Raw genomic sequence first — 56717 nt, forward strand, 5'->3', positions numbered from 1 at the left:
GGTCGAGTTCGTCCTGCAGGATCAGCGCAAAGGTCTCGAGGAACGGTTGCTGGGTGCGTATTTCGGATGAACGTGACCGGCCGTTTCGGGATCGTGACCGGCGATTTCGGCAACGTGACCGATCATTTCGGGAACGTGACCGAGCGGACCGGACGGCAGGATTGGCGTTGCGCATGACATCAACCACGCGGGCTATGCTCGCCGGCTTTGGCCGGAGAGAGCATGCCCGCGCACCGGATGAACATGCGCATGATCAAGGACGTTTTATGACTTAAATTCGACGGCGGCTTCTCGCACGATCGGATCGCCGCGTCGCTGGGCATTTCCAAGGGCGTGGTCACGAAGTACGTCGGACTGGCTGGTGCCGCCGGGCTGGACTGGGCGAGTGCCTGCGACATGGACGAAGGCGAACTCGAGCGGCGGCTTCACGGCAAGCCCACTGGTCCAGCAGCCTACGCCCAGCCCGACTACGGGCGTATCCATCAGAAATTACGCCGCAAGGGCGTGACGCTGACGTTGCTGTGGGAGGAGTACCAGGCCGAGTTTGCGGACCGGCAGACCTACCGCTACACGCAGTTCTGCGAGCATTACAAGGCGTTCACGAAACGCCTGAAGCGCTCGATGCGGCAGATCCACCGCGCCGGCGAGAAGCTGTTCGTCGACTTCGCGGGTCCGACGCTGCCTCTGACCACGGGGCGACGCGCACACATCTTTGTGGCGGCCATGGGCGCCTCGAGCTATACGTTCGCGTGCGCGACGCCGGCCGAAACGATGGAGGACTGGCTGGGCGGCATCGCACGCGCGCTGACCTTCTATGGCGGAGTGCCACAACTGATCGTGCCGGATAACCCGCGCGCGATGATTGCCGATCCCGACCGCTATGAACCTCGCGCCGGCGACACCGTGCTGGACTTCGCGCGTCATTGCGGTACGTCGTTCCTGCCTGCTCGCGTCCGCCCGTGGGACAAGCCGAAGGTAGAGGTTGCGGTCCAGGTGGTCGAACGCTGGATCATGGCGCGTCTGCGTCATCACCGGTTTGCGTCGGTGCAGTCGGTCGATGACGCGATCCGTCCGCTACTGAAGAACCTGAACGAGCGAGCGTTCCAGAAGCTGCCGGGATGCCGCGCCAGCGCATTTGCCGAACTGGACGCGCCTGCTCTACAGCCGCTGCCGGCACAGCCGTATGAGCTCGCGCGCTTCAAGACGGTGACGGTCCACATCGACTATCACGTCGAGCTCAACAAACACCGCTACAGCGTGCCGCACGCGCTGGTCGGACTCAAGCTCGATGCGCGCATCACGGCGGGCGCTGTCGAACTGTTGCATCGTGGTCGGCGTGTCGCCAGCCACGCCCGTGATGACAGCGTGGGCGGCTTCACTACCGTCGTCGAGCACATGCCGGCGGCGCACCGCGCCCATCTCGAATGGACGCCACAACGGCTCATACCCTGGGGCCAGCAGATCGGCGCGGCAACCGGCGCGCTCGTCACCCGGCTGTTGCAGGAGCAACGCCACCCCGAACACGGCTATCGGGCCTGCCTCGGATTGCTGTCGCTCTCACGTCGCTATGGCCGTGAGCGTCTCGAAGCGGCCTGTGCGCTGGCATTGGAGCTGGGCGTGCACCGTTACCGCCATGTGCGCGACATCCTGATCAACAACCGCGACCGGGCGGCGGCGACAGCGCCTGCCGACTGGATCAGCCCCAGCCACGCGCATGTACGCGGCCCCAGCTACTACCAATAAAGAGAACACGCCATGATGATGCAACAGACCCTGACGCAGCTGCGCACCCTGAAGCTGGATGGCTTCGCTGACGGACTGGAAGAACAGTTGACGCAGCCCGGCGTGGTCAGCCTGAGCTTCGAGGAACGCCTGTCGCTGCTGGTCGACCGGGAAACGAGCTGGCGTGATGATCGCCGTCGCACCCGACTGCTCAAGCAGGCGCGCCTCAAGTATCCGCAGGCCGCCATTGAAGATCTCGACACCCGCGCTGGCCGAGGCATCGACCCGCGTTCGGTCACGAGCCTGGCACTTGGAGACTGGGTCGAAGCCGGCTACAGCCTGCTCATCAGCGGCGCGACCGGCGCGGGGAAATCGTGGCTCGCGTGTGCCTTGGCGCAGTACGCATGCCGGCGCGGGCACTCCGCGTTGTACCTGCGCGTGCCGCGACTGGGCGAGGAACTGCGCATCCTGCACGGTAACGGCGGCTTCACGAAATGGCTACTGCAGGTCGCCCGCGTCGATGTTCTCCTGCTGGACGATTGGGGCATGGCGCCCCTCGACGCGATGGTTCGAAACGATCTGCTCGAGAGCATCGATGACCGCGCGGCGGGCAAGGCTACCATCGTCACCAGCCAACTACCGATCGAGCACTGGCATAGCTGGATCGGCGACGAGACCATCGCCGATGCAATGCTGGATCGTCTCATGCAACGTCATCACCGGATCACGCTGACCGGCGAGTCGCTCAGAAAAGCATCCCCAAAACCCAACGTCCCGGAGCCCGAACTCGACCAGAACTGACAAGGAAATCTAAAATCGACACCGCGCAACGCCCAACCCCGCCGAATCGGTCACGTTCCCGAAATCGGCGGTCACGTTCGCCGAAGTCCGCAAACGCAATCCGTCAGCTTTAGGTGCCTAAGTTGGTTGGACTCCGGTGGTTCCGAGTTTGCCGAATTTTTTTGTCATGGCATCTGGCCGCGCGTTTGCACGGTTTGCACGCCCAAGAATGTTGAAGGGGGTGAAATTCGCCGTTAAATTAGCGAGTTAGCGGGCACGACGAGGTGTCGATCTCCTGCACGCGCCTGCAACGCGTGGAGCTGAATGGTGCTGATTTTGAGAAGCTTTTGGTTGACCCGCCTTTGCTAGGTTCTGGCATTCCGTTGCACAAATTGCACACGCACCTTTTTTCTCACCACGAAAAAGTATTGTAAAATCAATTATTTGCACAAGAATTGGCCGAGCTGTCAGCGTTTAGGCGCCTAAACGGCAGCAAGCGAGCAGCGTGCGTGTCGACCTGTTGATGCCGTCCCTTGAAACCTCACGGGCCTTAAACGATGACTGTTATGAACGACGATCTGGAAATCCGTAGAGCGCGTAGTTCCAGCGACCACAGGCGCCTTCGCTCCAATCCCGCAACGACGCCGTGGGACCTGGGCGACAACTATCGCCGCTGGCTTCAGACGGGAGTCTGGCCGTCTCAACGTGCGTTGGCGGCGGCGCTCTCTGTCTCCGGAAGCCATGTGTCCCGGTGCATCTCCATCGCACTACTCCCAAAGCTGGTTTTGGACGCCCTTGGGGGGAAAAAATACGTCAGCTTCAAGCTCGGCAAGGAACTATCGAAGCTGGTTCGAGAAATCGAACCCTACGATTTGAAGAAGCACGCGCTGAAGGTAAGAGGATTGAAACTCGTCGACCCCAATGAAATCTTGCAAGTTCTAAGAAGCGGCGATGGCCCTGGGCGTCGAAATGCGCGTCTTTTGATCTCCGCTGATCGCAGCGGGAAAGTGATACGCATTGAGGGCCCAGACGTCGAGAAGTTGACTCGAAATCTCGGCGTGGTAAAAGACGCGATCAGGGAATGCCTGAATGGTATCAATACGATCTCCGGAGTTTTTGGTGACATGAGAGCTGAGCACGATCCAAACCTCGAAAGGCCTTGACGAGTCGCTCCGGAGATCTAATGTTGGGTGCAGATGTTTGTCCGCGGTAAGACCCCGTCAGCTCCGCTGCAAGCCGCATGACGATCGGTAGGCTGTAACGTTTTGGTGCGCGATCAGATAGTCGACCGGTTCCGACGTTTCTCGTGTGCGCCGATCGCCATCAATGACTCGCGCGATGCACTGTTGGGCTGCAATCATAAGAGCCCGTTTCGGGCGTGGTTGGGGGACGATGCGGAGGTCCATACGCCGTAAGTCATCTGGAAATTCTCTCCAAGGGCCGAGGCCGAGCGTGGTCCCATCGGGAACGAAGATTCACAATATGCGAAACCGTTGGTTATCCACGAGGCCAGTCGGCATCATTCGCCGACCATGAATTGTCGCTGTGCCCCTCGCCGCTGGCGCAGGACAGTGTGCTCCTGTTCGAAGTCGTCGCAACTCGACATAGGCCGAACTTGATTTCTCTTTTGGCACGACGCGTGCCATCCGGCGGTATGCCTGTTTAGGCGCCTAAATGCCTAAACCCGGAATGATGCAGTTTTTGTGGAGCTTTCGGCTTTGCTCCGTCGATAGAAGGCGAAAAGCAATCGGCTCTCTTGCCAGCTGTACTGCTTTCAACCTTTCAACAAATCTGGAGAACGGTCGCGTCCCCGTTGTAGTAGGTACAGCGTCGCTCTATCTGCTCTATCTACCCTGATTGCGACCGGTCGTACGGATATCGGTTGGTCCGCGATTGACGCTGCTTCGGCGTGGGTAGAGCCGCCCCATAAATCTTTAGGGTTGATTCGTTTGAACTGAGTCTGCACAAGCGTGAAGCGCGGTCAGCGTGCACTTGCGGCGCGGGATTCCGGCACGGTGGCTCGCGATAGAGCCCAAGTGGTCGCTTCGCCGGCGGATACCCGAGTGACGCGCAAGGTATTGCAAACGATAGCGTTAACGCTGCAGAAAACCGCAAGACGACCCCGGCAAACTGATCCCTGCTGTCGCTGGTTCGTCTGCGCGCGGGCGTTCTGCGCACCTGTGAGTGTGCTTGCTACGTGCCAGTCGCAGGGCTCCATAAAAAACTTGACTTCGCGGAAGAATGCTCGAATAGGTCAGAAATGCTGTCGGATTAAATCAATTGACGCAATAAAGAAACTTTAAAGTCTACAAATCATACAGACTAGTTCTCTATTCGCAAAAAAGTTGCAGGCGCCTGCAACTTTTTTGTCCTCATGGCGCATAAAATTCGTTGTAGCTATTTGATTTTAAAGGGATACGCTTCGACAGCAGGTCATTCTAATAGTGTGCAAATTTTGAAACACCTTTCGGGCCGTTTGGATCGTTCCCCGGTTCAGCGCGCGTCTAGTGGAAAGCTCCACAAAAACATCACCATTCTGCGAAAACCGTTGCAGGCGCCTGCAACTCGTCGCCTCGCCAGATCCCGTTGCGTCTGCAAAATAGCTCGGCTTTTACGGGCTGGTGACAGCGAGCAAAAGCCCCCCTGTTCCTGTGAGCATTCATCGACTTTCTCTCTCGTCGTACTGGATAGACTCGATACCGCAAAGTCGGCGTTAGATAGGAAAACGAAGCGAAGGAAAAGCTCGTCTCCGACTTTCGCACAATCCTGTCAACTCCACGCTCAAGGACACCGAACTTGAAAACCCCCGTCTTCGCCGTTGACGTCGGCTACGGCAATACGAAGTACGCATACCGCGATGTGAATGGCGCGGTCACTAGCGGCATTTTTCCGTCACTCGCGCCGCTGGCCGCGAGCCGCACGCTTTCAGCCTACGGTGAGAGTGTGTTTCCCACACGCAAGGTCGCAAAGATCTCGATCGAGGGCATCGAATACGAAGTTGGCCCTGATGTGCCGATAACCGCGGCTTACGGCAGGACAGGCCGCGCGCTCGCAGACGCCTATGTGTCGACCGACAACTACGCGGCATTGCTTTTTGGCGCGTTTCATTTCGCCGGTGTCACGCACATCGAGCGTCTTGTCTTGGGCCTGTCTGTTCACAACCTGGAAACATATTCAACGGAGCTAGAGCTGCTGTTCGCTGGAGAACATGACTTTGGTCACGGCCGCGTCGTGATCGAGAAGGTGGTAGTCATCCCACAGCCTTTGGGTTCGCTTGCGTTTGCTGCCAGCGGGCGCCGCGGTGGCTTTGGACATGACGATGCGCACCTTCTGGTCGATGTAGGCTACTTCACGACGGACTGGATCTGCGCGAAAGGCTTCACGATGGACGATAAACGCAGTGGCGGCATTCCCGGTGGCGTATCACACGTTTGTCAGCGGATCGCGAAACTCATTTCACGTGACGAAGGCGAGCAGGTCGACGACATCGAACGTATCGACAAGGCGTTGCGAGAGAGGGCCCCCTTCTATTTCTATGGCAAGAAGATCGATCTCGCACGGTATGTCGCATTGGCCGACCCGATCATGACCAGCGTTGCGACCGAAATGCAGAACGAAGTCGGTCGCTTGCACGACATCCGCTCGATCATTCTTTCGGGCGGTGGTGCAGCGCTCTACAGCATTGCAATTCGGCACACGTTCCCGCGTGCTGTCATCGAACTGATTGACTCGCCATGCCTCGCAAACGCGCACGGATTCCTGATCGTCGGCGAGGCTGGACTCGCGCGTGAACGGGAGGTGGCATGAACAACAAAATTGAGATGACGATTACGATCAATCCTCTTGTTTCGCCGCTGCTGTACGAACGATTGAGTCGCTGCACTACGCCTCGCGAACGCGCAGCAGTATTCAGATCGCTTGCCGAGGCGGAACTTCGTGAACAGCTGATGCAGCGTACGCGAGCATCACAGCGCGAATCGGTATTGTCCACTTCGGCGCGCCCCAAAACGTCGAGGTTACCAGCGAGCGACGCGATCGCGACCGAAGACTTCCAGACTTTGACCGCAGATGATGCGGCGCACGTTGCGCCGAAGTTCAGCGTAGAACTGCTCAATCAACTGGCCGGTTACCTCGACTAGCTCCGCGAACTTGACTTTCCCAACAGCGTGCAAGGATGAGTTCTGACCCAGGTGACGCAGCGCGTCGCGCTGTGCACCCGGGTGTCTACGTCAAGGAAAAAATCGACATGGAATACGAACGCCTATACGCCATCCTTCAAGGCCAACGTCTGGATGAGCCACTCTCCTGGATCTATCTTGCGGCGCTGGTCGCAGTGGCAATCGCGGGTTGGAAATTCGGCGGAGTTCTTTTCGACGCACGTCAGCGCCCGGAGGACGAGCAATGAAAGGCCTCCAGGCAGCAGTGAGAATATTTCTAGGCTGGCACTGGCTTGCGCGCCGTGCTTCGATTGCGATCTTCTGCTATCTGCTCGCGCTTGTCGGTCTGTTGTTTTACGCAGGGGGTATGCCGGAGGGCGGCAAGTTTCTTTTTACTGTTGGCAGCTTGGGCTTTAGCTGGGCGATCGGATTCCTCTATCTGATACGAATGATTTTTTCCCTGCTTCTGCGGTGCCGTCGCCTGTTTATGTAGATCTGGACGCTTCGGACGGGCCACGAAGCAGTGGCTCGCAACAGAGGGGAAACACCGTCGCCCCGTCTTTTGCTCTACCGACCTTTGTCCATCGGATCGGATCAACGGAAGCGGCGGTTCCTCACCAAGCGCTGCTCGAATCGAAGGCGCGCGTGTCCAACGATGCGAGCGGATCGGCGATACAGCTCGACAAATCGCCTTGTCAGCGGCGGGCCTTTAAGTTTACAGGGGGGAAAGGGCCGGAGACGAGTTCCGTGCTACTGGCCGAACCTCTGACTCCTTCCACGGAAAGACGACTGGGGCCCGCTTTTTACACCAGTGAATTGCACTCGTGATAGTCGGACCAGCACGCCCAACGCCCGTTCTGCATGAAGAAGCGCGGCGGAGTTCTGCACCGGCTGCGGGACGTATGGCGAGAAAGCCGAGTGATTTTGGGCTTGGCTCGTCAGACCAAGCGCCGAAAGCTCGACAGAAACTGCATCATTCCGGATTTCGCCTTTTAGGCGCCTAAACGAGAAATCGGCGAAACGGCGCGCGCTGCTTGGGGACACCGAGTTTACCTATGCACGGGGACAGTGTTTTGCGGCTACACGAGGGGCGGCTCCCAGCATCAAGCGACTGGAGCCAGCGCTCGCCTTGTCTGGAACCACACGCGGGCGCCTGCGCGACCGGGTTTCAGCAGAAATTGACAGACTGGCTGGGGCAGCCCTTCGTCGACAAGAGGGGCTGCCCCAGCCGTGATACTCTCAATGCTGGTGTCATCTACGGACGGGGAATGACGATGGGTTGGAGTTTCTTCGCACGGCTGTCGCCCTCGTGCTCGGCGCTTTGGGCCTGGTCATGGACCACAACGGTCGCAAGGCGGACCGCGAACGCGCAACCGGTGGGCGGCGATACAACGGAGATTGGATACAGGTTTTCCAAGCTCGTAGCTAAAGGTAGCGTTCGCGGATCTCCTCATGCATCGCATGTGCGGCACGCTTGTCGGCAACAGGCGACCCGGGAAGAGCAGGGGCATGTCGGATAGTGAAAGGAGCGTTTTATTCCCGCGTCCCTGTCATTGGACGACTAAAGCGAGGTGACATGCGCGTCTTTCTGAAACAATTGTCGGGGTTTCCGCCAGAAAGTAGTGCAATCATTGCAAAACCAGAATTAAAGGTTGCCCGCAGTCGCGTGTCGGATCGTTGGGGCACACAATATTGGCTCCTCGGCGACGAACGGCGGATTAAAAGCTGTGTGAAAAGCATCATCATTTCGGTAAAAGCGTTGCAGGCGCCTGCAACACTTGGCCGCCCTTCACGTCGCACGATGGTTCCAAAATAGCTCGGCTTGGTATTGTCGAGCTGTTCGTCGCATTTGGGGCTGTGCGGCCTTGCCATCATGCCGGATCGAAGCCGCCAGCAAAGCTGGGAGCGCCGTGCAAACAAAGGATGTACTCTCCGCGGAGGAAATAACAATGAGCTTCGCCGTTTTTGCTTTGATTGTCGGTTTGGCCATCTGCTGGTATGGCGGCTATATGACGAGGAAGGGCCGCGAGGCGGACCGTGAACGCCGTTCGCGATCGGACTGAGCGGACGACAGCAGCGTGAGCCTCAGCCGTCCCGTCATTGCCGCGCATTCGGGTGCGGTTATTTGCATTGTTGGGCGCTCTTTCGAGCGTTCGGTGCCCGGCGCCTAGGCGCGCATGGGACCCTTCAGTGGCTATCCAAGTTGAAGGCTGGCAGGCGCTCTACGTTGGACGGATCGCAGCGGTTCCAACAGGATGCGCACTTTTCGACGAACGGGCGAAGGCGGCCCCTAATGGTTAAGCATGTGCACCGGCGCGGTGTTACCCTATAACCGAAATTCATCCACGGCCGGAGAACCACGATGGGCTGGAGTTTTGGTGCACTTGGAATCGCTATCTTACTTGCCGCGATGGGCCTGATCATGGATCGCAACCGTCGCAAGGCGACCGCGAACGCGCAACTCGGGGACGTCGATAACAACGGAGACTTCATATGGGTTTCGGCATTGTCGCGATGATCGTTGCGTTGGGCCTGTGCGGTGTTGCCATGCTCATGGAGCGCAACGGTCGCAAGGCTGACAACAATCGTGCCAAAAGAAGACATCTAGTCCGCGGAGAATAATCATGTATTTCGGACTCTTTACTTTGGCTATTGGGTTGGCCTTCTACTTTTACGGTGGCTATATGGTGAAGAAGGGCCGTGAGGCGGATCGTGCGCGCCGCTCGCGGACGCAGTAAATGGGCACGGGCAGCCTTACTCTATACACCGCTATGGTCTACTGTTAGAGACGACAATGGGCTGGAGTTTCGCGGCCTGGCAGTCGCCATCACTCTCAGCGCGTTTGTCTTGGGTTTGGGCCGTAACGGTCGCAAGGTCGACCACGAGCGTGCAAACAGAGGGCGTCGACTCAACGGAGAATGAGCATGGGTTCTTCACTTTTTACTTTGTTTGTCACGTTGGTCATCTACTTTTACGGTGGCTATATGGTGAAAAAGAGCCGTGAGGCAGATCGCGAGCGCCGCTCGCGTTGGCACTGAACGAACGACTGCAGTTTCAGCTTTCACTATCGATTTCAATCAAGGCCGCGTTTTCGTACGCGGCCTTCTGTATTTCTGGCCGGCTTCGTGGATTCCAAGCTTGGACTCCTGCGCCCTGCACGCCGTGCGTTACACCTGTCAGCGTAACCGACACACCTCGCAACCTGTCTTGCGTAGATGGTGCGAAGCAGCGTTGCCTGCGTCGGTGCCTTACCCGGAGCCGCTCGCCGGTTGTGACATCACGACGAATGAACGGAACGTGAAGAATGTTGCGTTCCAACGCAATGCCGGTTCTTGGCATGTGCCGACGCCATTCCATTTGAAAATCGTAGCCACTCCATAACGTCGGTGCCGCCGGTGTCTTGACTGGCATCGTACTGTTGCAACTTAGATATCCTGATGACATTATCCGCCGCAAGCTTGACTTTGCGACGGGCGCGGAATACTAGGCTGGCGAACGTCCTCCGGAACGAGGCGATCGCTAACCTCGCTAACAGGAGAGTTGAGATGATATTCGATGAAACGCCTCGATGCCAGCGTGTCCGGGATCTCGGGTTTGCTGCACACAGATGCGGTGTTGAGATGGCGCACGGACTACACGACGAACCATGCGTCTTCAATGGGGCAGCGGATGGTTTGCGTTGTCGCCGTTGCTTGATCGGATGCGTTGACAAACGGGACAGTTGGATAGCTTCCTATGTCCGTATGAGGCTAAGAATGATGACGGGCGATATCTTTTCGGTATCGCGCCACACCGCCGACTTCACTGCGCGTGCGTTGCAGGATCGTTTCTTCTCGGATACCGATGTCGTGCTGAAACGAGTCCTCGACCTTGCCGCTCTACGGTATCTGCGCGATGGTTCGATTACTGTCACGCAGGAGGACGTGACAGACGCGTTGCGCTTGTTACTCATGGAGGCCAGCCGCCCGTAAAGAGTCGGACAGGCGAGAGCCCGGATCCGAATCGGTACACGCCGGATCGTGCATAAACCGATCGACGGACACTGAGTGGAAGTGCGCCGTCGATCCCCTTTGTAGCGGCGTCGTTACGCCATGTTGTGTTGAAAGCCCTTAATCAAGCGCTGTCGCCTTCGTCCGCTTCCGGTTCGTCGTTGGGGCGAATTCGGCACGCCACTCACCCTGCGAAATGCACGGTAGTCCGAGCGCCTCAGCGACGCGTTTGAACGCGCCCGCCGTGTCGAGAAGATCGCGCTGCGCGATTACCTTGTGGGCGAGTCCATGCATGATTTTCTCGGGCGCGCCATTGAGTCGCGCCGCGGTCAATTCGGTTTCGAAATCGACAGCGCGGTTCAAGACAGCGGCGATCGGCATCTTGAATTGCTGAGCCTTCGCAAAAGACGTTGATCCCGGAAGCGTCGCCTCGGGCAATAGCGTGATCTCCGCTTCACGCGCATATTCGGCCACGATGGGGTAGACCTCCTCGAGGGCGGCGTTCGCTGGGGCGTCGGTACCGAGGATCCTGATGCAGGACGCAGCCACACCCGCCGCACTTAATTCCGCAAGCGTTTCTACGGCAGCCTGCTGTGACGCGGTGTCCGGAGACGTCGACACGATAATCGTTTTCAGCTCGGTAAGAACAGGGCGCCTTGCCTGGATGAATGCGATCATGGCTTTCCGGTCTTCAGGCGACACGTCGATAATTCCCCCGCGCCGGGATGTCATCAAGGTGCAGTAGTGATCCTGAAGTGCTGTTTCACTTGCCTCCAAATGTATGTTGCTCCCTTGTTCGTCGGACATATGAAGCGGGCGGGGATTGATAAGCAATCCTCCAGTCTGTGCGTGAAGAACTTGCGCTGCTGAAGTTTGCGCGGCACCGTTCGAGCTTTGAAAGTGAGCCACAATCAGATGAGTCATGGTTGATCCTTCGATGGTTGTAGATGGAGCGATGAAAGGCATTAAGAACGTTGCTTACTTGCGATTGACGTCGGCGCGAACCGTATCCTGTGCATACGCTTCGCGCTTGGCCCGGCGTCTGCGACTACGGGCGAGTTGCGAGGATTCGAGCGGCTGGTAGGTTCGCAAGCGAAATGCGTCCCACTGTCGGTTCTCGATGGGGCGACGAATACGCGGGATCACAACGGAGCGCAGAACTTTGCCGCTGTAGCCTGCGCGCAGGCATACAAGGAGCACGGCGCTAAGTGCGACCAGCGCGTCATCGACATGGCAGTCCCGGTAGTCGAGATGGCGCGCGTATGCATGAAGCGCGTCTTCCGGAATATCGAGGACGGAAATGGGCGATAGGCCGCGCGATTGGAGGAAATCTTCAAACTGTCGCCATAGTGGTAGCAGCGTATTGACGGCGTTCTCGCTGCTGTATCGGTTAAGCGCGCCGCGCGCTTCCACTGTGAGTGGGGATTCCAGCACGTTGTCTTGCTCCTTTGTAAGTGTTTGGTTGGGTAGCCGCGAGGTAATTTGTAGTGCAGATTAAAAGAATGTTTGTCTGGGCTTTTTTCCTCCATGATTCGTTTGAAAACGGCGTCCACGCGCTGGCCTTCGCCGCCTGTCGGCAGGCTCGTGAGACGCGGATCGATCCTCGGGGCGGCTCGTCGCGGACACCGAGGTGTCCTTCGTTTTCTTGCGGGGAACGAAGTCGCTCGGCAAGTGGATTTTTTCTGGGAACCGATGGCGGATTTGCCAGCAGTAGACCTCGAGAATCATCTTCACCCGCGACGGTCCGTGACCGAGGCGATCCGAGAGCTGGGTCAGTACATCAACAGGAGATACGCCGCGATCCAGTGCGGCGTTAGCGAAGTCGACTGCATACGTGAATCTCAGACTGTGGCTCGCAAGTTCGCGACGCATTGGCAATTGCTCAAAGCGCGATTTCAAGCGGGACTTTGCGCTTTTGAGATCGTCGTGGCAGCCGCTCACCAACTCAAAGTCGCGATCGCGGCAGAACGCCAGCGCTGCGTTGATTGCGTCGAGCGTCTCGTCGATATGGTCGGCCAGCACTTCGGTGCGGCGCGGGCGGCCGTTCTTGGCTCCGCGTTCGACAGGCAGGCGTCGATCTCCCTGCAAGATTAGATCTCGCCACGTTTCTAGTGACTTGCCGCACATGAGTGCCTCGCGCATGCGAAGTCCAAGCCAACGCATCAGACGAATCACGTGCACGACGCTGCTGTCGAACGCCTGCGCTGCGGTGAGCAGGTCGCTGAATTCCTGGGGCGTACGCGCTCGATGCCTGCCATGCCGGTCTCGTCGCTCGAGCTGGAGGTCTCGACTGCGGGTTGAGCGGGACACATCCTGGCCGGCCGTACCTTGAATCACTGAGAGCGACGCTCGATAGTTCGCGAGGGTGCCAGGTTTCATCGCCCCGGCAACGAGGAACCAGACGAAGTATTCGAGCATCCAGTCTTCCGCCTGGTCCACTGCTTCCAGCGTGTGACCAATGCGCGCGGCGAAACGCGAGAACTCACTCCAGTGCAAGCGGCGGTGCTTCTGTGAGTCTTTGCTTCCGCCGGCGTCCCGACTCATCTGCGCGGCGTGGTTGACACCTCTTGATCTTCGTCCCATAGGGTTCCTTTCCTGTGGCTGGCTGGTTTCTCCGCCTGTACTTCAGCCTCATGCGCGGGGCGGCGACGCACATGAGGGCACCCTGTTGCCACCGGCTGCGGTGGCGTCGTGTCCGCAAAGGACACGTGATTGAGCAGGGCCAACGAGGGTGCGACGTTGACGTGCTGTGATTCGGAAGTGCAAAAGATGGGCAGAGGCGGTTTAGCTGAGGGTCCCCGGTTAGAACCGGTGGAAAGGTCTGCGCTTGGAAATGAGAGCCCGGGGGCGGTATGAACACCTTGCGTCGCAAGGCGACGCATTCGATGTTCAACCGCATTTCTGTGCATGCAGCACGTGGGCGATGACGGCTCGCGCGAGGGCGAGCACGACGTGGGCGGATTCTCGGGTGAACAAGTCACGTCGGGATCGCGCTTGAGGGCGTGTGAACGGGTTGATGTGCGCCAGAGCGGCGCGTGGCAGACCAGAACGTTCGATGAGCTCGAGCGTTTCAAAGATGCGAAGAAGGACCACGATTGTCCGCAAGCGGACAATTGAGACATGCTACTGATCCCGGTTGCACCAGGAGCTCAGTCACGCCTTCGGGTAGCCCCCTTCGATTTGGGCAAGTAACGTGTGTAGCGTTCAGGCGGGAAAACAGAACCCCGCACAAAAATGCCACACGGCGCTTCGGGGAGTACGTGGCTCCAGCAAGGCGAGGAAAGGATGAGCGATCAGTGAATCGTCGGTGACCATCATTGCGTTGGCCAAAAGTGAGGCTGCAAAGCCTTCTTTTGTGCAAGTCAGATCTGTTTAGCGCCTTGCGGCGCGAGACTTTTCAAAGGTGTCGCAGGACCGTCAGCGGATAGACCGTCGGTGCCGGTTAGCGATGTATGAAGGGAGGTATGCTTCGCGTGAGCTCACACCAAGGTTGTTGAACCAGCAGGCGTAAGCGACGACGAGAATGATGAGGCGACCTGGAAGCCGCGCGCAGTCACGAAGCGACCATGCGGGGGGTAGCACGAATGCATAGGATATTCGCCTACGTCGGCGAAAAAACCGACCACTCGACGGGCTCCCCGAAAGGGAGCATTGCATTCTTCGGTCTAGCGTGGTGAGGCTAGATCAACGTCTCAAAAGAATTTTGGGCGATAAGAGCCCTTACCCGCAAAAAGCGGTTTAACGGTCGATGCTCTGATGAGCGACAGCAGCGACATTTAATCTCAATCGTATGAGGATAGTCAAGCGCTTCCTTCGCGAGGTGCATCATTGCCGATGCCTATACGCTCATCGTTCCGATCGCGGAACCGTGCTGGCGGCTGTTGCCCGGTAGACCTTGCGGCTTGCGCTAGGCGAGCTGCGCCCGAGGTTACGCCGCGCGGCAAGGACGTGTCCCAGCAAGCGCGGGCAAAGGCACTTGCCACGTTTCCCAAGCCGTGCCCGCGGCTTAAATGCGCGGGGAGCCATATTGGGACTGGATCTGTTGGCTGCCGGCGCGGGTCTGGACGGGTTGGGTGCGTGTTGAGGTCATCTCCTGATGCCACAACGAACAGCAGAATCGCCGCTGTGGTGGCTTGCTACGTGCCTTGGGCAAACAGCGCGCGCTTCATCTTCTGCAAGGTGCGGTACGGCGTCACGAAGTGAAGCAGGCTCTTCGCCACGCCTGCCCAGTCACGCCAGTTCAGCACATTCAGATAACACAGTTGCAGGCGCAGCGTCGAGACGATCTGCCGCCGCCGCTTCGTCGCGCTGATGCCGCCTTCGTTCAGCTCATAGTAAAGGCCAAGCTCCGGCAGATTCCCGCACTCGTAGCGCTCCATCAGTCGCAGGAACAGGTCGAGGTCCTCGGCGGCCGGATATTGCACCCGATAGTTGCCCACTGCGAGCACGGCATCGACACGCAACATCACCGAAGGATGCACGAGCGGCGAGCGCAAGAGCCGCGAGCGACGCAGCGCGCGCGCATCGGCGCTCGGACGCAGCATAAAAAGTGGTTCTCCCGCACGATTGACCACCTGGGTCCACGTGCCGAGCGCTGCGAGCGTGGGCTCCGCTTCCATACGCGCGCGCTGTTTCGCGAGGCGCTGAGGCGCGGCGAGATCGCCCGCGTCGATACGCGCCGCGTAACGAAAACCACGCGCCGCGAGCGCCTCGATGCCAGCCTGCAACGCGCGCTCGATGCCGCCGTTCTGCGCCATCCGCAAGACTTCCACGCACATGCCCGGCACCTCGGGCGCGACGATGGGCGGCGTGCTGCCATCATCGACGACGAGCGCATAGATGGTGGCGTCCTCATCGAACGAAGCGAGCGTGCGCGCAACGTCGTCCTGGCCGTTATATGCGGGCATGAGCACGGCGACGTCGGCAAGCACGCCCTCGCGTGCATCGCGCAGTGGAAGCGCGGCGGAATTGATCATGAAACGAGCTTCAAGCGGATGTAGTAGAGGTTCACGCAGGTCGCCGCGAGATAGCCCGCCGCAAGGCCGCACAGCGCGCCATACGAGCCGAGGCGTGGGATCGCCACGAGATTCACGGCGAAGGCCACGGCGAGCGCGAGCAGCCATTTCGCGAGCAGCACGAATTTCGCCTGATATTTGAGCACGACGAGGTTGCCGATGGCTTCGAGTCCCGCCGGCACCGAAAGCCACACGGCCCAGCGGAAGATGCCGATCGCGCCTTCATAGTCCGGGCCGAACACGCGGCCGATGATGAAGCCCGCGAGCGCGTCGAGCACGAGCGCGCCGGCCACCATCAGCACGGCCGTCATCGCGAAGAGGCGCACGAGGTTGCGGCGCAACTGCGCGGTCCGCTGCACGCGGTAGACGAAGGCGGGCGCGATCGTTTGCGAGAGCATGAGCGCGAGCGTGATCCAGTTCTCGTTGAGCTGCTGCGCAGCCGAGTAGCGCCCGAGATCGGCGAACGAGATCGTGCGCTCGAGCATCAAGCGGTCGAGCTTCAGGAACAGATACATGCAGATGAGCCCAAGCCAGAACACCGTGCCCGCGCTGGCGAAATGCTTGAAGAGCGAGCGGTCCACGTGCCATCCGAGTTTGCCCCCGTGGCGGCGCCGGAAGTAGAGCACGAGCGCCGCGCCAATCGCCGCCGATTCGAGCGCCCAGAGCCAGCCGAAGGTGGCGGGCGCGAACGCCGCGCGCGCAAGCAGGTACACGAGCAGCGCCTTGGTCACCGCCGTCGTCATGCTCGCGAGCAATTGCGGCTTGCTGTACGTCATGCTCTGCAGCCAGGCGTTGATCACGCCCACGAACGGCTCGCGAAACAGCATCGTCACGGCGAGCCCGGCGAGCATTGCGCCGACCATCGGATCGGTCACGCCGAGCGCAATGCCGGCCCACGTGAGGAGCAGCGCCGCCGCCGACACGCCGATGCGCAGCGCAAACGCACTGCCGAGCACGGTGCCGAGCTGCTCCGGCGGCCGGTTGACAATGGTGGGCACGAGAATCTCGGCGCCGCACACCCAGGTCACGGGCGCGAGCACAAGCAGCAGCGTGTTGGCGTACTGCCACTTGCCGAATACGTCAGGGCCGAAATAGCGCGCGAGCACGCCGCTGATGACGATAGCCACCGCGATCTGCGTGACGCGCTCGAGCCCGAGCCACACGATGTTTGCAAACGCACGGGCGACGTCGGGGTTGCGAAAGCGCTTGAGGCTCAGCATCGCGCCTCGCGGTGGCGGGAGACGCTAAAAAAGGGGCAGGCACGCGGCATGCGCAATCTTTCCGCCATTTTTGACGAATATTTTGGCAATAAAAGGAAACGGCGAAGCATTAAAATGGGTGCATACCACTGCCGAAAAACGGCAATTATAGTTTGTAACGGTTCCCACTTTTCGTAACGCGAAAGGCTTTCAACTGCCTGTCCGTGTTACGAATAGACCCGAATCCCATCAGGACGTGAGCCCCAACATGATTTCGAAATCGATTTTCAAGGCATATGACATTCGCGGCGTGATCGGCAAGACGCTCGACACCGACACCGCGCGCGCCATCGGCCGCGCCTTCGGCAGCGAAGTGCGCGCGCAGGGCGGCGACGCCGTGGTGATCGCGCGCGACGGCCGGCTCTCGGGTCCCGATCTCTCGCGAGCCCTGGCTGACGGCCTGTGCGAGGCCGGCGTGGACGTGATCGACGTCGGCATGGTGCCCACGCCCGTGGGTTATTTCGCCGCGAGCGTGCCGCTCAAGCTGGTGGGCGGCGAGCGCAACGTGGATTCGTGCATCGTCGTGACGGGCAGCCACAATCCGCCCGACTACAACGGCTTCAAGATGGTCCTGCGCGGCAAGGCCATCTACGGCGACCAGATCCTCGCGCTGTACGACCGCATCGTGGCCGACCGTTTCGACGCGGGCGAGGGCAGCTATACGAAGTACGACATTGCCGACACCTATGTCGATCGCATCTTGAGTGACGTGAAGCTTGCGCGCCCGCTGAAGATCGTCGTCGACACCGGCAACGGCGTAGCGGGCGACCTGGCGCCGCGTCTGTTCAAGGCGATGGGCTGCGAGCTGGTCGAGCTCTTCACGGAAGTGGACGGCAATTTCCCGAACCACCATCCGGACCCGGCGCACCCCGAGAACCTGCAGGACGTGATCCGGGCGCTGAAGGAAACGGATGCGGAAATCGGCTTCGCCTTCGACGGCGACGGCGACCGTCTGGGCGTCGTGACCAAGGACGGCCAGATCATCTATCCGGATCGCCAGCTCATGCTGTTCGCCGAGGAAGTGCTTTCGCGCAATCCGGGCAAGCAGATCATCTACGACGTGAAGTGCACGCGCAATCTCGCGAAGTGGGTGAAAGAAAAGGGCGGTGAGCCGCTCATGTGGAAGACGGGCCATTCGCTCGTGAAGGCGAAGCTGCGCGAAACCGGCGCGCCGCTCGCGGGTGAAATGAGCGGCCACGTGTTCTTCAAGGACCGCTGGTACGGCTTCGACGACGGCCTGTACACGGGCGCGCGTCTGCTCGAAATCCTCTCGCGCGTGGCCAATCCGAGCAAGCTGCTCAACGACCTGCCGAACTCGCACGCCACGCCCGAACTGCAACTGAAGCTCGAGGAAGGCGAGAACTTCGAGCTGATCGCCAAGCTTCAGAAGAACGCGAAGTTCACGGGCGAGGACGAGGTCATCACCATCGACGGCCTGCGCGTGGAATATCCAGACGGCTTTGGTCTTGCCCGCTCGTCGAACACCACGCCCGTGGTCGTGATGCGCTTCGAGGCCGACAACGATGCCGCGCTCGCGCGCATCCAGGCCGACTTCAAGCGCGTGATTCTTGCCGAGAAGCCGGACGCGAAGCTGCCGTTCTAAGCCTCCAGGGGCCGCTGTGCCCCTTGCGGCTCCTTGCGTTCATATGACGCGCCTAACGGCGCCGCGCCAGTCACGGCGCGGCGCCGTTTGCGTTCCTTTCCGCGCATTTCCCCGGTTTTTCTTTGCATTTGCGTGCGGCGCGCTAAAATTGCCCACCTTTTTAATCCGTCCGCACAAAGTACCCTGAGCGTGCAAAAGATCCTCATCGTGCGCGTGTCGTCGCTTGGCGACGTCGTCCACAACATGCCCGCCATCGCCGATATCCGGCGGCGGTACCCCGACGCGCAGATCGACTGGCTCGTCGAAGAAGGCTTCCAGTCGCTTGTCGAGCTGGTGGAGGGTGTGCGCCGCGCGATTCCGTTTTCGCTGCGCCGCTGGCGCAAGGGCCTCTTCTCTGCCGCCAACTGGCGCGAGATCGGCGCGTTCCGGCGTGCGCTCGTGGCCGAGAAGTACGACCTCGTGATCGACTGCCAGGGGCTCATCAAGACGGCGTGGGTGGCGAGCTGGGCGCGCGGGCCGCTCGTTGGTCTGGGCAACCGCACCGATGGCGCGGGCTACGAATGGCCCGTGCGCTTCTTCTACGACCGCTCGATTCGCATCGAGCCACGCACCCACGTGGTCGAGCGCACGCGCCAACTGGTTGCGGGCGCGCTCGATCTCGCGCCGCCGTCGCCCACCGACGACATCGAGTTCGGCCTCGACACCTACCGCGCCGCGCAGGCGCTCGCGGGCGTCGGGCTGAACCTGCCGGTCCCCTACGTGGTGTTCGTGCACGCCACGTCGCGCGCTGACAAGCAGTGGCCCGACCAGCACTGGATCGAGCTGGGCCAGGCGCTCGTGCGGCGCGGCGCGTCGCTCGTGCTGCCCTGGGGCAGCGAGGCCGAGCGCGCCACGAGCGAGCGCCTCGCGCGCGAATTCGGCGAAGCGGCGATCGTGCCTCCGAAGCTCTCGCTGCCGGCGGTGGTGGGCCTGATCGACGGCGCGGCGGCCACGGTGGGCGTGGACACGGGGCTCGTGCACATCGCGGCGGCGCTGAAGCGCCCGACCGTCGAGTTGTACAATTTCGCGACCGCCTGGCGCACGGGCGGCTACTGGTCGCCGAACGTCGTCAATCTGGGCACGGCAGGCCAGCCGCCAACGCTCGCGCAGGTGAAGGGCGCGCTGGCGGGCTTCGGGCTGCTGTAGCGGCGCGCCGCCGCAGCGCAGGCGCCTGACCAACTGAGGGGCTGCGGCGCGTCAAGGCGCACCACTGAGGCTGCGGGTATAAGAATCGGCGCTCGCGACGGTGCACAAATGTGCACGACCGAGCGCCAGGGCTTGGCCGGCATGAATCGCGCGAGATGGCAAAGAGGCGGGCAACAGGGCACGCCACGCTCGCACCGCGCCACACCGGCAGGCAATCAGATCCATCGCTTCCAGGGGCGACCATGAACGAATCCCAGATCATCGAAATCACTTCCGCCGATTGGCACGGTCAGCAGCTCTCGCAACCGCGCGAGACGCTGCTCGACGCCGTCGAGCAGGGCAAGGTGCTGTATTTTCCGAACCTGGCCTTTGCGATCGAAGGCGGCGAGCGCGCGCTGCTCGACCCCGCGATCGCCGACCCCAAGCGCAAGAACATCAGCCTCGACCCGAACGGTGGCGCGCTGCACGGCGTGCTCGGCGACACTGTCACGCAAACGGCTGTGCGTGCGTTGATCGCGCGCTACCAGACGTGCGCTCGCACGCTGGTGGACGGCCTCTTTCCCGAATACACCGGCAAGCTGCGCGTGGCGCCTACGAGCCTGCGCCTGCACCAGGTGGAAACGCGTGAGACCTCGTGGCGCAAGGACGATTCGCGCCTGCACGTGGATGCGTTTCCCTCGCGCCCGAACTATGGCGAGCGCATCCTGCGCGTGTTCACCAACGTCAACCCGAACGGCGTGCCGCGCGTGTGGCGCGTGGGCGAGCCGTTCGAGGATATGGCAAAGCGCTTCCTGCCCAACATCAAGCCGCAGTTTCCGGGCTCGGCGTGGCTGCAGAACCTGCTGCACATCACGAAGTCGCAGCGCAGCGAGTACGACCATCTGATGCTCAATCTCCACGACGGCATGAAGGCTGATCTCGACTACCAGAAGGCGTGCCCGCAGGAGACCATCGGTTTTCCGCCGGGCAGCGTCTGGGTGTGCTTCTCCGATCACACTTCGCATGCCGTGATGTCCGGTCAGTTCATGATGGAGCAGACCTTCTTCTTGCCGGTGAAGGAGATGGTGCATCCCGAATGGGCGCCGCTCGGTATTCTCGAACGCCTCAAGGGCAAGGAACTGGTTTGAATCCACGTGCGATGAGCTTGCTGAACCACGCCTCCTGCCGCGCGGCCGCGGCGTTTCGCATGACCGTGGCCGACGCGGAGGCCCGATGCTGAGAGCGATCTATCGCGCGGCCTGGTGGCTCCTTGCCCCGCTCGCGGTGCTGCGGCTATTCATTCGCTCGCGCCGCGAGCGCGGCTATCGAGAGCATATTGGCGAGCGTTTCGGCTATGCGGCGGGGCGCTTGCCCGAGGACGATGCGGCGCTCATCTGGGTGCATGCCGTCTCCGTGGGCGAAACCCGGGCGGCACAGCCGCTCGTCGACGGGCTTCTGGCGGCGCGGCCTGACGCGCGCATTCTGCTCACGCACATGACGCCGGGTGGCCGCGCCACCGGCGAGCAGCTTTTCGGCAATCGCGTGTTGCGCTGCTACCTGCCGTATGACATGCCGCACGCCGTGCGGCGTTTCCTGCACGCATGGCGGCCGTCGCTCGGCCTCGTGATGGAAACCGAGGTCTGGCCCACGCTCATCGACGAGTGCAAGCGTGCCGACGTGCCGCTCGTGCTCACCAACGCGCGCATGTCGGCGCGCTCGTTCAAGCGCGCGGCGAAGTTCGGCGCGGGCACGCGCGAGGTGTTCGGCGGTTTCACACGTGTGCTCGCGCAAAGCCCCTCCGATGCGGAGCGCCTCACCGCGCTTGGCGCGCGCAACGTGGCGGTGCTTGGCAACCTCAAGTTCGACATGGCGAGTCCGCCGGCGCTGATCGCGCGGGGCCGCGAATGGCGGCGCGCGATCGGCGAGCGGCCGGTGTGGGTGGCGGCGAGCACGCGCGAAGGGGAAGAGGAACTCGTGCTGCAGGCCTTCGCGGCACTCAATGTGCCCGATGCGCTTTTGATCCTCGTGCCGCGCCATCCGCAGCGCTTCGATGAGGTGGCAGCACTCGTGGAGCGCAAGAACTACAAGCTTGAACGGCGCTCGCGCTGGGCGCCGCCCGCGACTGCGGCCGCTGCGGCGCACGCGGGCGTGCGCGTGTTGCCGCAGGACGTGAGTGTGCTGCTCGGCGATTCGATGGGGGAGATGGGCGCTTACTACGCTGCCGCCGATCTCGCGTTTATCGGCGGCAGTCTCCTGCCGCTCGGCGGGCAAAACCTGATCGAAGCGTGCGCCGTGGGCGTGCCGGTATTGATCGGGCCGCACGTGTTCAACTTCACGCAGGCCACCGCCGACGCCACGGCCGCGGGCGCGGCCTTGCAGGTTAAGGATCCCGCCGATCTCGCGCGCGCCTTGCACGAACTCTTCAACGACAAGCCGCGCCGGGTTGCGATGGGCGCGGCTGCGGCCGCATTCGCCTCGCGCCACCGTGGCGCGACGGCGCGCACGGTGGATGTTGTAGAGGCGCTCGTCTCGGATGTATGAATTCGCGCGCGGTAGCGCGTAGTTCGCTCAGTTCCACCGCGCTCGCCGCACCTCAATGGCAGGTTGTGCGTACACCGCTTGCCGACCTGAACGAGCTTTGATTGCGCCAAGCTCGAACAGAGCATGGCAATCGGTCTGCTCGCGCGGTTCACCCAGGCAGAATATCTTTCATGACATTCACCACATCATTTGGCTCAATGCTCGTCACATCACTGGCCCCCGTCAGGGGAGCACATTTAAAAAAATCGTTCTCGACGTAGCGGGTTCTCGGGTCAATGTCATTGCTAAACAAAGCGATGGTCGGCACGCCGGCCGCGTGCGCAATATGCAGAAGCCCGCCGTCCGCCCCTACAAATAGCTTGCTCTGACTTATCAGGGAAAAGCATTCATGGATCTTCAACTTGCCAACCAATGAGGTGAGCTTCAGATTCCTGAATTGCATGCCGATCAGATCGTTTGCTTCCGCGAGTCCATTATCCGATCCGACCAGGACGAACTCGTAACGCGACAACCCCGCATCATCGTCGAGCCGAGCTAGAACCTCTGCCCACTTACCGTAGATACGGGGGGATTCCCTGCCGCCCACCGAAATGGCGACTCTCCCGGCGCAACCCTCCGATGGAAAATCATCGCACTTGGGAGCATCGAGGACGAGTCGGGCACTTTTATACAGGTCCATCTCGGCGATGCCGCATTTCAGGATCTTGTTGAAAGCGTAGTAGCTGAACTGTATGTGATTGAAATTACGCCCTGCATACCATCCGATCAGGCTGGTAAATCTGGATTGGCTCGCGTGCCTGATTTTCTCTTTTATTACGCGAATTCCAAGCTTGTTCAGTATGACGAAATCGTATTCGCTGAAATTGACTTGACGATAATCCGTGTAGATTTTCGATATGTACCGGTCATGCCGAAAGAGCTCGGCCAGTGACGGGTCGAGCACAACATCCAGCTTGTAGGGGGTGCTGCCAATTAACGCGCGCCCGGAAAGGTCCATCAAAGCGTCGCCGATGTTGTTGACGCCGCTGTACGCCAATAAAATCCGGGCGCCATCATGCAAGTCCGCGGCTTCCGTATACAGGCCGAGCTGCCGGTTAAATGAAAGTATCGACCATTTATGCAACTGCTTTTTCAGAAGCGAAATCTTCTTATAAAAAGAGAGATTCTCGACCTCATCCTGAATGATTCCCGGATGAGGAACGCGAAGGCTTCTATCTATAAAACCATGGACCGGTTCGACTTTCCTTTTTTCACTCTGCATGAGCCTGCCCGCAACGTCCTTATCCTTTGACCGAAAGCCTATTATGCCACCGTGTGTCTGATGTACTCGCGCTCCGGCGACGCCTTAGAATCGCTAGCGCAAGTCGCCCACGAAACGTGAACAGATAACTGCAGCAGCGAGGGACGCCTAAGGTAACCGGCGGCGAAGCCGTCCGGGTTGAGCGGAATGTTAGGCCGCCCATCGACAGCATGCGCGACTACCAGAGAAGCGGCGCCAGCCGGTAACGTACCCGGCCTCGATAGTCGCAGTAGCCCGTGAGGTTGGCCGCCAGGTAGACCTCCTCGCGCGTCAGCCGCCACACGATGACCGGGACGATCAAGGCAGCCGGGATAAGCGCCCACCACGAGCCCAGCGCGAGGGGTATTCCGGCGATCATGATCAGCGCGCCGGCGTACATGGGGTGGCGCACGATGGCATAGGGACCGGTGTCGATGACGTGCTGGCCCTCGGCGATCTCGATCGTGCTGGCGGTGAAAGTGTTCTCGCGGAAGGTAAGGAAAACAATCAGGAAGCCGATGGCGATCATAGAGTCGCCAGCGAGCGAAACGGCGGTGGGCACCTGGGACCAGCCGAAGCGTCTGTCGAACCCCGACGCGGCGAAGATGGCCAGAAAGACAAATCCCGCCAGCCCCTGCACGACGTTCTGCATCGGATCCGGCTCCGAGCCAGGTGCCGCCTTCACTCGCCGCTCCAGCAGCGCCCTGTCGCGGAACCAGAGCCAGACGGTGATGGCCCCGGCGCATCCAAAGAACACCGCCAGCATCGCCCACGCGCGCCCATCGTACAGCGTCCCCGCCGAACCGAAGAGCACGCCGGCGATGACCACGAACAGGAAGACGAAGCCCCTAAAAGCGCGCATTAGCAGCATAACCAAAGCCCATAAGTGGCCGAATGCAGCACAAGAGTATAAACGCGGCGCAAATGAAGAACCGGCTGTCTTGAAGGATTTCCGTTTGCTGGCGCATGAGTATGTTGATTTATTCGAGCCGCCGGCCTTCTCTCAATAAATGAGTACCATATCATTGCGCACGTGCGGACGATCCGACTGGCTGCGGTGGCCTTGGCGCATGCGGGTGTGTGGTTGTTCCCTCAGGACGTAAGCGCGACGACTCGCACGGTGGATGTTGTGCAGTCGCCCGTCTGCGATATGTGAATTCGCGCGCGGTAGGGCACGCGAAAGTCGCCCGGCGCGAGCCTCACAATGCCCACCTTGCCCACCGCACAAAGTCGATTCGATATGCTTTTGGCGTATTTCTTGACGCAACAGGTTCGTGACTTGAAACATGCCCGCGGAGAAAAATAAAAAGGATATCTAATTATATTTGCATGAGATTGATAAATGGCAAAGCGAACGTGAGCATCAGAGCAAAGCGTGCGAACCGGGAAAGAAACCTCCACTGGAAATGTGGTGAGACAACAGTCGGCAACATCGATAGACAGGCGGCCTTCGCCACGCAGCCCCATCGCTCGCAAGCTAGACGCGACTGAATTCCCTTCAGGAGAGCCGCGATTCGGCACATGGAACACACCGCAAAAAAAGCCTTCCTCTTCACACTGAAGCGCGTTGTTTGTTATTTGAAAGTCCGCGGTTTGAAAGGAGCCAGCGCGGCTATGTGAAGGGCAATATATAGACGCATGAAGGGTGGCATACAGACGCATGAAAGGGTTGGGTCATCGCACCCCTTCACGCGCAGCGATGCGTACGTATGCGCACATACGCTCAAGCCGGAGCGCGGGTGTACTGGGTTCACGTGGTTGGCTCGCGTTCGGGCCACGTCTGCGTAAGGAACGCATTGCTGATTATCGGTGTTGCTCCCGTGCGCTTCACCGATATGCAGTCATCGAAGGCTCGTTCATGTCACCGACGATTACCCCGCAAGTGCTGCCGGTTCCGTCAGCGACGGAAATCCTCGATAGTCCGTCGGGTCGGGCCGCAACCCATAGCGTAGCGACGCATGAATATCGTCCGCACGTCGACGGCCTGCGCGCGATCGCGGTTATGGCAGTGATTCTGTTTCATGCGTTTCCGAGCCGGATGGCAGGCGGATTTATCGGAGTCGATGTATTTTTCGTCATCTCCGGATACCTCATTACCACCATCATTCTCACCAATCTCGAGCACGACAAATTCAGCATTGCTGATTTTTACGCCAAGCGCATCCGACGCATCTTCCCCGCGCTTCTTCTTGTATTGTTCTTTTGCGCGGTTGCCGGTTGGCTCGTGCTGCTGCGAGACGAGTACCCGCAACTCGGGAAGCACATCGTCGGCGGGACATCCTTCGTCCAGAATTTTGTCTTGTGGAGCGAGAGCGGTTACTTCGATAGCGGTCACGAGGCCAAACCGCTGTTGCATCTCTGGAGCCTTGCGGTTGAAGAGCAATACTACATATTCTGGCCCCTGCTATTGAGCTATGCGTGGACGCATCGCTGGCGATTCACGGTCGTCAATGGGGCGATCCTGGCGGCGTCCTTTGGCATTAGCGTATGGCTCGCCTGGCGGGACCCCGTTGCTGCCTTCTACTCGCCCCTTTCCCGCTTCTGGGAACTCATGGCTGGCGGCTCGCTTGCCTATATCGCTTTGCGTCGTCCGGACCTGGTCGGCCGATACGCCAATCTGCTCTGTGCAATGGGAGTGGGCCTCTTGCTGTCTGGATTCTTGCTGATCAATCATGAGCGGCCATTTCCAGGACTTTGGGCATTGTTGCCGACGATGGGGACATTCCTCGTCATCGCAGCGGGTTCAGGCGCGTGGATCAATCGCACTATTCTCTCGAGTCGCCCCTTCGTGACTTGCGGGCTGATTAGCTACCCGCTTTATCTCTGGCATTGGCCGTTGTTGTCTTTCGCACATCTGGTCTGGCCGGACAATGGTCACCCCACGAAGATTGCCGTGGTATTGCTATCAGTCTTACTCGCGTGGCTCACGCACCGCTTTGTCGAGCGGAAGATTCGCTGGCATCGCTCTGCGAATCGAACGGCGCTTCTGCTGGTTCTCGGCCTGGTGCTGATGATGGTTAGCGGCGTGGCGATCAAGGATGCGCTCATCGGTCCCCGCTTCGAAGCCGTCAACCTGGCAACGCGGACCGGCTGGCACTTCCTCGCGCTAAGAAGTGCAGATGGGCAGGCTCGGGACGGCATCTATCCCTTGCACGAAGACCGCAAGACGGCGACGCTTTTTCTCGGGGATTCGCATGTCGCCCAGTATGCCGAACGCGTCTACGCGGATGAGGAGGCCAACCCTTCAAAAAACGGCGCCATCTTTGCTGTCGCCGCGGCTTGTCCTCCCATTCCACACGTTTTCGATCATGATTTGCCGGTCGATTCGGAGTGTGGCTCGGTCCGGCGCGAGGCGCTGGCGCAGGCCGCGAATCGCCGAATAACGACGGTTGTGATCGGCGGCTACTGGAGTTACTACTTCAACGCCCCGGGCTACTACCTGGTCAGCGGCCAAAAGGAGCTGAGTCTGGCTACGCCACGAGGAAGAGCGGCGGCATTCGCCGAGCTTGATCAGGAAGTCAGGGAGCTGCAGGCGCAGAACAAAAAGGTCTATGTGCTGCTCGACAATCCGATAGGCGACCCGTTTGACCCACACGTATTTTTATCGAGACTCGGCCGCTTCGACCCACGCGAGGCTGAGCAACGCGTGAAAATCGATGGCCTGCAACAGAGCGTTCGCAAGGAACTGATCGCGCTTGCCCAGCGCGATCATGCCTCGATCATTGACCCCGACGCGCGCCTGTGTGTGGATGAAGCGTGCATCCGCGTGACGGGAAAGTGGTCGGCCCTCTATGAGGACAGGTCGCACCTGAACCCGGACTGGATCGTGAAAAACGCCGACTACATCGATCCGTCGATCTGAGAGACGGGTGACGTCACGTCGATGTGTTCAAGCGCTTTCTGTGACGAGCAGACCTCGTTTTTCAATGAACGCGATCACCTCACCGAGTCCCTCGAGCGCCTTCAAATTGCACATCACGAAGGGCCGTTCGCCGCGCATCTTTTTCGCGTCGGAGGCCATGATGTCGAGGTTCGCGCCCACGAGCGGCGCGAGGTCGGTCTTGTTGATGACGAGCAGATCCGACTTCGTGATGCCCGGGCCGCCCTTGCGCGGAATCTTTTCGCCGCCCGCCACGTCGATCACATAGATCGTGAGGTCCGAAAGCTCGGGGCTGAAGGTGGCCGCGAGATTGTCGCCGCCCGATTCGATGAAGACGATGTCCGCATCGGGAAAGCGCGTGAGCATCTGGTCGACGGCTTCGAGGTTGATCGACGCGTCTTCGCGGATCGCGGTGTGCGGGCAGCCGCCCGTTTCCACGCCCATGATGCGCTCGGCGGGCAGGGCGCCCGCGACGGTCAGGAGGCGCTGGTCTTCCTTCGTGTAGATGTCGTTGGTGATGGCGACGAGGTCGTAGCGCTCGCGCATCGCCTTGCAGAGCATTTCGAGCAAGGTCGTCTTGCCGGAGCCGACCGGTCCGCCCACGCCGACGCGCAGCGGCGGCAGCTTCTTGGTTCGTTTGCTGGGTGCGTGCGAATTCATGGTTCGTGTGTGTGTTTCAGGAGCGGAAAAGCCGCGAATACTGCGATTCGTGGCGTGCAGAAAGTACGCCAAGCTGTGGCGCAAAGGTATTGAGCGCTTCGGGGGGCGTCGCGAGCGCTCGCGCCACGGCTTTTTCGATGGGGGGCCGCAGCGCGACGATGATGCGCTGCCCGGCGAGCTGGCCGAGCGGCACCGCCTTGAGTGCGGCGGCGGTCTGGTTCTCGATCCAGCTGAACGCGTAGGCGGCGAGCGCGGCGTCTGGCGCGGCCGCGTGGGCCCACGCGGCGAATGCGAAGGCCGTGGGCTGCGCAACGGGCGTCATGCGCTCGAGCGTCGCGCGCCGGTCGGCGTCGCCCCATTCGAGCTGCGCGCAGAGCTGGCGCAGCGACCAGCCCATTTGCGCGGTCTCGCGCCGCAATTCCGCCGATTCGCGGCTCGCGACGAATTCCTCGTTCGCAACGGTCAACGCGTGCTCGTCGTGCATGCGCCAGCGTTCCATCTGATGCGCCACAAAAGGTAGCTCGCCGCAGGCGAGCACGTTCGCGAGGCCAGCGGCTATCCAGCGCGCGGCGTCGTCGGCGTTCGTGACGAGCTGCGCATCGATTGCCGCTTCGAGTCCCTGCGAGTAGCTGAACGCGCCGATGGGCAGCGCCGGCGAGGCGAGATGCAGGAGGGCGGTGAGCTCAGCGATGTTCATGGCTGTGGTCGTGCGCGTGGCCGTCGCAGTGACCGTGATCGTGTCCGCAATCGTGGTCATGCGCGTGATCGTCGCCATGAGCGTGATTGTGCGAATGACCGTGTGTATGGTCGTGCGAGTGCGCATGCCCATGGTGCTCGTCGTACACACGCTGCGCGAGCGCGTAGTCGTCGGCGAAGGTTTCGTCGTGGTCGTGGCGGTGGCCGCCGCCGTATGCGCCCGATTCCGGCTGGAACGGTAGCTCCACGCGCTGCACCTGCGCGCCCAGGCGCTTGAGCATGTCTTCGAGCACGGGGTCCGCTTCGAGCTTGAGTTCGTCCGCCCCCACTTCCACCGGCGTATGGCGATTGCCCAGGTGATACGCGGCGCGCGTGAGCGTGAGGCGGTCGGGCGCGCGTACACGCAACACGCTCTCGGCCGCCGCGATCACGCGCACGAGGCCGCCGTCGTCGGCCACGAGCAGGTCGCCGTCGCGCAGCACCGTGCCGCGAGGCAGCACCACGCCGACTTCCTCGCCCGTGTCGAGCGTGGCCGCCAGGCGGCTCTTGCAACGCGCGTCGTAGGGCAGCGTGAGCGTGGGCGCCCGCTTCACAAGAACGGGCGCGAGCTTCGCATTGAGTCGTTTGTCGATGGTGCGCATGGCTAAACTTTAGAACAGGAAGTAACGCTGTGCCATCGGCAGCACCGTGGCGGGCTCGCAGGTGAGCAACTGGCCGTCGGCGACGACCTGGTACGTTTCCGGATCGACGCTGATCGTCGGCTGCCAGGCATTGTGAATCATGTCGGCCTTCGTCACGCTGCGGCAGTTGCGGACCGCCACCACGCGCTTTTGCAGGCCGTAGCGCTCGGGCATGCGCTTGTCGAGCGAGAGCTGCGAGACGAAGGTGAGCGACGTTTGTGCAAGCGCCCGCCCGCGCGTGGCGAACATCTCGCGGTAATGCACGGGCTGGGGCGTCGGAATCGAGGCGTTCGGGTCGCCCATCTGTGCGAGCGCGATCATGCCGCCCTTGAGAATCAGCGAAGGCTTGATGCCGAAGAACGCCGGTTCCCAGAACACGAGGTCGGCCCATTTGCCCGGTTCGAGCGATCCCACTTCGTGCGCGATGCCATGCGTGAGCGCGGGATTGATCGTGTATTTCGCCACATAGCGCTTCACGCGGAAGTTGTCGTGGCGCGCGCTGTCTCCGGGCAGGGCGCCGCGCTGCACCTTCATCTTGTGCGCGGTTTGCCACGTGCGGATGATCACTTCGCCCACGCGGCCCATCGCCTGGGAATCCGAAGAAAGCATCGACAGTGCGCCGAGATCGTGGAGGATGTCCTCGGCGGCGATGGTCTCGCGGCGGATGCGCGACTCGGCAAACGCAATATCCTCGGCAATCGACGGGTCGAGGTGATGGCACACCATCAGCATGTCGAGATGCTCGTCGAGCGTGTTGATCGTGTACGGGCGCGTGGGGTTCGTCGAGGAGGGCAGCACGTTTGCTTCGCCGCACACCTTGATGATGTCGGGCGCGTGGCCGCCGCCCGCGCCTTCGGTGTGGTATGTGTGGATCGTGCGACCCTTGAATGCGGCTACCGTCGCTTCCACGAAGCCCGACTCGTTGAGCGTGTCGGTGTGAATGGCCACCTGCGTGTCCGTGGCGTCCGCCACGCTCAGGCAGTTGTCGATGGCGGCGGGCGTCGAGCCCCAGTCCTCGTGCAGCTTCAGGCCGATCGCGCCCGCGGCGATCTGTTCTTCAGCGGGTTTCGGCAGGCTCACATTGCCCTTGCCGAGAAAGCCGAGATTGATCGGCCAGCCGTCCGCGGCCTGGAGCATGCGCTCCATATGCCACGGGCCCGGCGTGCAGGTGGTGGCGTTGGTGCCCGTGGCCGGGCCGGTGCCGCCGCCCAGCATCGTCGTCACGCCCGAGGCGAGCGCTTCGTCGATCTGCTGCGGGCTGATGAAGTGGATATGCGTGTCGATGCCGCCCGCCGTGACGATCTGGCCTTCGCCCGCGATCACTTCGGTCGCGGCGCCGATGGGAATCGTCACGCCCGGCTGCACGTCGGGGTTGCCCGCCTTGCCGATCTTCCAGATGCGGCCGTCCTTGATGCCGATGTCGGCCTTCACGATGCCCCAGTGATCGACGATCACGGCGTTCGTGACCACAGTGTCCGCGACTTGCGCGTGCACCCGCTGCGACTGTCCCATGCCGTCGCGGATCACCTTGCCGCCGCCGAACTTCACTTCGTCGCCGTAGACGGTGTAGTCGCGCTCGATCTCGATGATGAGTTCGGTATCGGCAAGACGCACGCGGTCGCCGGTGGTGGGGCCGAACATCTCCGCATACGCGCGGCGGCCGATCTTCAATGTCATGTCGGATTCCTGATGAATTCGCCTGAATTCGCCGGCCGCGCTCAGAGCGGGCCCATTACCTGGCCGTTGAAGCCGTACACGGCGCGCTCGCCCGCGAGCGCCACGAGTTCCACGGTGCGCTCCTGTCCTGGCTCGAAGCGCACGGCCGTGCCCGCCGCAATGTTCAGGCGAAAGCCGCGCGCGGCTTCACGGTCGAACGAGAGTGCGGCGTTGACCTCGTAGAAGTGGAAGTGCGAGCCGATCTGCACGGGGCGGTCGCCCGTGTTGGCCACCTTCACGGTGACGGTTTCGCGGCCCGCGTTGAGTTCGATTTCGCCGTCGTCGATCAGCATTTCGCCGGGGATCATGGCTGGCTCCTCCCGGCTCAGGGGATCGGATGGTGGACGGTGACGAGCTTGGTGCCGTCGGGGAAGGTCGCTTCGACCTGGATGTCGGGGATCATCTCGGGCACGCCCTCCATCACGTCCTCGCGTGTGAGGAGCGTCGTGCCGTAATGCATGACCTCGGCGACGGTCTTGCCGTCGCGGGCCGCTTCCATGAGCGCGGCGCTGATAAAGGCGACGGCCTCCGGATAGTTGAGCTTGAGGCCGCGCTCGCGGCGCCTTTCGGCGAGCAGCGCAGCGGTGAAGATCAGGAGCTTGTCTTTCTCGCGTGGCGTGAGCTTCATCGCGTCATCGTATTGGGTCGGTTGGGGCAAGTCTGTCGACCCAGCTTACGGGAGCGAGGTTACGCGCAGCTTGCGGCCTCGCGCGCGGCGCGCACGAATCGATGCAAGCTCACAGCAAGGTATGTGCCAATGAAGGGGACAGCGTGAATGCACCGATTTCGATGCGTTCTTGCACCGCGTTGGCGTTGCTGCGCTGCGTTATCGTGCGTACAGGCGCCGATGCGCACCACAGCGGTGCGTATGACGTGCGCTCAGGTCGTCCACAAGCGCAGCGGCGCGGCCTTCACACCATGCACGAACGGCCGCAGCGCCGTCCAGCACTGCGTGAGCGTGTTCTGCAGCGGTTCCATCGAACGCCCGAGCACGCGCACGAGCACTACGCCCGGCGCGATGCAGGTCGCGCCCGAGCGCAGCGTCTCGTCGAAAGGCAGGATGGCGGCGAGGTCTTGCGCGAGCGCCTCGTTGCACGCGGGGCCGATCGCCCACAGCACGCCAAAAGCGGGGTAGCCAGCGAGCCCTTGCGGCGCGTCGCGCAGCGGGTCGTTGGCGTCGATGAGGGCGCGTTCGAGCCAGAGCAGCTGATCGTCGCCTTTGCCTTCCGGTGCAGTGCGCGTTACGCGCGTGAGCGCTCGCACCATGCCCGCCGACCAGCGCTCGCCCGCGGCCTGACGGCCCAGTTGCGTGGCGTCCCAGCCGATGGCCGTGGCTCCCTCGCCGAGCGTGAGCGCGAATTCGAGTTCGGCGTGGGCGTGATCGAACACGAGGTTGTTCTGCGGAAGCCAGTCGAGCTTAGCGCCCGCGCCCACGCGCACGTTGATGCGCTGGCGCGCCACGCGGCCGTTCGACTTGTACCACTTGGTGGCGCCAGGCGTCGTGAGCACGGCGTGAGCCCCTTCGCCCACGTTCACGTCGATGTCGAGCCGGTCGCCGCCCGCGATGCCTGCCGGCGGATGCACGATCACCGCGTGACAGATCGCATCGCCTTCGGGGTAGAGCGGGCGTTGCACGCGCAACGGCCCCGCGTGCAAGCGATGCGTCAGTGCGGTACGTTCGCCCTGGCGCTCGAAGCCGAGCTCGAGTTTCGCGGCCCATTCCTGGTGTGCAGTGCTGCGAAACGTGGTGTTGGCGAGTGCAGCGTGATCGACGTGGAGCGACATGCGTGGCGAGGGGAAAAAAGCGGGGAATGGCGTGGAGAATAGCACGCGCCATCCACGCCGAATCGACGTTTAAACCGCGATCAAGTCCCGCACCCCATCCGCATCCATGCTCGCGCCGGCGCCCCCCGCCACGATTTCGCCCCGGCTCATCACCCAGTAGCGGTCCGCGATGGCCTTCGCGAAGTCGTAGTACTGCTCGACCAGCAGCACCGTCATGTGCATCTCTTCGACGAGGCGCCGCAACGTGCGGCCGATGTCCTGAATGATCGAAGGCTGGATGCCTTCGGTAGGCTCGTCGAGAATGAGCAACTGCGGATCGCTCATCAGCGCGCGGCCGATGGCGAGCTGCTGCTGCTGGCCGCCCGAGAGGTCGCCGCCGCGCCGCGCCTTCATGTCCTTGAGCACGGGAAAGAGTTCGTAGATATGCGCGGGCACGCTCGACGGCATGCGCTTCTTGCTCGCCGCGCCCACCAGCAGATTCTCTTCGACGCTCAGGCGCGGAAAGATATCGCGCCCTTGCGGCACGTAAGCGAGGCCCTGCGCCACCCGCGCATGCGTGGGCAGCTTCGTGAGCGCTTCGCCGCGCCACGCGATCGAACCGTTCTTCGTCGGCACGACGCCCATGAGGCAGCGCAGCAGTGTCGTCTTGCCCACGCCGTTGCGGCCGAGCAGCACGGTGAGTTCACCCTCGGGCACCGTCATCGAGACGTTGCGCAGGATGTGGCTGCCGCCATAGTACTGATTCAGCGATTCGATGGTTAGCATGACTGATCTATTCAAAACGGCCCTAGCGGCCCAGATACGATTCGATGACCGCTTCGTCGCGCTTTACGTCGTCGAGCGTGCCGTGCGCGAGCACGCTGCCTTCGGCCATCACCGTGACGCGCCCGATTTCCCCCGCGAGCGCCGCGACGAACTCCATGTCGTGCTCGACCACCATCATCGAGCAGCTGCCGCGCAGGCGGTTGAGGAGCGTCGCGAGTTCCATGGTTTCGTCGTCGGTCATGCCGGCGGCGGGCTCGTCGAGTAGCAACAGCTGTGGCTTTTGCATGAGCAGCATGCCGATTTCGAGCCGCTGCTTCTGGCCGTGCGAGAGCTCGCCCGCGAGGCGTCGGGCGTCGCTCTCCAGCCGAATCACTTCGAGCGTTTCCTCGATCTTCGCCTGCGCTTCGCGGCCAAGGCGCGCGCGCAGCGTGGCGAACCAGCCCTTGTCGGCCTTCATCGCGAGTTCGAGGTTCTCCCAGACGGGATGCTGCTCGAACACCGTGGGCTTCTGGAACTTGCGGCCAATGCCCGCGCGCGCGATCGCCGGCTCGTTCATGCGCGTGAGGTCGAGCGTTTGCCCGAGGAACACCTTGCCGGAATCGGGCGCGGTCTTGCCGGTGATGACATCCATCATCGTGGTCTTGCCCGCGCCGTTCGGGCCGATCACGCAGCGCAGCTCGCCCGCGTCGATCACGAGCGAAAGCTTGTTGAGCGCGCGAAAGCCGTCGAAGCTCACGGTCACGTCTTCGAGATACAGGATCGTGCCGTGCGAGATGTCGATCGCGCCGGGTTCGACCACGTGCCCCAGTTCCGCCACGCCGGAGAGGGCGAGTTCGTCGTACTTGAGGGCGTCGTCGAAGGGGTTGTGGTTGAGCGGGTCGCTGATCACGCTATGTCCGTTCATGGGCGTTCGCTCCGCGTGGTGATCCGGTTCCGGATGAGTTCGATGAGTCCCATGATGCCGTTGGGCAGCAACAGCGGCACGAGCACGAACATCAGGCCGAGGAAGAACAGCCAGTACTCGGCGAAATGCGCGGTGAAAAAGCTCTTCGCGCCGTTCACGGCGAACGCGCCGATGATCGGCCCGATGAGCGTGCCGCGTCCGCCCACGGCCACCCAGATCGCCATTTCGATCGAGTTGCCAGGCGACATCTCGCTCGGGTTGATGATGCCGACCTGCGGCACGTAGAGCGCGCCCGCAATGCCGCACAGGACGGCCGAGACGGTCCACACGAAGAGCTTGTAGCCCAGCGGGCTGTAGCCGAGAAACATGAGGCGCGTTTCGCCGTCGCGCACGGCGGTCACGACACGCCCGAGCTTCGAGGTGACGACGGCGCGCGCGCCGAGAAACGCGAGCACGAGCACGGCGAAGGACAGCAGGAACAGCACGGTGCGCGTACCCGGATGCGTGATCGGCATGCCCGCGATGCGCTTGAAGTCCGTGAAGCCGTTGTTGCCGCCGAAGCCGGTTTCGTTGCGGTAGAAGAGCAGCATCGCGGCGAACGTCATGGCCTGCGTGATGATCGAGAGGTACACGCCTTTCACGCGCGAGCGGAACGTGAAGAAGCCGAACACCCAGGCGACCACGGCCGGCACGAGCACGACGAGCAGGAGCGCATACCAGAGATGCTCTGTGCCTTGCCAGTACCACGGCAGCGCATGCCAGTCGAGAAACACCATGAAGTCGGGCAGGTCGCTGCCGTACTTGCCGTCGTGACCGATCTCGCGCATGAGGTACATGCCGATGGCGTAGCCGCCCAGCGCGAAGAAGAGGCCGTGCCCGAGGCTCAGAATGCCGCAGTAACCCCACACGAGATCGAGCGCAAGTGCAGCGATCGCATAGCACATGAGCTTGCCGACGAGCGTCATCGCATACGCGGAAAGATGCAGCGCGCTCGATTGCGGCAGCACCAGCGCGCAAAGCGGGACGCCCACGCCGATCACGAGGATCAGCACGATGAGCGCGAGCCAGGCGCGCGGCGAGAGCAGGGCCGGCCGCGCGGGCAAGCCGAGAGCGAACGTTTCGGCGCCGTCGGCTGAAGTTCGCGAGGCGCCCAGCGTGTGACGCGCGGAAGAGGAAGTGACGCTCGTCATGTCATGCCTCCGCGCTGCGGCCCTTGAGGGCGAACAGCCCCTGCGGACGCTTCTGGATGAAGAGCACGATCAGCACGAGCACGGCGATCTTCGCGAGCACGGCGCCCCAGAACGGCTCGATGGCCTTGGAGACGAGCCCGAGACCGAAGCCGCCGATGACGGTGCCCGCAATCTGCCCGACGCCGCCGAGCACCACGGCCATGAACGAATCGATGATGTAGCTCTGGCCGAGATCGGGACCGACGTTGCCGATCTGCGAGAGCGCGCAGCCGCCAAGGCCCGCCACGCCCGCGCCGAACGCGAAAGCCCACGCATCCACGCGCGCGGTGCGCACGCCCACGCAGGCCGCCATGCGGCGGTTTTGCGTGACGGCGCGCACGAACAGGCCAAGACGCGTCTTCGTGAGCACGGTCCACGCAATGCCCACCACGATCAGCGAGAACGCGAGGATCGCGAGGCGGTTGTAGGGCAGGATGAGGTTGGGCATGACGGTCACGCCGCCGCTCATCCACGAGGGGTTTTCGACCTGCACGTTCTGCGCGCCGAAGATCATGCGCGTGGCCTGAATGAGGATGAGGCTGATGCCGAACGTCGTGAGCAGCGTCTCGAGCGGGCGGCCGTAGAGATGGCGGATCACGAGCCGCTCGATCACCGCGCCTACGAGCGCTGCGGCAACGAACGAAGCGGGAATCGCGAAGAGCGGATACCAGTCGAACGCGCCCGGCGCATAGCGCTGCACGAGCGTTTGGACGACGTAGGTTGCGTACGCGCCGATCATCAGGAACTCGCCGTGCGCCATGTTGATGACGCCGATGAGTCCATAGGTGATGGCGAGGCCGAGCGCCGCGAGCAGCAGCACGCTGCCGAGCGAGAGGCCCGCGAACAGCGTGCCGGCGATCTCGCTGCGGCGCTGGATGGCGTCGAGCGCATCGATGCCCTGTTGCGCTGCTGATCGCACATCGGCATCGGGCTCGCTGTACGCGCCGCTCGCGTTCTTCGCGACGAGCGGGCGCAGCAGTTCGTACATGTCGACGTCGCGGCGCGCGGCGACGAGCTTCGCCGCTTCGAGACGCGTGGCCGCATTCGGATCGTGCAGCGCGGTCATCGCCCAGAGCGTGTCGAGACGGCGCTTGAGTGCCGGGTCGGTTTCCTTCGCGCGCGCGGCGTCGATCATCGGCTTCATGGCCGGATCGGGGTTCTTCAGCAGCCCGGCGATGGCGGCGCGCCGCGTTTCCAGATCGGGCGAGGCGAGTTGCAGGCCCGAGACCGCGCCCGAGACCTTCGAGCGCAAGAGGTTGTTCAGCGTGATGGGCTGCGCGCTCGAAGCGATGTTCGCGGCGACAGGTTGCCCAGTGGCTGCGTCGCGTGCATTGTCGCCATCTTGCACGAGCACTTCGCCCGAATCGGTCGCGGTGACGTTGTCCTCGGCGAGCGCTTTCAGGAGCGCAAGCGAAGCGGCGTCGTGCGTGGCGATGAGCTTGTCGATGGCCGCGGATTTCGCGTCGAAGTCGTCGCCGCCGAGCGGCGCGACGTCGGCCGCATCGAGCGCGTGCGCGCAAGTGCATAGCGCCGTGAAGAGCGCAGCGGCGGCGAGCGCGTGGCGCAGGCCCGCTTGCGCGTACCTCGGGAGTGAGAGAGCCATGGTGCTTTCTTTTTTGGTGCGGACCACAGCGCAACAGCCTGAAGTTACGCCGCGGCCCGTAGACAGAGCACGCGAGCGCGCGCCACGTTGCGGCGCGGCGCTCGCGAAGACAACGTCAGGCCACGCGCGAGCGGCGCAGGAAGGCGGGCAGCGCGTTCGAGGTGACCACATCCGGCTTGCCTTCGTTGCCGGCGATGAACGGGCTCCACGGCTGCGCGCGCACGGCGGTCTTCGTCTTCCAGACGACGTTGAACTGGCCGTCACCGCGAATCTCGCCGATCATCACCGGCTTGTGCAGGTGGTGGTTGCCGTCCATCGTGAGCGTGAAGCCCGAGGGCGCCGCCACGGTCTGGCCGATCATGGCCACGCGCACCTTGTCGACGTCTGTGCTCTTCGCCTTTTCCACGGCCTGCTTCCACATGTGGATGCCGACGAAGGTCGCTTCCATCGGGTCGTTGGTCACGCGTTTGCTGCCGCCGGGCAGGTTGTTCGCCTGCACCCAGGCTTCGAACTGCTCCTTGAACTTCGTGTTGTTCGGGCCTTTCACCGACATGAAGTAATTCCACGCCGCGAGGTGTCCCACGAGCGGCTTCGTGTCGATGCCGCGCAACTCTTCCTCGCCCACGGAGAACGCGACTACGGGCACGTCGGTCGCCTTGATGCCCTGGTTGCCGAGTTCCTTGTAGAACGGCACGTTCGAGTCGCCGTTGATGGTCGACACGACAGTAGTCTTGCCGCCTTGCGAGAACGTCTTGATGTTCGCGACGATGGTCTGATAGTCGCTATGACCGAACGGCGTGTAGACCTCCTGAATATCGCTGTCTTTCACGCCCTTCGAGTGCAGGAAGGCGCGCAGGATCTTGTTGGTCGTGCGCGGATACACATAATCGGTGCCGAGCAGGAAAAAGCGCTTCGCGCCGCCGCCTTCGGCGCTCATCAGGTATTCCACCGCGGGAATCGCCTGCTGGTTGGGCGCCGCGCCCGTATAGAACACATTGCGCGACATTTCTTCCCCTTCGTACTGCACGGGGTAGTAGAGCAGGCCGTTGAGCTCCTCGAACACGGGCAGCACCGACTTGCGCGACACCGAGGTCCAGCAGCCGAACACGCAGGCCACCTTGTCCTGCGTGAGGAGCTGGCGCGCTTTCTCGGCGAAGAGCGGCCAGTTCGAGGCCGGATCGACGACCACGGGCTGGATCTGACGCCCCATCACACCGCCGTTCTTGTTGATGTCGGCAATCGTCATCAACGCGGTGTCTTTCAGTGAGGTCTCCGAAATGGCCATCGTGCCCGAGAGCGAGTGCAGGATGCCGACCTTGATCGGCCCGCTGCCGGTGTCCGCGTGCGCGAACGGCATGCGCCCCGCGGCCGCGAGTGCGCCCGACATCGTCCCGAGTTTCAACAGACTGCGACGTTTCATTTTTGTGCCTCTTGTCCGTGAGTGAGTCGTGGGCCGTGGCGCGGGGTCGTTTTGTCGTCTTGCGCGCCGCCCGGTGTGTGTGGCCTGTCTTGCGCATACCCTTCTGCAAGCGTTGTGCCAGCGTGAAGGTCAAGCGCCAGGCTTGCCCCATAAGGCGCGCGGCGATGCGGGGCGCATCGGCGGTGACGCAACGGGCGGGCGATTGTGGTGCAGCGAGATGCATGTTCGGGCGCGCTGCATCGTCTCAGTGCGCGTGTGCATGAAGCCGGACGAATGGCGCGGCGGGGCACGCTGCATCGTTGTGCATGAGGGGCGTGCCGGTGGCTGCACGCAGTGGACCGGAGCGAATGGTCCAGAAATGACAAGGGGCGCGGCCTGAGCCGCGCCCCTTGCGCGCCGGTGTTTAAGCTGGCGTGCGCCTGCTTAGTACGTCGGCACCTTGGGGTCGACCTGGCGCGACCAGGCGTCGATGCCGCCTTGCAGGTTGAACACCTTCGTGTAGCCGCGCGACTCGAGGAACATCGCCACCTGGGCGCTGCGCGCGCCGTGGTGGCAAATGCAGACGATCTGCGCCTCGTCGTCCAGTTCCTCGCTTCGCGCAGGGACCTCGCGCATGGGGATCGACAGGCTGCCGGCGATCTTTGCCGTTTCGATTTCCCACGGCTCGCGCACGTCGAGCAGTACGGGAGTCTCGCGCGAGGTGTCGGCAAGCCATTCGGCGAGGGCGGGGGCGGTCAGATTCTGCATGGAACACTCAATCGGGTAAGTAAGCCGGGCTGCCGTGCACGGAACCCGGCGATGCGGCAGGTTGGCAGCGCCTTAGAACTTGAAGCGCGGCGGATGCACGGCGTTCTGTAGCGGCTCGACATAGGTTTCGAACACGCCGGCAATACGGAACTGCTTTTCGTCGATGCGCGTGATGATCTGCGCTTCCATGACGGGTGCCCCGCCCACGAAAGCGGCCAGTCGCCCGCCCACCTTGAGCTGCTCGAGCAGTTCCTGCGGCACGACCGGCAGGCCGCCCGAGACGCAGATCACATCGTACGGCGCGTTCGCGGCCCAGCCGCGTGCGCCGTCGCCGACCACGACTTCGGCGTTGAGCACGCCGTTCTTGACGAAGTTCGCGCGCGCGAATTCGGCGAGTTCGGTGTCGATCTCCACGCTCAGCACCTTCTGCGCCCGGTGCGCGAGCAGCGCCGCCATGTAGCCGGAGCCCGCGCCGATTTCGAGCACGCTCTCATGCTTCTTGACCGCGAGTTCCTGCAGCACGCGCGCTTCGACGCGCGGCGCCATCATGTGCTGGCCGTTCGGCAGCGGCACTTCGAGGTCGGCGAACGCGAGGGCGGTATAGGCCTCGGGGACGAAATGCTCACGCTTGACGATCGAGAGCAGGTTCAGCACGTCCTGGTCGAGCACTTCCCAGGGGCGAATCTGCTGTTCGATCATGTTGAAACGCGCTTGTTCGATGTTCATGGTGACTCGGCGTTGTGGTCGGGATCGGTTCGGTCCAAGCCCGGCAAAAAGGGTGTCGGGCAATCGGAGAATTGTAGCAAACCGGCTGCTGGCCCGGCCGCGCCGCCGGCAGCTCGAAGGGGTTCCGGCGGGATTGACGGATCGGTGTTTGTCCTGGCTTCGTGAGCCTTGCGGTTTTGCGGTTCTCGTACCAAAAATGTAATCGATTACATTTTGACGCGCCCAGACGGCTCACGCCGCGGCCGCCGCAGGCTTCCGAACCGGTCACCATCGCCTTCGCCCATGTCCGCTCGCTCGTCCAGAACGTCGCAACTGCGGCCGCAGCCGTCCGAAGATGCCAGCGCCGCCACCGCCGCGCGCGGCGGCTCGATCGCGGCGGTGGCGCAGCGCGCGGGGGTCTCGGTCGCGACGGTTTCGCGCGTGCTCAACGGTCATGCGAACGTGCGCGCCGCCACGCGCGAGCGCGTGCTCGCCGAGATCGAAACGAGCGGCTACCGCGTCAACGAACTCGCGCGCAACCTGCGCACGGCCGAAAGCCGCCTGCTTCTGACGATGGTGCCCGACTTCGGCAACCCGTTTTACGCGGAGATCGTGCGCGGTATCGACAGCGTCGCGCGCCAGCATGGCTTTTTCCTGCTGCTGTGCGACACGGGCGCGGACGCCGGCCGCGAGCGCAGCTACTTCGACCTGCTGCGCCGCCATCGCGCGGACGGGGCGATCTGCCTCGACCCGGCAACCGTGCAACATGCGCTGGCCGCCGAATCGACGGCGCTGCCGTGGGTGGCCTGCTGCGAGTTCGATCCGGACGTGGGCGTGCCGTATGTCGGCATCGACAACTACCGGGCCGCGCACGACGCCGTGCGGCATCTGATCGCGCGGGGGCGGCGACGTGTCGCGCTCATCAACTCCGACGAGCACTATCTCTACGCGCAGCAGCGCCGCGACGGCTGGCGCGATGCGCTCGGCGAAGCAGGCATCGCGATGCGCGACGCCTGGCGCGTGAACGTGAACTGTCTCGACTACGACGCGGGCGCACAGGCCGCCGCCGCGCTCATGCAGTTGCCGGCCGGCGAAGCGCCAGACGCGATCTTCGCGGTGTCGGACACGCTCGCGGTGGGCGTGGTCAACGGCCTGCGCGGCGCGGGACGGCGCGTGCCGCACGACGTCGCCGTGGTCGGCTTCGACGATATCGCGCTCGCCGCGCAGATCGACCCGCCGCTCACGACGATCGCGCAGCCCATGCGGGAGTTGGGCGAGACGGCCGCGCGTCTGCTGCTGCGGCGTTTCGCGGACCCGCGTGCGAGCGTGCCGGGCGTGCTGCTGCCGCATCGGCTGGTGGTGCGCGAGAGCGGGTGAAGTCGAAATTACGCAAACGAACACATAGCAGGGGAGACCAGCGGAGCGAGCCTTGCATGGGACCCGAGTAAGCGCTGAAGCGCTAACTCTGGTCGACAGGCGAGCGGCGCGAGCCGCCAACCTCAACGCAGCCGACCAAGCCACTGGAGGAGCGCACGCGCATGAGCGTCGCCGTGAAGTTCAACGACATCCGCAAGGACTTCGGTCCCGTGCGCGTGCTGCACGGCGTGAGCTTCGAACTCGCGCCGGGGCGCATTCACGGGCTCCTGGGCGAGAACGGCGCGGGCAAATCGACGCTCATGAAGATCCTCGCGGGCTACGAAGCGGCGAGCGCGGGCGAGATGCTGGTGGATGGCGTGCCGCGCCGCTTCGACGGCTCGCGCGAGGCCGAAGCCGCCGGCATCGTGCTGATCCACCAGGAGTTCAATCTGGCCGAGCACCTGACGATCGCGCAGAACATCTTCCTCGGCCACGAGAAGCGCAAAGGCTGGCTCGTCGACGACGCTGCCATGCGCCGCGAAGCGCGCGAACTGCTCGCGCAGGTGGGGCTTGCGCGCGACCCGGACGTGAAGGTGCGCGACCTCATCGTCGCCGAAAAACAGCTCGTGGAGATCGCCAAGGCGCTCTCGCGGCACGCGCGCCTCCTGATCATGGACGAGCCCACGGCCACGCTCACGCTCGCCGAAACCGCGCGCCTTTTCGCGCTCATGACGAAGCTGCGCGCATCTGGCACGACGCTCGTCTACATCTCGCACAAGCTCGATGAGGTGGAGAGCATCACCGACGACGTGGTCGTGATGCGCGACGGCCGCTTCGTGGCCGCGAGCGCGACCGCAGCGCTCGCGCGCCAGCAGATGGCGAACCTCATGGTGGGCCGTGACGTCTCCGACATGTTTCCGGAGAAAGGCGCGGCGCCCGAGCTTGCCCCCGTGGCGCTGCGCGTGACGCATCTGAGCGTGCCGGGGTGGGTCGAAGATGTGGGCTTCGAGGTGCGCGCGGGCGAGATTCTCGGCTTCGCGGGACTCGTGGGCGCGGGACGCAGCGAGGCGTTCGAGGCGATCGTGGGCCTGCGCCACAAACAAGCGGGCGAGATCGAGATCGACGGCCGCCCGGTGATGCTGCGCCACCCGCGCGACGCGATGCGCCACGGCCTCACGTACCTGAGCGAAGACCGCAAGGGCCGCGGCCTGCACATGAACCTCACGCTGCAGGACAACCTCACGCTCATGACGCTCGAGCGCTACGGTCATCCGCTGCTCGATCTGAAGGCGGGCCGCCGCGCGCTCGAGAAAGCGGTGCGCGACTTCGGCATCCGCACCGGCGACCTCGACAGCCGCGCGCGCATGCTCTCGGGCGGCAACCAGCAGAAGCTCGCGCTCGCCAAGTTCCTGCAGCCCGACCCGCGCGTGATCGTGCTCGACGAGCCCACGCGCGGCGTGGACGTGGGCGCGAAGCGCGACATCTATTTCCTGATCCAGCGGCTTGCGGCCTCGGGGCGCGCGGTCGTGGTGATCTCGTCCGAACTGGTCGAGCTGATCGGGCTCGCGCATCGCGTGGCCGTGATGCGCGCGGGCCGGCTCGTCGCCACGCTCGGGCACGAACATCTGAACGAAGAGGAGCTGATCGCTCATGCAACCGGCACCCACTGACGCTACGTCCGAAGGCCGTGGCGCGCGCTCGGCCGCGGCGCGATTCGTGCACCGGCTCGCGGGCGTCGGGCCGCTCATCGGCCTGATCCTGCTTTGTGTGCTCGGCACGCTGCTCAACCGCGATTTCGCCACCGCCGGCAACCTGCTCAACGTGCTCACGCGCACCTCGTTCATCGGCATCATTTCCGTGGGCATGACGTTCGTGATCATTTCGGGCGGCATCGACCTGTCGGTCGGCTCGATGGCCGCGCTGATCGCGGGCGTGATGATCTGGGTGATGAACACGCTGGCGGCGAGCGAACACGCGTTTGCACCCCCGGCCATCGTCGCGATCGGTATTGCGATCGCGCTCGTGCTCGGCGCGGCGTTCGGGCTCGCGCATGGCTTGCTGATCACGCGCGGACGTATCGAGCCTTTCATCGTCACGCTCGGCACGCTGGGCATCTTCCGCTCGGTGCTGACATGGCTTGCCGATGGCGGCGCGCTCACGCTGCAGAACAATCTCGTCGATCTCTACGGGCCGGTCTATTACGCGAGCCTCTTTGGCATTCCGGTGCCCGTGTGGGTGTTCGCGCTTACGGCGGCGGGCGGTGCGCTCATTCTCAACCGCACGGCGTTCGGACGGCACGTGCAGGCGATCGGCTCGAACGAGCAGGTCGCGCGCTATGCGGCGATCCGCGTCGATCGCGTGAAGTGCGCAACCTACGTGCTGCTGGGCGTGTGCGTGGGCGTGGCGACGGTGCTCTATGTGCCGCGTCTGGGCTCCGCCACGCCGACTACGGGCTTGTTGTGGGAACTGGAGGCGATCGCCGCGGTGGTGGTGGGCGGCACGGCGCTCAAGGGCGGCGAAGGGCGCGTGGCGGGCACCGTGGTCGGCGCGGTGTTGCTCTCGGTCATCGCCAATATTCTCAATCTCACGAGCATCATCAGCGTGTATCTGAATGCGGCGGTGCAGGGCGTGGCGATCATTGCCGTAGCGTTCCTGCAGCGCGGCAGACGGTAAGGATGTCGAAGCAGATCTGGCAGGGCGGTGGGGAAGTCGAAGGAGGCAGCGAAAACTCAACGCAAGAACGGGCGCGGGAGCGCACGACAGGAGACGGCATCATGAAGAAGATGATTCGAACGATGTGTGCGGGCGCGCTGGCGCTCGGCGTAGCGGCGACGTTCGGTGCGGGCGCGGCGCGCGCCGACGACAAGGTCACGCTGGGCGTGGCGATTCCCACGGCCGACCATGGCTTCACGGGCGGCATCGTCTGGTGGGCGAACGAGGCGAAGAAGGACCTCGAAAAGGCCCATCCGGACCTCAAGGTCATCGTCAAGACGGCGGCGAACGCGCCCGATCAGGCGAACCAGCTGCAGGACCTCGTGACCGTCAACAAGATCAACGCGCTCGTGATCTTCCCGTACGAATCGGCTTCGCTCACGCAGCCCGTCGCGCAGGTGAAGAAGCAGGGCGTGTACGTGACGGTGGTCGATCGCGGCTTGACCGACACGAGCGCGCAGAATGCCTATGTGGCGGGCGACAACACGGCGTTCGGCAAGATCCCCGCCGAATATCTCGCGAAGCAGCTGGGCGGCAAGGGCGATATCGTCGCGCTGCGCGGCATTCCCACCACGCTCGACAACGAGCGCTGGACGGCGTTCACGAACGTGCTGAAGAACTATCCAGGCATCAAGATTCTCGACGCGAAATACGCGAACTGGAACCGGGACGACGCCTTCAAGACGATGCAGGACTACCTCACGCGCTTCAAGCACATCGACGCCGTCTGGGCCGCCGACGACGACATGGCCGTGGGCGTGCTCAAGGCGATCGACCAGGCCAAGCGCAACGACATCAAGATCGTGTTCGGCGGCGCGGGCTCGAAGGAGATGGTCAAGCGCGTGATGGACGGCGATCCGCTCATCAAGGCCGATGTGTCGTATTCGCCGAAGTTCATCTACGACGCGATCAAGCTCACGGCCGAAGCGCGTTTGCAGGGCAAGTCGCTGCCGCCCACGACGATCATTCCCTCGGTGCTGATCACCAAGGAGAACGCGAAGCAGTTCTACTTCCCCGATTCGCCGTTCTGAGGACGGGGCTTGCGATGAAGACGATCAAAGGCCCGGCAATTTTCCTCGCGCAGTTTCTCGGCGACGACGCGCCGTTCGACAGCTTCGCGCACATGGCCGGATGGGCGGCCCAGCTCGGCTACAAGGGCATCCAGGTGCCCACCGATGCGCGCCTCGTCGATCTCGCGCAGGCCGCCTCGAGCGTGGCGTACTGCGACGACCTGCGCCAGCAGGCCGACGACGCGGGCGTGACGATCACCGAGCTGTCTACGCATCTGCAAGGACAGCTCGTGGCCGTGCATCCCGCCTACGACACGCTGTTCGACGGCTTCGCGCCGCCGCAGGTGCGCGGCGATCGCGAAGCGCGCACGGCGTGGGCCATCGAGCAGTTGATGCTGGCCGCACGCGCTTCGAAGAATCTGGGGCTCAGCGCGCACGTGACGTTTTCGGGCGCGCTCGCGTGGCCGTACTTCTACCCGTGGCCGCAGCGGCCGGCGGGGCTCGTCGAAGCCGCCTTCGACGAACTCGCGCGCCGCTGGCGGCCGATTCTCGACGCGTTCGATGCGGCGGGCGTGGACGTCTGCTACGAACTGCATCCGGGCGAGGATCTGCACGATGGCGTGACGTTCGAGCGCTTTCTTGCGGCAGTGGGCGATCATCCGCGCGCGAACATCCTCTACGACCCGAGCCACTTCGTGCTGCAGCAGCTCGATTACCTCGCGTTCATCGACCTCTATCACGCGCGTATCAAGGCCTTTCACGTGAAGGACGCCGAATTCCGCCCAACGGGCAAACAAGGTGTGTACGGCGGCTATAGCGGCTGGGTGGAACGCGCTGGGCGCTTTCGCTCGCTCGGCGACGGGCAGATCGACTTCGGGGCGATCTTCTCGAAGCTCACGCAGTACGACTATCCGGGCTGGGCGGTGCTGGAATGGGAGTGCGCGCTCAAGCATCCGCACGATGGCGCACGCGAAGGCGCGGACTTCATCAAGCGGCACCTCATCCGCGTGGCCGAACGTGCGTTCGACGACTTCGCGGGCAGCGGCGTCGATGCCGCGCAGGTGAAGGGCGTGCTGGGCCTCTGAACGCGATTCTCGCAGGAGACAGGCAATGAATCGAAGACTCAGGCTCGGGATGGTCGGCGGCGGCGAGGGGGCGTTCATCGGCGCCGTGCATCGCATCGCCGCGCGTCTCGACGACACTTTCGAACTCGTCGCGGGCGCACTCTCGTCCGATGCGGCGCGCGCACAGTCGAGCGCCGAGGCGCTCGGCCTCGCGCGCAGCTACGCCGACTGGCGCGAGATGGCGGGCGTGGAGGGCGCGCGCGAGGATGGCATCGACGCGGTGGCCATCGTCACGCCTAACCATTTGCACGCGCCGGTGGCGCATGCATTCATGGAGGCGGACATACACGTGATATGCGACAAGCCGCTCGCGGTCTCGCTCGCCGAGGCCGAAGCGCTCGCGCAACACGCGCGCGACGCGAATCTCGTGTTCGCGCTCACGCATACCTATTCGGGCTATCCGCTCGTGCGGCATGCGCGCGAGATGGTCGAGGCGGGCGAGATTGGCGAGGTGCGCATCGTGCAGGTCGAGTACGCGCAGGACTGGCTCGCCAATCCGGCCGAGCGCGGTGGTGCGAACCGTCAGGCGGTGTGGCGCACGGATCCCGCGCTCGCGGGGCCGGCGGGGTGTCTGGGTGACATCGGCACGCATGCCTATCAGCTGGCGGCCTTCGTGAGTGCGCTCGTGCCGGAAGCGCTTGCGGCCGAAGTGCACACCTTCGTGCCGGGCCGCCGCGTGGACGATCACGTGCAGGCCATGCTGCGCTACGCCAACGGCGCGCGCGGCATGCTGTGGGCGAGCCAGGTGGCGAGCGGCGCGGAGAACGCGTTGCGGCTGCGCGTATATGGCACGAAGGCAAGCCTCGCGTTCGATCAGGAGGAGCCCAACCTGCTGTGGTTCACGCCGCAGGGCGGCGAGGCGCAGCGGCTCACGCGCGGCCGGGTGACCGGGGCCGCCGCACGGCACGCGACGCGCGTGCCGCCGGGGCATCCGGAAGGGTATCTGGAGGCGTTCGCGCAGCTCTATCGCGACGCCGCCGCGCAGATCATGGCGCGCGAGGCCGGCGAGCCGGCGCCGAGCGCAAGCCGGCTATTGACGACGGTCGACGACGGCGTGGAGGGGCTGCGCTTCATCGAGGCCGTGTTGGCAAGCAGCGCGGCGGGCGGCGCCTGGCGCAGCATCTCCCGCGCGTGAATGGCGCGTCGCGTGGTCATGGAAATCTGGATGAATGGACTGACGACTCCAGCGGCGGACGTCGTTTTATTCCGGCGGAAAGCGGCTCCGGGAAAATTGCCTGCCCGCCACGATCGCGCGCCGTTAGCTCGGCGTACATCTTCTCCTGGTACGAGATTGCTCCCCTTTCTATGCTCGATCTCTACTGCACTCACAAGCTGCTCAAACGCCTGAAACCCGACATGGTCGAGGCTGGAACCAGCACGACGAAGCTCGGCAATTGGTACGCAACTGTTTTGCCATGGCGGCCTCAGGTCGCGATGCTGGTGAATGAGCAAACGCTATTGCCGGTGCTGATGCCTTTGGCTCCGGCGGCCACCCTGACGGCCAGGTTCCCTGCGGCTCTGGCGCAAATTTTGGCCCCGCACGGAGTGCCGCGTTCGTTTATCGACTCGGAAGTGAGCGAAATGCAGGTCGTCAAATACACGAAGACACAAAATCGCAGCGTTGTCGGCATCATGACGGAGTTCGCGCGTCTCGCCGAAGCCTACCGCGCCCACGACAAACCGACCGAACTCATCGATTTGTCGCTAAAACTGGCGTGCACGCCATGTAGCCCGCTTTACAAGGGACCGGTGTCTCCGGAGCGGGCGTTGAAAGCGTTGACGAACGATGGGGGAGCGGCTTCCTGATTGCGAATTGCCGCGGCGTAGTCCGGATCGAGTACGCCGGAGGGCCGATACTCGACGCGCCGGATGCAAAGCAGCTACGGGTTGCAGAGTCGCCCGATGGACGACTTGCCGACGAGCGAAAGACAGCCACGCAGCGTCGCTTACCGCAGCGCTCAGCTACGCTGTTTCGGCGGTGCCGACGACAGAATCCTTTCGGTGTGCCGAGCGACTGCGTTGAGTTTGGTTCGGAAGGTTTGTCCGGCAAGGCTTGCGCCTGGGCAGTCGTGTTACGCGGGCTGTAGCGAGACGTTAGTAGTTAATGGCGAGGTTATCTCGACTTCTGTTTGCCTGATACTGCGGGCATGAGCAATTGCCGAGCATCTTTGAGCAACAGAAGCAATTGCTTTTCTTGCGCCGGCGAAGCTTCAAATCCGAAACGCAGATAGAAGCGCTCTGCATCCGCATCGATCGGGTGTGTCAGCAGCGCGCGAACCCCGGCTTGTTCGGAGATGGCAACGGTACGCCGGATTGCGTCTTGTAGCATGCCGATCCCGATTCCACGCCCATGGTCCTGCATCGTTACCGCAAGCCGAGCCAGGATTACAACGGGAACGGGATATGCTCCCATCCCTTTGCGTACCCGGTCAGGCGCCTCCAGGGTGTCAATTTGCCCTACAGCCAGGCTGTAGAACCCTGCGAGACGTTGACCGTCGGCGACGACGAAGGTCTTGGCCGAACCGCTCGCCTGAGCCTGGCGTGCGTGGCGCAGGAGCCAGTCATTCAGGCCCGGCTTGCCACAATCGAAGTCTTCCAATACATGGCTTGCGGCTAGTGCTTGCGGCGGAGACAGCGGCATCAGTTTTCCCAAGGCGCCGTTCGAGAGAACAACTCCTTCAAGCCCGCGTTGTCCTGAGCCGGCCGATCAAGCATGTCGAGCAGCGCTTGCGATTGGCTTTCAGTCACGAGGAATAAACGCTGGTCGAGCAGGGTTCGTTCGGCAACCTGGCAGGCACTGTCGAGAATGAAATCGGTCATTGATTTGTGCGCGATCTCGGCTGCGCGGCGCAGTACTGCCTCCTGCTGCGGCGTGGCTCGCAAACCCAGGCGGGCGGAACGGGTAGTCGTGCTCATGAGAATTTCTCCTTCAGATGTACGTCATGTTAGCACAACAGGCGTACGACCGCATTTTCGCACAGGATCGCCCGCGTAAACCGCTCGTTGATTGAATCGCCGGACAGGGCTTGCCTGGCGTTGCCGACAAGTTTCGATAGACAGCGCGCCGCGCATACAAGGCGAATCCTGAGAGATGATGGCTTGACGGTTCTTCGCCATCAGCGCGTTTGCCTGCTGCCTTGAACGGTTCGGATGAGCGGCGACAGGCGGCCGCGCATTCGCGTCGCGGTTTGCCGTCTCTCGCGGCCATAGCGCTTCGGCTTATTGCCCGAGATACACGAACTTGCCCCCGCGGACCGTGCCCATCACGCTCGCGCGCTGGTCGAGGCCCACGTGGTCCGTCGGGCTCGTGTTCACCATGCCGTTGGGCACGACCACTTCGTGCGCGTGCTCCAGCTCGCCGCGCAACGCCACACGGAACGCTTCGGTGCCCGGCTGAGCGGTCTTGAGGGCGCGCGCGACCGCGTCTTGCAGGCGCGGGTACACGCCTGCCGCGTCGCCTGCGAATTGCGTGACCGTGCCCGGGCCGTACTTTGCCTCGTAGGCGTCGACGAAGGCGAGCGCTGCCTTTTGCGCCGGCTGGTCGGCCGGCAGTGTGCGCGCCACCACGACGGGCTGGGTCGGGAACAGGGTGCCTTCCACGTCCTTGCCGCCCAGCTTGATGAATTCAGGCGTGGCGATGCCGTGCGTCTGGTAGATCGGCCCCTTGTAGCCGCGCTCGATCAACGTGCGTTGCGGCAGCACGGTCGGCGTGCCTGCGCCCGCGATCAGCATGGCGTCCGGCCTGGCCGCCATCAGCTTGAGAATCTGGCCGGTCACGCTGGCGTCGGTACGGTTGTAGCGCTCGGTCGCCACGATCTGGATGTTGCGTTCCTTCGCGTACTTCGTGAATTCGTTGAGCCAGCTGTCGCCGTAGCTGTCCGCGAAACCGATGAAGCCCACGCTTTTCACGCCATGCGCGGCCATGTAGCGCGTCATGACGTCGGCCATGGCGGCATCGGTCTGCGCCATCTTGAAGGCCCACACGCGCGCGCCCTGCTGCGGCTCGACCACCGAGCCCGAGCCGACCAGCGTGATCATCGGCGTCTTGCTTTCCGCCACCGGGTCGAGCGCCGCGAGCGCCGCCGGCGTGATATTCGGCCCGACAATCACGTCCACGTGATCTTCGTTGATGAGCTTGTGGATGTTGCGTACGGCCGCGCCTGGGTCCGAGCCGTCGTCGAGCACGATGTAGTCGGCCTTCTGGCCCGCGATCGTGTCGGGCCACATCAGCATGGCGTTCTTGCTCGTGATGCCGATGGCGGCAGCGGGTCCCGTGCTCGAGAGGTCGATGCCGACCTTGATGTCGGCGTGGGCAGCCGGAGCGAACGTGGCGGCGGCAAGGGCGCAAGCCGCGGCGAGCGGGCGCAAAAGCGGGTACAGCTTCATCCGTTGAGTCTCCAGGCGAGAAGTGATGTTGTTGTAATGCGGATTTTGTCTGATTTTTCTTCCTGCGCGGCCGAGGTCGCGGCCGCCCGACGCTACAGCTCGTAAGTCTCGTGCTCGCCCTTGAGCGCCTGCTCGATGAGCTTGCGATTCAGGCTCGGCGACAGCAGTTCGACGAGCGTATACACATAGCTGCGCAGGTAAGCGCCCTGCTTGAGCGCGACGCGCGTGACGTTGCTCCCGAACAGGTGTCCCACGGGCACCGCGCGCAGATGTCGGTCGCGTTCGGCGTTGAAGGCGATGTCGGCCATGATCCCGACGCCAAGGCCCAGTTCCACGTAGGTCTTGATCACGTCGGCGTCGATGGCTTCCAGCACGATGTCGGGCGAGAGCGCACGCAGGCGGAACGCGTCGTTGATCTTGGTACGCCCGGCGAACGCATTGTCGTAGGTGATCAGCGGATATTGGGCCAGATCGTCGAGCGAAAGCGGCTTGCGCTCGAGCAGCGGGTGGTCTGGCAGCATCACCGCCACGTGATGCCACGTGAAGCAGGGCAGCGACACCAGTTCCTTGTAGCCGGAGATGGCCTCGGTCGCGATGCACAGATCCGCCTGGTCATGGAGCACCATTTCCGCGACCTGGGTCGGGCTGCCTTGCAGGATCGACAGGTGCACCTTCGGAAAGCGCCGCTTGAATTCGGCGATGGCGGCAGGCAGCGAGTAGCGCGCCTGCGTGTGGGTGGCGGCGATGGTGAGGTTGCCCTGGTCCTGCGCCGCGTAGTCCTTGCCCACGCGCTTGAGGCTCTCCACTTCCTGCAGAATGCGCTCCACCGAGGCGAGGATGATCCGGCCCGGCTCCGTGAGCGAGCGCACGCGCTTGCCGTGGCGCGTAAAGATTTCGACCCCAAGCTCGTCCTCCAGCTCGATGATCGCCTTCGAGACGCCCGGCTGGCTTGTATACAGTGCCTTGGCCGCTTCCGTGAGGTTGAAGTTCTGGCGTACGGCCTCGCGGACGAAGCGGAACTGGTGCAGGTTCATAGATAATCCTTATAACCTGTTTGCATATCGACCTGATTTTTGAGTCGTTTGAAATATAAGGCGAGTTTATTACCATTCCTCCAACTTTTCCAATATGGATATCTGTTTTGGTCATTAGCAAATGACCGGCGCGATCGAAGGCGCGGCCGCCTCGTCAGAGGCAGGACAGAGCGGAAAGAGCGAAGTCGAGAAGTCGGAGCGCGGCGTAACCGGAACGCCGCGATTGAACCAAACCCTGGGGTCCCCGAATGTACCAATACGATCAGTACGACCAGACCATCGTCGACGAACGCGTCGCGCAATACAGCGACCAGGTCCGCCGCCGTCTGTCGGGCGAATTGAGCGAAGAAGAGTTCCGTCCGCTGCGCCTGCAAAACGGCCTGTACTATCAGCGCCACGCCTACATGCACCGCATCGCGATTCCGTACGGCAATCTGCGCAGCGACCAGCTCCGCATGCTCGGCACGATCGCGCGCGAGCACGACCGCGGCTACGGCCACTTCTCGACGCGTTCGAACATCCAGTACAACTGGATCAAGCTCGAAGAAACGCCGGAAATCCTGCGCAAGCTGGCGTCGGTGCAGATGCACGGCATCCAGACGTCGGGCAATTGCATCCGCAACATCACCGCCGACCAGTTCGCGGGCGTCGCCCCCGACGAGATCGTCGATCCGCGCCCGTGGGCCGAAATCCTGCGCCAATGGTCGACGTTCCACCCCGAATTCGCGTGGCTGCCGCGCAAGTTCAAGATCGCCGTGTCGGGCTCGAAGGAAGACCGCGCCGCCGTGCAGATCCACGATCTGGGCGTCTACCTCGACCGTAACGAGCAGGGCGAAATCGTCGCGAGCATCCTGGCGGGCGGCGGTCTTGGCCGCACGCCGATCGTCGGCAGCATCATCAAGCGCGACCTGCCGTGGCAGCACCTGCTGACCTACTGCGAAGCCGTGCTGCGCGTGTACAACCGCTATGGCCGCCGCGACAACATGTACAAGGCGCGCATCAAGATCCTCGTGAAGGCGCTCTCGCCAGCGAAGTTCGCCGAGCAGGTCGAAGAAGAGTGGCAGCACCTGAAGGACGGCCCCTCGACGCTCACGCAGGAAGAACTCGATCGCGTCTCGCAGTATTTCGTGCCGCCGGCGTATGAAAAGATCGCCGACACGGATACGTCGTACGAGAAGCATCTGCTGGAAAATCGCGCCTTCTCGCGCTGGGTCGAGCGCAACGTGCGCCCGCACCGCGTGCCGGGCTACGCGTCGGTCACGCTCTCGCTCAAGCCGCGCAACATCGCGCCGGGCGATGCCACCGACGTGCAGATGGAAGCCGTGGCCGGTTGGGCCGACGAATACTCGTTCGGCCAGATCCGCGTCTCGCACGAGCAGAACCTGATCCTCGCCGACGTCAAGAAGCGCGATCTGTTCGCGCTGTGGGAAAAGGCCAAGGCGCAAGGTTTCGCGACCGCGAACATCGGCCTCTTGACCGACATCATCGCGTGCCCGGGCGGCGACTTCTGCTCGCTCGCCAATGCGAAGTCGATTCCCATCGCGCTGGCGATCCAGGAGCGCTTCGACAACCTCGACTTCGTCTACGACCTGGGCGACCTGTCGCTGAACATCTCGGGCTGCATCAACGCATGCGGTCACCACCACGTCGGCAACATCGGCGTGCTGGGCGTCGACAAGGATGGTTCGGAGTGGTATCAGGTCACGCTCGGCGGCGAGCAGGGCAACGGCGCCAACGGCGCACGCCTTGGCCGCGTGATCGGCCCGTCGTTCTCGGCGGAAGAGATGCCCGACGTGGTGCAGAAGGTGATCGACACGTTTGTCGAGCATCGCATCGACGACGAGCGTTTCATCGATACGTACGACCGCATCGGCCTCGCGCCGTTCAAGGAGCGCGTGTACGCATCGCGCCAGCCGGCCCACGCTTAATGGACGCAACTGAAGCACGCAACGAGACTACGAGATTCGAGCAATGGCATTGATCATCAAAAAACGCGAGATCGTTGAAGACAACTGGCAAGTCGTGCGTGCGGCCGAAGACGGCGCATTGCCCGAGGTTGCCGCGCTGCCCGCGGGCAAGGTGCTGGTGCCGCTCGCTTACTGGCAAGCGCAGCGCGATGCACTGGTCGCTTCGCGCGGCAAGGATGAACTCGGCGTGTGGCTCGCGCCGGACAGCGAACCGGCCGATATCGCCGCCGACTTCGACAAGCTCGCGCTGATCGGCGTGGACTTCCCCGTGTTCCGCGATGGCCGCGGGTTCTCGATCGGCCGTCTGCTGCGCGAGCGCTATGGCTACCAGGGCGAGCTGCGCGCGATCGGCGACGTGCTGCGCGACCAGCTGCGTTTTCACGAGCGCTGCGGCTTCGATGCGTTCGCCGTGCGCGCCGACAAGGACATCCACGACGCGCTCAAGGCGTTCACCGAGTTCACGGTGCAATACCAGGGCGCCTTCGACGAACCGTCGCCGCTGTTCCGCCGCCGTCTGGCCCAACAAGCGCGACAAGGTTCGGCAGCATGAGCACCGTCGCGAACGAAATCACGGCTGAGCTGCAGGCGAAGATCGGGCGCCTCGACGCGCTGCTCGATTCGATTGCGGCGCGTCACGCCGACGTGAAGCTGGCCAGCAGCCTCGCAGCCGAAGACATGCTGCTCACGCACGCGATTCTTTCGCGCGGCGTGAAAATCGGCGTCTTCTCGCTGAACACGGGCCGCCTGCACGCCGAAACGCTCGGCATGATCGACGTGGTGCGCGAGCGCTACGGCTACGAGATCGAGCAGTTTCATCCGCAACAGGATGCCGTCGACGAATACGTCGCCCAGCACGGCCTGAATGCGTTCTACGAGAGCGTCGATCTGCGCAAGCGCTGCTGCGAAATCCGCAAGGTCGAACCGCTGAACCGTGCGCTGTCGGGCATTTCCGCCTGGGTCACGGGCCAGCGCCGTGAGCAGTCGGTCACGCGTGCGGAGCTGCACGAGGAAGAACGCGACGAAGCGCGCAACATCGACAAGTTCAATCCGCTCGCGGACTGGACCGAAGCCGATGTCTGGGCTTACCTGCGCGCCAATGACGTGCCCGTGAACCCGCTGCACGCCCGCGGCTATCCGAGCATCGGCTGCGAGCCCTGCACCCGTGCGATCCGTCCCGGCGAAGACAGCCGCGCGGGCCGCTGGTGGTGGGAGTCGCGCGACACGAAGGAATGTGGCTTGCACATCACGTCCGTGTCGGCCATTCCGGTCGTCGAAGTGTCGTCCATCGGCCAGGCGAACTAAGATTGAATTTTGTCGCGCTGTCGAAACGACGGCGCGAACGTCGAATACCGAGTACCGCGCGCCCAGCAAAAGGGGTGCGAACAAAGGAAGGATCCGAACATGAGCACCACGCTCGACTCAGCAGTGAACGCACCGCTCCAGGTCACGGCGAACCGCATGGACCATCTCGACTGGCTCGAAGCCGAGTCGATCCACATCCTGCGTGAACTCGTCGCCGAATGCAGCAAGCCTGCGCTGCTGTTCTCGGGCGGCAAGGACTCGGTCGTCGTGCTGGCGCTCGCATTGAAGGCGTTCGGCCTCGGCGCGAACCGCAAGACCGCGCTGCCGTTTCCGCTCGTGCACATCGACACGGGCCACAACTACGAAGAAGTGATCGACTTCCGCGATCGCCGCGCAGCCGAAATCGGCGCGGAACTCGTGGTCGGTCACGTCGAAGATTCGATCAAGAAGGGCACCGTGCGCCTGCGCCGCGAAACCGATTCGCGCAACGCCGCGCAAGCGGTCACGCTGCTGGAAACCATCGAAGAATATGGCTACACGGCGATGATCGGCGGTGCGCGCCGCGACGAAGAGAAGGCCCGCGCGAAGGAGCGTATCTTCTCGTTCCGCGACGAATTCGGCCAGTGGGACCCGAAGGCGCAGCGCCCGGAACTCTGGAGCCTCTACAACGCGCGTCTGCACAAGGGCGAGCACCTGCGCGTGTTCCCCATCTCGAACTGGACCGAACTCGACGTGTGGCAATACATCGAGCGCGAGAAGCTCGAACTGCCGTCGATCTACTATGCGCACCAGCGCGAGATCGTGCGCCGCAACGGCCTGCTCGTGCCGGTCACGCCGCTCACGCCGATGAAGGAAGGCGAGGTCAGCGAAATGGCGCAGGTGCGTTTTCGCACCGTGGGCGACATCAGCTGCACGTGCCCGGTGGCGAGCGATGCCGACAACGTCGAGAAGATCATCGCCGAAACGGCCGTGACCGAGATCACGGAACGCGGTGCGACGCGCATGGACGACCAGGCGTCGGAAGCCGCGATGGAACAGCGCAAGAAGCAAGGTTATTTCTAAAGAGCACGCAGAGGAAAGAATAGACATGGTTACGACGCATCAACCTGAAGACCTCGGCGTGCTGCGCTTCATCACGGCGGGCAGCGTGGACGACGGCAAGAGCACGCTGATCGGCCGCCTGCTGTACGACAGCAAGGCTGTTCTGAGCGATCAGCTCTCGGCGCTGTCGCGTGCGAAGAACAAGCGCACGGTGGGCGACGAGATCGACCTGTCGCTGCTCACCGACGGCCTCGAGGCCGAGCGCGAGCAGGGCATCACGATCGACGTGGCATACCGCTATTTCGCCACGGCCAAGCGCAAGTTCATCATCGCCGACACGCCGGGCCACGAGCAGTACACGCGCAACATGGTCACGGGCGCTTCGACGGCGCACGCCGCGATCATCCTGATCGACCCGACGCGCGTGACGGTCGAGAACGGCGTGACGCAACTGCTGCCGCAAACCAAGCGCCACAGCGCCATCGT

General features: G+C 62.9%; 53 protein-coding genes (1 of these 53 running past the window's edge). 28 read left to right on the forward strand and 25 right to left on the reverse strand.

Going from position 1 to position 56717, the window contains the following annotated elements:
* Positions 1 to 303 precede the first annotated feature (303 nt).
* The 10 genes from istA (at position 304) to ACOJB8_RS35695 (ending at position 10630) form a co-directional block, all read left to right on the forward strand.
* Positions 304 to 1743, forward strand: a complete 1440-nt coding sequence (istA, locus tag ACOJB8_RS35650) for an IS21 family transposase (RefSeq protein WP_475016921.1) — start codon at positions 304 to 306, stop codon at positions 1741 to 1743.
* Between the two features lie 12 nt (positions 1744 to 1755).
* Positions 1756 to 2523 (forward strand): IS21-like element helper ATPase IstB, encoded by a 768-nt coding sequence (gene istB / locus ACOJB8_RS35655; protein ID WP_475016861.1) that lies wholly within the window; start codon positions 1756 to 1758, stop codon positions 2521 to 2523.
* A gap of 545 nt (positions 2524 to 3068) precedes the next feature.
* Entirely contained in the window at positions 3069 to 3665 is a 597-nt protein-coding gene (locus ACOJB8_RS35660; protein WP_475016863.1) for a hypothetical protein, read from the forward strand.
* 1633 nt (positions 3666 to 5298) lie between these two features.
* Positions 5299 to 6309: a PRTRC system protein D gene (locus tag ACOJB8_RS35665; RefSeq protein WP_475016865.1), complete on the forward strand. Its 1011-nt coding sequence runs from the start codon at positions 5299 to 5301 to the stop codon at positions 6307 to 6309.
* Positions 6306 to 6641 carry a hypothetical protein gene (locus tag ACOJB8_RS35670; RefSeq protein WP_028208501.1) on the forward strand — a complete coding sequence of 112 codons (336 nt, stop codon included), beginning with the start codon at positions 6306 to 6308 and terminating at the stop codon, positions 6639 to 6641. The genes ACOJB8_RS35665 and ACOJB8_RS35670 overlap by 4 nt, the downstream gene beginning before the upstream one ends.
* Before the next feature lie 107 nt (positions 6642 to 6748).
* Positions 6749 to 6907: a hypothetical protein gene (locus tag ACOJB8_RS35675; RefSeq protein WP_368704446.1), complete on the forward strand. Its 159-nt coding sequence runs from the start codon at positions 6749 to 6751 to the stop codon at positions 6905 to 6907.
* Positions 6904 to 7152: a hypothetical protein gene (locus ACOJB8_RS35680; protein WP_368704447.1), complete on the forward strand. Its 249-nt coding sequence runs from the start codon at positions 6904 to 6906 to the stop codon at positions 7150 to 7152. The genes ACOJB8_RS35675 and ACOJB8_RS35680 overlap by 4 nt, the downstream gene beginning before the upstream one ends.
* Before the next feature lie 1083 nt (positions 7153 to 8235).
* Positions 8236 to 8475 carry a hypothetical protein gene (locus ACOJB8_RS35685; protein ID WP_368708983.1) on the forward strand — a complete coding sequence of 80 codons (240 nt, stop codon included), beginning with the start codon at positions 8236 to 8238 and terminating at the stop codon, positions 8473 to 8475.
* A 546-nt stretch (positions 8476 to 9021) separates the two neighbouring features.
* On the forward strand, positions 9022 to 9177 hold the full coding sequence (locus tag ACOJB8_RS35690) for a hypothetical protein (protein WP_475016868.1): 156 nt from the start codon (positions 9022 to 9024) through the stop codon (positions 9175 to 9177).
* A gap of 1237 nt (positions 9178 to 10414) precedes the next feature.
* Positions 10415 to 10630: a hypothetical protein gene (locus ACOJB8_RS35695; RefSeq protein WP_475016870.1), complete on the forward strand. Its 216-nt coding sequence runs from the start codon at positions 10415 to 10417 to the stop codon at positions 10628 to 10630.
* A gap of 138 nt (positions 10631 to 10768) precedes the next feature.
* Here the strand turns inward: ACOJB8_RS35695 and ACOJB8_RS35700 are convergent, their stop codons facing one another.
* From ACOJB8_RS35700 to ACOJB8_RS35710, 3 genes are read right to left on the reverse strand one after another with little or no spacing between them, the layout of a single operon-like run.
* Complete coding sequence (locus tag ACOJB8_RS35700) at positions 10769 to 11572, reverse strand: hypothetical protein (RefSeq protein ID WP_475016872.1); 804 nt, start codon at positions 11570 to 11572, stop codon at positions 10769 to 10771.
* Between the two features lie 54 nt (positions 11573 to 11626).
* Complete coding sequence (locus tag ACOJB8_RS35705) at positions 11627 to 12082, reverse strand: hypothetical protein (protein WP_475016874.1); 456 nt, start codon at positions 12080 to 12082, stop codon at positions 11627 to 11629.
* A gap of 60 nt (positions 12083 to 12142) precedes the next feature.
* Positions 12143 to 13231 carry an integrase domain-containing protein gene (locus ACOJB8_RS35710; protein ID WP_475016876.1) on the reverse strand — a complete coding sequence of 363 codons (1089 nt, stop codon included), beginning with the start codon at positions 13229 to 13231 and terminating at the stop codon, positions 12143 to 12145.
* 324 nt (positions 13232 to 13555) lie between these two features.
* Between ACOJB8_RS35710 and ACOJB8_RS35715 the strand changes: the two genes are divergently transcribed.
* Positions 13556 to 13765: a hypothetical protein gene (locus tag ACOJB8_RS35715; RefSeq protein ID WP_368603851.1), complete on the forward strand. Its 210-nt coding sequence runs from the start codon at positions 13556 to 13558 to the stop codon at positions 13763 to 13765.
* A 1019-nt stretch (positions 13766 to 14784) separates the two neighbouring features.
* Here ACOJB8_RS35715 and ACOJB8_RS35720 read toward each other — a convergent pair.
* On the reverse strand, positions 14785 to 15624 hold the full coding sequence (locus ACOJB8_RS35720; RefSeq protein ID WP_475016878.1) for a glycosyltransferase: 840 nt from the start codon (positions 15622 to 15624) through the stop codon (positions 14785 to 14787).
* Positions 15621 to 16883, reverse strand: coding sequence for an oligosaccharide flippase family protein (locus tag ACOJB8_RS35725; RefSeq protein ID WP_475016880.1), 1263 nt, complete (start codon positions 16881 to 16883; stop codon positions 15621 to 15623). Before ACOJB8_RS35725 ends, ACOJB8_RS35720 begins: the two co-directional genes overlap by 4 nt.
* 247 nt (positions 16884 to 17130) lie before the next feature.
* Between ACOJB8_RS35725 and ACOJB8_RS35730 the strand changes: the two genes are divergently transcribed.
* The 4 genes from ACOJB8_RS35730 to waaA all read left to right on the forward strand — a co-directional run bounded on the left by ACOJB8_RS35730 (position 17131) and on the right by waaA (position 22230).
* On the forward strand, positions 17131 to 18525 hold the full coding sequence (locus tag ACOJB8_RS35730; RefSeq protein WP_475016882.1) for a phosphomannomutase/phosphoglucomutase: 1395 nt from the start codon (positions 17131 to 17133) through the stop codon (positions 18523 to 18525).
* A gap of 189 nt (positions 18526 to 18714) precedes the next feature.
* The gene (gene waaC / locus ACOJB8_RS35735; RefSeq protein ID WP_475016884.1) at positions 18715 to 19710 is read left to right on the forward strand and encodes a lipopolysaccharide heptosyltransferase I; all 996 of its coding nucleotides are present in this window, start codon (positions 18715 to 18717) and stop codon (positions 19708 to 19710) included.
* Between the two features lie 242 nt (positions 19711 to 19952).
* Positions 19953 to 20837 (forward strand): Kdo hydroxylase KdoO, encoded by an 885-nt coding sequence (locus tag ACOJB8_RS35740; RefSeq protein ID WP_342947829.1) that lies wholly within the window; start codon positions 19953 to 19955, stop codon positions 20835 to 20837.
* 85 nt (positions 20838 to 20922) lie between these two features.
* Positions 20923 to 22230, forward strand: coding sequence for a lipid IV(A) 3-deoxy-D-manno-octulosonic acid transferase (gene waaA / locus ACOJB8_RS35745; protein ID WP_475016886.1), 1308 nt, complete (start codon positions 20923 to 20925; stop codon positions 22228 to 22230).
* 148 nt (positions 22231 to 22378) lie between these two features.
* Here waaA and ACOJB8_RS35750 read toward each other — a convergent pair whose 3' ends face one another.
* Together ACOJB8_RS35750 and ACOJB8_RS35755 are read right to left on the reverse strand one after the other, a co-directional pair.
* Positions 22379 to 23491: a glycosyltransferase family 9 protein gene (locus ACOJB8_RS35750; RefSeq protein ID WP_475016888.1), complete on the reverse strand. Its 1113-nt coding sequence runs from the start codon at positions 23489 to 23491 to the stop codon at positions 22379 to 22381.
* Positions 23492 to 23708: 217 nt separating this feature from the next.
* On the reverse strand, positions 23709 to 24380 hold the full coding sequence (locus ACOJB8_RS35755; protein ID WP_475016890.1) for a methyltransferase family protein: 672 nt from the start codon (positions 24378 to 24380) through the stop codon (positions 23709 to 23711).
* A 987-nt stretch (positions 24381 to 25367) separates the two neighbouring features.
* On the opposite strand from ACOJB8_RS35755, the gene ACOJB8_RS35760 reads away from it, so the two are divergent.
* A complete protein-coding gene (locus ACOJB8_RS35760; protein WP_475016892.1) occupies positions 25368 to 27371 on the forward strand; it encodes an acyltransferase family protein in 2004 nt (667 codons plus the stop codon).
* Between the two features lie 27 nt (positions 27372 to 27398).
* Here the strand turns inward: ACOJB8_RS35760 and ureG are convergent, their stop codons facing one another.
* The 14 genes from ureG to ACOJB8_RS35830 all read right to left on the reverse strand — a co-directional run bounded on the left by ureG (position 27399) and on the right by ACOJB8_RS35830 (position 40320).
* The gene (ureG, locus tag ACOJB8_RS35765; RefSeq protein ID WP_368683964.1) at positions 27399 to 28049 is read right to left on the reverse strand and encodes an urease accessory protein UreG; all 651 of its coding nucleotides are present in this window, start codon (positions 28047 to 28049) and stop codon (positions 27399 to 27401) included.
* Positions 28050 to 28065: 16 nt separating this feature from the next.
* Positions 28066 to 28746 carry an urease accessory protein UreF gene (locus ACOJB8_RS35770; protein WP_475016923.1) on the reverse strand — a complete coding sequence of 227 codons (681 nt, stop codon included), beginning with the start codon at positions 28744 to 28746 and terminating at the stop codon, positions 28066 to 28068.
* Positions 28733 to 29386, reverse strand: a complete 654-nt coding sequence (ureE, locus tag ACOJB8_RS35775) for an urease accessory protein UreE (RefSeq protein ID WP_475016894.1) — start codon at positions 29384 to 29386, stop codon at positions 28733 to 28735. The genes ACOJB8_RS35770 and ureE overlap by 14 nt, the downstream gene beginning before the upstream one ends.
* 9 nt (positions 29387 to 29395) lie before the next feature.
* Positions 29396 to 31102, reverse strand: a complete 1707-nt coding sequence (gene ureC / locus ACOJB8_RS35780) for an urease subunit alpha (protein ID WP_406952890.1) — start codon at positions 31100 to 31102, stop codon at positions 29396 to 29398.
* A gap of 41 nt (positions 31103 to 31143) precedes the next feature.
* Positions 31144 to 31449, reverse strand: coding sequence for an urease subunit beta (locus ACOJB8_RS35785; RefSeq protein ID WP_406952889.1), 306 nt, complete (start codon positions 31447 to 31449; stop codon positions 31144 to 31146).
* Between the two features lie 17 nt (positions 31450 to 31466).
* Positions 31467 to 31769, reverse strand: coding sequence for an urease subunit gamma (locus ACOJB8_RS35790; protein WP_069269271.1), 303 nt, complete (start codon positions 31767 to 31769; stop codon positions 31467 to 31469).
* Positions 31770 to 32020: 251 nt separating this feature from the next.
* Positions 32021 to 32926: an urease accessory protein UreD gene (locus ACOJB8_RS35795; RefSeq protein ID WP_475016896.1), complete on the reverse strand. Its 906-nt coding sequence runs from the start codon at positions 32924 to 32926 to the stop codon at positions 32021 to 32023.
* A 69-nt stretch (positions 32927 to 32995) separates the two neighbouring features.
* Complete coding sequence (urtE, locus tag ACOJB8_RS35800; RefSeq protein ID WP_406952887.1) at positions 32996 to 33691, reverse strand: urea ABC transporter ATP-binding subunit UrtE; 696 nt, start codon at positions 33689 to 33691, stop codon at positions 32996 to 32998.
* A 22-nt stretch (positions 33692 to 33713) separates the two neighbouring features.
* Complete coding sequence (urtD, locus tag ACOJB8_RS35805; RefSeq protein ID WP_475016898.1) at positions 33714 to 34595, reverse strand: urea ABC transporter ATP-binding protein UrtD; 882 nt, start codon at positions 34593 to 34595, stop codon at positions 33714 to 33716.
* A complete protein-coding gene (gene urtC, locus ACOJB8_RS35810) occupies positions 34592 to 35785 on the reverse strand; it encodes an urea ABC transporter permease subunit UrtC (protein ID WP_475016900.1) in 1194 nt (397 codons plus the stop codon). The genes urtD and urtC overlap by 4 nt, the downstream gene beginning before the upstream one ends.
* 1 nt (position 35786) lies before the next feature.
* The gene (urtB, locus tag ACOJB8_RS35815; protein WP_475016901.1) at positions 35787 to 37427 is read right to left on the reverse strand and encodes an urea ABC transporter permease subunit UrtB; all 1641 of its coding nucleotides are present in this window, start codon (positions 37425 to 37427) and stop codon (positions 35787 to 35789) included.
* Between the two features lie 115 nt (positions 37428 to 37542).
* Positions 37543 to 38847, reverse strand: a complete 1305-nt coding sequence (urtA, locus tag ACOJB8_RS35820; RefSeq protein ID WP_069265483.1) for an urea ABC transporter substrate-binding protein — start codon at positions 38845 to 38847, stop codon at positions 37543 to 37545.
* 423 nt (positions 38848 to 39270) lie between these two features.
* The gene (locus ACOJB8_RS35825) at positions 39271 to 39594 is read right to left on the reverse strand and encodes a rhodanese-like domain-containing protein (RefSeq protein WP_069265482.1); all 324 of its coding nucleotides are present in this window, start codon (positions 39592 to 39594) and stop codon (positions 39271 to 39273) included.
* Positions 39595 to 39666: 72 nt separating this feature from the next.
* On the reverse strand, positions 39667 to 40320 hold the full coding sequence (locus ACOJB8_RS35830; RefSeq protein WP_254319411.1) for a protein-L-isoaspartate O-methyltransferase family protein: 654 nt from the start codon (positions 40318 to 40320) through the stop codon (positions 39667 to 39669).
* 282 nt (positions 40321 to 40602) lie between these two features.
* Here ACOJB8_RS35830 and ACOJB8_RS35835 point away from each other — a divergent pair, with 282 nt between their 5' ends.
* The 7 genes from ACOJB8_RS35835 (at position 40603) to ACOJB8_RS35865 (ending at position 48307) form a co-directional block, all read left to right on the forward strand.
* Complete coding sequence (locus tag ACOJB8_RS35835; protein ID WP_475016903.1) at positions 40603 to 41676, forward strand: LacI family DNA-binding transcriptional regulator; 1074 nt, start codon at positions 40603 to 40605, stop codon at positions 41674 to 41676.
* A 161-nt stretch (positions 41677 to 41837) separates the two neighbouring features.
* Entirely contained in the window at positions 41838 to 43325 is a 1488-nt protein-coding gene (locus ACOJB8_RS35840; protein WP_475016905.1) for a sugar ABC transporter ATP-binding protein, read from the forward strand.
* Complete coding sequence (locus tag ACOJB8_RS35845) at positions 43306 to 44328, forward strand: ABC transporter permease (protein ID WP_475016907.1); 1023 nt, start codon at positions 43306 to 43308, stop codon at positions 44326 to 44328. Before ACOJB8_RS35840 ends, ACOJB8_RS35845 begins: the two co-directional genes overlap by 20 nt.
* Before the next feature lie 101 nt (positions 44329 to 44429).
* Positions 44430 to 45398 carry a substrate-binding domain-containing protein gene (locus ACOJB8_RS35850; RefSeq protein ID WP_069265518.1) on the forward strand — a complete coding sequence of 323 codons (969 nt, stop codon included), beginning with the start codon at positions 44430 to 44432 and terminating at the stop codon, positions 45396 to 45398.
* Positions 45399 to 45412: 14 nt separating this feature from the next.
* Positions 45413 to 46462, forward strand: a complete 1050-nt coding sequence (locus ACOJB8_RS35855) for a sugar phosphate isomerase/epimerase family protein (protein WP_475016908.1) — start codon at positions 45413 to 45415, stop codon at positions 46460 to 46462.
* Positions 46463 to 46487: 25 nt separating this feature from the next.
* On the forward strand, positions 46488 to 47636 hold the full coding sequence (locus ACOJB8_RS35860; protein WP_475016910.1) for a Gfo/Idh/MocA family protein: 1149 nt from the start codon (positions 46488 to 46490) through the stop codon (positions 47634 to 47636).
* Complete coding sequence (locus tag ACOJB8_RS35865) at positions 47633 to 48307, forward strand: DUF6933 domain-containing protein (RefSeq protein WP_475016912.1); 675 nt, start codon at positions 47633 to 47635, stop codon at positions 48305 to 48307. The genes ACOJB8_RS35860 and ACOJB8_RS35865 overlap by 4 nt, the downstream gene beginning before the upstream one ends.
* A gap of 307 nt (positions 48308 to 48614) precedes the next feature.
* Here the strand turns inward: ACOJB8_RS35865 and ACOJB8_RS35870 are convergent, their stop codons facing one another.
* The 4 genes from ACOJB8_RS35870 to ACOJB8_RS35885 all read right to left on the reverse strand — a co-directional run bounded on the left by ACOJB8_RS35870 (position 48615) and on the right by ACOJB8_RS35885 (position 51921).
* Complete coding sequence (locus ACOJB8_RS35870; RefSeq protein WP_256094755.1) at positions 48615 to 49154, reverse strand: GNAT family N-acetyltransferase; 540 nt, start codon at positions 49152 to 49154, stop codon at positions 48615 to 48617.
* Positions 49142 to 49417, reverse strand: coding sequence for a type II toxin-antitoxin system TacA family antitoxin (locus tag ACOJB8_RS35875; protein WP_069265470.1), 276 nt, complete (start codon positions 49415 to 49417; stop codon positions 49142 to 49144). The genes ACOJB8_RS35870 and ACOJB8_RS35875 overlap by 13 nt, the downstream gene beginning before the upstream one ends.
* 303 nt (positions 49418 to 49720) lie before the next feature.
* Positions 49721 to 50887, reverse strand: a complete 1167-nt coding sequence (locus tag ACOJB8_RS35880) for an ABC transporter substrate-binding protein (protein WP_368603828.1) — start codon at positions 50885 to 50887, stop codon at positions 49721 to 49723.
* 92 nt (positions 50888 to 50979) lie between these two features.
* Positions 50980 to 51921: a CysB family HTH-type transcriptional regulator gene (locus ACOJB8_RS35885; protein WP_028210583.1), complete on the reverse strand. Its 942-nt coding sequence runs from the start codon at positions 51919 to 51921 to the stop codon at positions 50980 to 50982.
* A gap of 248 nt (positions 51922 to 52169) precedes the next feature.
* On the opposite strand from ACOJB8_RS35885, the gene ACOJB8_RS35890 reads away from it, so the two are divergent.
* The 5 genes from ACOJB8_RS35890 to ACOJB8_RS35910 all read left to right on the forward strand — a co-directional run.
* Positions 52170 to 53849 (forward strand): nitrite/sulfite reductase, encoded by a 1680-nt coding sequence (locus tag ACOJB8_RS35890; RefSeq protein WP_368616939.1) that lies wholly within the window; start codon positions 52170 to 52172, stop codon positions 53847 to 53849.
* Positions 53850 to 53892: 43 nt separating this feature from the next.
* On the forward strand, positions 53893 to 54438 hold the full coding sequence (locus tag ACOJB8_RS35895) for a DUF934 domain-containing protein (RefSeq protein WP_069265467.1): 546 nt from the start codon (positions 53893 to 53895) through the stop codon (positions 54436 to 54438).
* Positions 54435 to 55190 (forward strand): phosphoadenylyl-sulfate reductase, encoded by a 756-nt coding sequence (locus ACOJB8_RS35900; protein WP_368603825.1) that lies wholly within the window; start codon positions 54435 to 54437, stop codon positions 55188 to 55190. The genes ACOJB8_RS35895 and ACOJB8_RS35900 overlap by 4 nt, the downstream gene beginning before the upstream one ends.
* Before the next feature lie 99 nt (positions 55191 to 55289).
* Entirely contained in the window at positions 55290 to 56252 is a 963-nt protein-coding gene (cysD, locus tag ACOJB8_RS35905) for a sulfate adenylyltransferase subunit CysD (protein ID WP_133181812.1), read from the forward strand.
* 25 nt (positions 56253 to 56277) lie between these two features.
* Positions 56278 to 56717 carry the beginning of a sulfate adenylyltransferase subunit 1 gene (locus ACOJB8_RS35910; RefSeq protein ID WP_475016915.1) on the forward strand. It continues 877 nt past the right edge of the window, so the window shows 440 of its 1317 coding nt (coding positions 1-440); its start codon is at positions 56278 to 56280; its stop codon lies beyond the right edge, outside the window.

The sequence above is a fragment of the Paraburkholderia sp. BR10141 genome (genome assembly GCF_056155635.1).

What these genes read in the sequence shown, in the direction of transcription:
- ACOJB8_RS35885 (WP_028210583.1), bottom strand. Translation starts at nt 51,921, where the DNA reads ATGAACCTGCACCAGTTCCGCTTCGTCCGCGAGGCCGTACGCCAGAAC.
- ACOJB8_RS35875 (WP_069265470.1), bottom strand. Translation starts at nt 49,417, where the DNA reads ATGAGCACGACTACCCGTTCCGCCCGCCTGGGTTTGCGAGCCACGCCG.
- ACOJB8_RS35845 (WP_475016907.1), top strand. Translation starts at nt 43,306, where the DNA reads ATGCAACCGGCACCCACTGACGCTACGTCCGAAGGCCGTGGCGCGCGC.
- ACOJB8_RS35890 (WP_368616939.1), top strand. Translation starts at nt 52,170, where the DNA reads ATGTACCAATACGATCAGTACGACCAGACCATCGTCGACGAACGCGTC.
- ACOJB8_RS35695 (WP_475016870.1), top strand. Translation starts at nt 10,415, where the DNA reads ATGATGACGGGCGATATCTTTTCGGTATCGCGCCACACCGCCGACTTC.
- ACOJB8_RS35770 (WP_475016923.1), bottom strand. Translation starts at nt 28,746, where the DNA reads ATGAACATCGCTGAGCTCACCGCCCTCCTGCATCTCGCCTCGCCGGCG.
- ACOJB8_RS35785 (WP_406952889.1), bottom strand. Translation starts at nt 31,449, where the DNA reads ATGATCCCCGGCGAAATGCTGATCGACGACGGCGAAATCGAACTCAAC.
- ACOJB8_RS35750 (WP_475016888.1), bottom strand. Translation starts at nt 23,491, where the DNA reads ATGCAGAGTGAAAAAAGGAAAGTCGAACCGGTCCATGGTTTTATAGAT.
- ACOJB8_RS35855 (WP_475016908.1), top strand. Translation starts at nt 45,413, where the DNA reads ATGAAGACGATCAAAGGCCCGGCAATTTTCCTCGCGCAGTTTCTCGGC.
- ACOJB8_RS35830 (WP_254319411.1), bottom strand. Translation starts at nt 40,320, where the DNA reads ATGAACATCGAACAAGCGCGTTTCAACATGATCGAACAGCAGATTCGC.
- waaA (WP_475016886.1), top strand. Translation starts at nt 20,923, where the DNA reads ATGCTGAGAGCGATCTATCGCGCGGCCTGGTGGCTCCTTGCCCCGCTC.
- ACOJB8_RS35740 (WP_342947829.1), top strand. Translation starts at nt 19,953, where the DNA reads ATGAACGAATCCCAGATCATCGAAATCACTTCCGCCGATTGGCACGGT.
- ACOJB8_RS35670 (WP_028208501.1), top strand. Translation starts at nt 6,306, where the DNA reads ATGAACAACAAAATTGAGATGACGATTACGATCAATCCTCTTGTTTCG.
- cysD (WP_133181812.1), top strand. Translation starts at nt 55,290, where the DNA reads ATGAGCACCACGCTCGACTCAGCAGTGAACGCACCGCTCCAGGTCACG.
- ACOJB8_RS35795 (WP_475016896.1), bottom strand. Translation starts at nt 32,926, where the DNA reads ATGTCGCTCCACGTCGATCACGCTGCACTCGCCAACACCACGTTTCGC.
- ACOJB8_RS35710 (WP_475016876.1), bottom strand. Translation starts at nt 13,231, where the DNA reads ATGGGACGAAGATCAAGAGGTGTCAACCACGCCGCGCAGATGAGTCGG.
- istB (WP_475016861.1), top strand. Translation starts at nt 1,756, where the DNA reads ATGATGATGCAACAGACCCTGACGCAGCTGCGCACCCTGAAGCTGGAT.
- ACOJB8_RS35685 (WP_368708983.1), top strand. Translation starts at nt 8,236, where the DNA reads ATGCGCGTCTTTCTGAAACAATTGTCGGGGTTTCCGCCAGAAAGTAGT.
- ACOJB8_RS35825 (WP_069265482.1), bottom strand. Translation starts at nt 39,594, where the DNA reads ATGCAGAATCTGACCGCCCCCGCCCTCGCCGAATGGCTTGCCGACACC.
- ACOJB8_RS35895 (WP_069265467.1), top strand. Translation starts at nt 53,893, where the DNA reads ATGGCATTGATCATCAAAAAACGCGAGATCGTTGAAGACAACTGGCAA.
- ureE (WP_475016894.1), bottom strand. Translation starts at nt 29,386, where the DNA reads ATGCGCACCATCGACAAACGACTCAATGCGAAGCTCGCGCCCGTTCTT.
- ACOJB8_RS35860 (WP_475016910.1), top strand. Translation starts at nt 46,488, where the DNA reads ATGAATCGAAGACTCAGGCTCGGGATGGTCGGCGGCGGCGAGGGGGCG.
- ACOJB8_RS35675 (WP_368704446.1), top strand. Translation starts at nt 6,749, where the DNA reads ATGGAATACGAACGCCTATACGCCATCCTTCAAGGCCAACGTCTGGAT.
- ACOJB8_RS35715 (WP_368603851.1), top strand. Translation starts at nt 13,556, where the DNA reads ATGCAGCACGTGGGCGATGACGGCTCGCGCGAGGGCGAGCACGACGTG.
- ACOJB8_RS35790 (WP_069269271.1), bottom strand. Translation starts at nt 31,769, where the DNA reads ATGAAGCTCACGCCACGCGAGAAAGACAAGCTCCTGATCTTCACCGCT.
- ACOJB8_RS35730 (WP_475016882.1), top strand. Translation starts at nt 17,131, where the DNA reads ATGATTTCGAAATCGATTTTCAAGGCATATGACATTCGCGGCGTGATC.
- ACOJB8_RS35760 (WP_475016892.1), top strand. Translation starts at nt 25,368, where the DNA reads ATGTCACCGACGATTACCCCGCAAGTGCTGCCGGTTCCGTCAGCGACG.
- ACOJB8_RS35680 (WP_368704447.1), top strand. Translation starts at nt 6,904, where the DNA reads ATGAAAGGCCTCCAGGCAGCAGTGAGAATATTTCTAGGCTGGCACTGG.
- urtB (WP_475016901.1), bottom strand. Translation starts at nt 37,427, where the DNA reads ATGGCTCTCTCACTCCCGAGGTACGCGCAAGCGGGCCTGCGCCACGCG.
- ACOJB8_RS35840 (WP_475016905.1), top strand. Translation starts at nt 41,838, where the DNA reads ATGAGCGTCGCCGTGAAGTTCAACGACATCCGCAAGGACTTCGGTCCC.
- ACOJB8_RS35850 (WP_069265518.1), top strand. Translation starts at nt 44,430, where the DNA reads ATGAAGAAGATGATTCGAACGATGTGTGCGGGCGCGCTGGCGCTCGGC.
- ACOJB8_RS35700 (WP_475016872.1), bottom strand. Translation starts at nt 11,572, where the DNA reads ATGACTCATCTGATTGTGGCTCACTTTCAAAGCTCGAACGGTGCCGCG.
- ACOJB8_RS35835 (WP_475016903.1), top strand. Translation starts at nt 40,603, where the DNA reads ATGTCCGCTCGCTCGTCCAGAACGTCGCAACTGCGGCCGCAGCCGTCC.
- urtE (WP_406952887.1), bottom strand. Translation starts at nt 33,691, where the DNA reads ATGCTAACCATCGAATCGCTGAATCAGTACTATGGCGGCAGCCACATC.
- ACOJB8_RS35900 (WP_368603825.1), top strand. Translation starts at nt 54,435, where the DNA reads ATGAGCACCGTCGCGAACGAAATCACGGCTGAGCTGCAGGCGAAGATC.
- ACOJB8_RS35690 (WP_475016868.1), top strand. Translation starts at nt 9,022, where the DNA reads ATGGGCTGGAGTTTTGGTGCACTTGGAATCGCTATCTTACTTGCCGCG.
- ACOJB8_RS35660 (WP_475016863.1), top strand. Translation starts at nt 3,069, where the DNA reads ATGAACGACGATCTGGAAATCCGTAGAGCGCGTAGTTCCAGCGACCAC.
- ACOJB8_RS35725 (WP_475016880.1), bottom strand. Translation starts at nt 16,883, where the DNA reads ATGCTGAGCCTCAAGCGCTTTCGCAACCCCGACGTCGCCCGTGCGTTT.
- urtD (WP_475016898.1), bottom strand. Translation starts at nt 34,595, where the DNA reads ATGAACGGACATAGCGTGATCAGCGACCCGCTCAACCACAACCCCTTC.
- ACOJB8_RS35720 (WP_475016878.1), bottom strand. Translation starts at nt 15,624, where the DNA reads ATGATCAATTCCGCCGCGCTTCCACTGCGCGATGCACGCGAGGGCGTG.
- urtC (WP_475016900.1), bottom strand. Translation starts at nt 35,785, where the DNA reads ATGACGAGCGTCACTTCCTCTTCCGCGCGTCACACGCTGGGCGCCTCG.
- ACOJB8_RS35880 (WP_368603828.1), bottom strand. Translation starts at nt 50,887, where the DNA reads ATGAAGCTGTACCCGCTTTTGCGCCCGCTCGCCGCGGCTTGCGCCCTT.
- ureC (WP_406952890.1), bottom strand. Translation starts at nt 31,102, where the DNA reads ATGACATTGAAGATCGGCCGCCGCGCGTATGCGGAGATGTTCGGCCCC.
- urtA (WP_069265483.1), bottom strand. Translation starts at nt 38,847, where the DNA reads ATGAAACGTCGCAGTCTGTTGAAACTCGGGACGATGTCGGGCGCACTC.
- ureG (WP_368683964.1), bottom strand. Translation starts at nt 28,049, where the DNA reads ATGAATTCGCACGCACCCAGCAAACGAACCAAGAAGCTGCCGCCGCTG.
- ACOJB8_RS35755 (WP_475016890.1), bottom strand. Translation starts at nt 24,380, where the DNA reads ATGCTGCTAATGCGCGCTTTTAGGGGCTTCGTCTTCCTGTTCGTGGTC.